Origin of the sequence: Mesorhizobium sp. XAP4 (assembly GCF_029269325.1) — a bacterium.
Taxonomy (GTDB): domain Bacteria; phylum Pseudomonadota; class Alphaproteobacteria; order Rhizobiales; family Rhizobiaceae; genus Mesorhizobium; species Mesorhizobium ciceri.
This window is the reverse complement of record NZ_JARIXW010000010.1, coordinates 1-57,671: the sequence shown is the minus strand read 5'-3', so window position 1 is coordinate 57,671 and position 57,671 is coordinate 1. Positions and strand designations below refer to the sequence as shown.

At 59.5% G+C, this 57,671-nt stretch carries 48 protein-coding genes and 3 pseudogenes; 25 read left to right on the top strand and 26 right to left on the bottom strand.

The window, feature by feature from the left end; genetic code table 11:
• Positions 1-800: 800 nt before the first annotated feature.
• Complete coding sequence (locus P3C39_RS30795) at positions 801-2,912, top strand: hypothetical protein (RefSeq protein ID WP_245475461.1); 2,112 nt, start codon at positions 801-803, stop codon at positions 2,910-2,912.
• Positions 2,913-3,454: 542 nt separating this feature from the next.
• Here P3C39_RS30795 and P3C39_RS30790 read toward each other — a convergent pair.
• The 12 genes from P3C39_RS30790 to P3C39_RS30735 all read right to left on the bottom strand — a co-directional run bounded on the left by P3C39_RS30790 (position 3,455) and on the right by P3C39_RS30735 (position 13,005).
• Positions 3,455-4,258 carry a hypothetical protein gene (locus tag P3C39_RS30790; RefSeq protein WP_024505378.1) on the bottom strand — a complete coding sequence of 268 codons (804 nt, stop codon included), beginning with the start codon at positions 4,256-4,258 and terminating at the stop codon, positions 3,455-3,457.
• A 355-nt stretch (positions 4,259-4,613) separates the two neighbouring features.
• Positions 4,614-5,651, bottom strand: coding sequence for an EscU/YscU/HrcU family type III secretion system export apparatus switch protein (locus tag P3C39_RS30785; protein ID WP_024505377.1), 1,038 nt, complete (start codon positions 5,649-5,651; stop codon positions 4,614-4,616).
• A complete protein-coding gene (gene sctT / locus P3C39_RS30780) occupies positions 5,648-6,466 on the bottom strand; it encodes a type III secretion system export apparatus subunit SctT (RefSeq protein WP_024505376.1) in 819 nt (272 codons plus the stop codon). The genes P3C39_RS30785 and sctT overlap by 4 nt, the downstream gene beginning before the upstream one ends.
• Positions 6,467-6,474: 8 nt before the next feature.
• Positions 6,475-6,750, bottom strand: a complete 276-nt coding sequence (locus P3C39_RS30775) for an EscS/YscS/HrcS family type III secretion system export apparatus protein (protein WP_024505375.1) — start codon at positions 6,748-6,750, stop codon at positions 6,475-6,477.
• 2 nt (positions 6,751-6,752) lie between these two features.
• On the bottom strand, positions 6,753-7,418 hold the full coding sequence (sctR, locus tag P3C39_RS30770) for a type III secretion system export apparatus subunit SctR (protein ID WP_029354851.1): 666 nt from the start codon (positions 7,416-7,418) through the stop codon (positions 6,753-6,755).
• A complete protein-coding gene (sctQ, locus tag P3C39_RS30765; RefSeq protein ID WP_095769044.1) occupies positions 7,411-8,439 on the bottom strand; it encodes a type III secretion system cytoplasmic ring protein SctQ in 1,029 nt (342 codons plus the stop codon). The genes sctR and sctQ overlap by 8 nt, the downstream gene beginning before the upstream one ends.
• An 89-nt stretch (positions 8,440-8,528) precedes the next feature.
• Positions 8,529-9,041 carry a hypothetical protein gene (locus P3C39_RS30760; protein ID WP_275954910.1) on the bottom strand — a complete coding sequence of 171 codons (513 nt, stop codon included), beginning with the start codon at positions 9,039-9,041 and terminating at the stop codon, positions 8,529-8,531.
• Positions 9,017-10,375 (bottom strand): type III secretion system ATPase SctN, encoded by a 1,359-nt coding sequence (sctN, locus tag P3C39_RS30755; RefSeq protein ID WP_024505372.1) that lies wholly within the window; start codon positions 10,373-10,375, stop codon positions 9,017-9,019. Before sctN ends, P3C39_RS30760 begins: the two co-directional genes overlap by 25 nt.
• Positions 10,372-10,995: a type III secretion system stator protein SctL gene (gene sctL, locus P3C39_RS30750; RefSeq protein WP_024505371.1), complete on the bottom strand. Its 624-nt coding sequence runs from the start codon at positions 10,993-10,995 to the stop codon at positions 10,372-10,374. Before sctL ends, sctN begins: the two co-directional genes overlap by 4 nt.
• A complete protein-coding gene (locus tag P3C39_RS30745; protein ID WP_335930789.1) occupies positions 10,992-11,630 on the bottom strand; it encodes a nodulation protein NolU in 639 nt (212 codons plus the stop codon). The genes sctL and P3C39_RS30745 overlap by 4 nt, the downstream gene beginning before the upstream one ends.
• The gene (sctJ, locus tag P3C39_RS30740) at positions 11,623-12,486 is read right to left on the bottom strand and encodes a type III secretion inner membrane ring lipoprotein SctJ (protein ID WP_127248569.1); all 864 of its coding nucleotides are present in this window, start codon (positions 12,484-12,486) and stop codon (positions 11,623-11,625) included. The genes P3C39_RS30745 and sctJ overlap by 8 nt, the downstream gene beginning before the upstream one ends.
• 9 nt (positions 12,487-12,495) lie before the next feature.
• Positions 12,496-13,005 carry a nodulation protein NolB gene (locus P3C39_RS30735; RefSeq protein WP_024505368.1) on the bottom strand — a complete coding sequence of 170 codons (510 nt, stop codon included), beginning with the start codon at positions 13,003-13,005 and terminating at the stop codon, positions 12,496-12,498.
• Positions 13,006-13,192: 187 nt separating this feature from the next.
• Here P3C39_RS30735 and P3C39_RS30730 point away from each other — a divergent pair, with 187 nt between their 5' ends.
• The 12 genes and pseudogenes from P3C39_RS30730 to P3C39_RS30675 all read left to right on the top strand — a co-directional run bounded on the left by P3C39_RS30730 (position 13,193) and on the right by P3C39_RS30675 (position 28,752).
• Positions 13,193-13,891: a secretin N-terminal domain-containing protein gene (locus P3C39_RS30730; protein ID WP_275954911.1), complete on the top strand. Its 699-nt coding sequence runs from the start codon at positions 13,193-13,195 to the stop codon at positions 13,889-13,891.
• Positions 13,892-14,192: 301 nt separating this feature from the next.
• Positions 14,193-16,127 (top strand): HrpF/NolX family T3SS translocon protein, encoded by a 1,935-nt coding sequence (locus P3C39_RS30725; RefSeq protein WP_127267847.1) that lies wholly within the window; start codon positions 14,193-14,195, stop codon positions 16,125-16,127.
• Positions 16,128-17,183: 1,056 nt separating this feature from the next.
• Entirely contained in the window at positions 17,184-17,528 is a 345-nt protein-coding gene (locus tag P3C39_RS32955) for a helix-turn-helix domain-containing protein (protein ID WP_084831489.1), read from the top strand.
• A gap of 37 nt (positions 17,529-17,565) precedes the next feature.
• Complete coding sequence (gene glyA, locus P3C39_RS30715) at positions 17,566-18,903, top strand: serine hydroxymethyltransferase (RefSeq protein WP_063169266.1); 1,338 nt, start codon at positions 17,566-17,568, stop codon at positions 18,901-18,903.
• Positions 18,904-18,960: 57 nt separating this feature from the next.
• Positions 18,961-20,136, top strand: a complete 1,176-nt coding sequence (gene metK, locus P3C39_RS30710) for a methionine adenosyltransferase (protein ID WP_063169265.1) — start codon at positions 18,961-18,963, stop codon at positions 20,134-20,136.
• A 100-nt stretch (positions 20,137-20,236) separates the two neighbouring features.
• Positions 20,237-21,250 carry an adenosine kinase gene (locus tag P3C39_RS30705; protein ID WP_127273102.1) on the top strand — a complete coding sequence of 338 codons (1,014 nt, stop codon included), beginning with the start codon at positions 20,237-20,239 and terminating at the stop codon, positions 21,248-21,250.
• A gap of 65 nt (positions 21,251-21,315) precedes the next feature.
• Positions 21,316-22,350, top strand: a complete 1,035-nt coding sequence (tdh, locus tag P3C39_RS30700; RefSeq protein WP_127268537.1) for an L-threonine 3-dehydrogenase — start codon at positions 21,316-21,318, stop codon at positions 22,348-22,350.
• Between the two features lie 714 nt (positions 22,351-23,064).
• A pseudogene (locus tag P3C39_RS30695) lies at positions 23,065-23,233 on the top strand (transposase); the annotation flags it as partial.
• Between the two features lie 812 nt (positions 23,234-24,045).
• Positions 24,046-24,732 (top strand): response regulator transcription factor, encoded by a 687-nt coding sequence (locus P3C39_RS30690; protein ID WP_024505585.1) that lies wholly within the window; start codon positions 24,046-24,048, stop codon positions 24,730-24,732.
• A gap of 71 nt (positions 24,733-24,803) precedes the next feature.
• Entirely contained in the window at positions 24,804-26,225 is a 1,422-nt protein-coding gene (locus tag P3C39_RS30685) for a type II and III secretion system protein family protein (protein ID WP_245463569.1), read from the top strand.
• Between the two features lie 12 nt (positions 26,226-26,237).
• The gene (locus tag P3C39_RS30680; protein WP_127319504.1) at positions 26,238-26,798 is read left to right on the top strand and encodes a CpaD family pilus assembly lipoprotein; all 561 of its coding nucleotides are present in this window, start codon (positions 26,238-26,240) and stop codon (positions 26,796-26,798) included.
• Positions 26,799-26,880: 82 nt separating this feature from the next.
• On the top strand, positions 26,881-28,752 hold the full coding sequence (locus tag P3C39_RS30675) for an acyltransferase family protein (RefSeq protein ID WP_127319502.1): 1,872 nt from the start codon (positions 26,881-26,883) through the stop codon (positions 28,750-28,752).
• A gap of 483 nt (positions 28,753-29,235) precedes the next feature.
• Here the strand turns inward: P3C39_RS30675 and P3C39_RS30670 are convergent, their stop codons facing one another.
• Positions 29,236-30,375: a porin gene (locus P3C39_RS30670; RefSeq protein WP_127319500.1), complete on the bottom strand. Its 1,140-nt coding sequence runs from the start codon at positions 30,373-30,375 to the stop codon at positions 29,236-29,238.
• Positions 30,376-31,057: 682 nt separating this feature from the next.
• Between P3C39_RS30670 and P3C39_RS30665 the strand changes: the two genes are divergently transcribed.
• The gene (locus P3C39_RS30665) at positions 31,058-31,414 is read left to right on the top strand and encodes a hypothetical protein (RefSeq protein WP_024505577.1); all 357 of its coding nucleotides are present in this window, start codon (positions 31,058-31,060) and stop codon (positions 31,412-31,414) included.
• 467 nt (positions 31,415-31,881) lie between these two features.
• Positions 31,882-33,208 (top strand): annotated as a pseudogene (hemN, locus tag P3C39_RS30660) (oxygen-independent coproporphyrinogen III oxidase).
• A gap of 234 nt (positions 33,209-33,442) precedes the next feature.
• Here the strand turns inward: hemN and P3C39_RS30655 are convergent.
• From P3C39_RS30655 to P3C39_RS30610, 10 genes are all read right to left on the bottom strand, one after another.
• Positions 33,443-35,086, bottom strand: a complete 1,644-nt coding sequence (locus tag P3C39_RS30655; RefSeq protein ID WP_024505576.1) for an MFS transporter — start codon at positions 35,084-35,086, stop codon at positions 33,443-33,445.
• 173 nt (positions 35,087-35,259) lie between these two features.
• Positions 35,260-36,243: a beta-ketoacyl-ACP synthase III gene (locus P3C39_RS30650; protein WP_024505575.1), complete on the bottom strand. Its 984-nt coding sequence runs from the start codon at positions 36,241-36,243 to the stop codon at positions 35,260-35,262.
• Positions 36,240-37,505 (bottom strand): adenosylmethionine--8-amino-7-oxononanoate transaminase, encoded by a 1,266-nt coding sequence (locus tag P3C39_RS30645; protein ID WP_127248564.1) that lies wholly within the window; start codon positions 37,503-37,505, stop codon positions 36,240-36,242. The genes P3C39_RS30650 and P3C39_RS30645 overlap by 4 nt, the downstream gene beginning before the upstream one ends.
• Entirely contained in the window at positions 37,505-38,140 is a 636-nt protein-coding gene (gene bioD / locus P3C39_RS30640) for a dethiobiotin synthase (protein WP_063169254.1), read from the bottom strand. The genes P3C39_RS30645 and bioD overlap by 1 nt, the downstream gene beginning before the upstream one ends.
• The gene (locus tag P3C39_RS30635) at positions 38,137-39,276 is read right to left on the bottom strand and encodes an 8-amino-7-oxononanoate synthase (protein ID WP_127810785.1); all 1,140 of its coding nucleotides are present in this window, start codon (positions 39,274-39,276) and stop codon (positions 38,137-38,139) included. The genes bioD and P3C39_RS30635 overlap by 4 nt, the downstream gene beginning before the upstream one ends.
• Positions 39,273-40,241, bottom strand: coding sequence for a biotin synthase BioB (gene bioB / locus P3C39_RS30630; RefSeq protein WP_245463568.1), 969 nt, complete (start codon positions 40,239-40,241; stop codon positions 39,273-39,275). Before bioB ends, P3C39_RS30635 begins: the two co-directional genes overlap by 4 nt.
• A 174-nt stretch (positions 40,242-40,415) precedes the next feature.
• Positions 40,416-41,297 (bottom strand): carboxylating nicotinate-nucleotide diphosphorylase, encoded by an 882-nt coding sequence (nadC, locus tag P3C39_RS30625; protein WP_024505570.1) that lies wholly within the window; start codon positions 41,295-41,297, stop codon positions 40,416-40,418.
• 1 nt (position 41,298) lies between these two features.
• Positions 41,299-42,840 carry an L-aspartate oxidase gene (locus tag P3C39_RS30620; protein ID WP_127330663.1) on the bottom strand — a complete coding sequence of 514 codons (1,542 nt, stop codon included), beginning with the start codon at positions 42,838-42,840 and terminating at the stop codon, positions 41,299-41,301.
• Positions 42,837-43,811 carry a quinolinate synthase NadA gene (gene nadA, locus P3C39_RS30615; RefSeq protein WP_095486074.1) on the bottom strand — a complete coding sequence of 325 codons (975 nt, stop codon included), beginning with the start codon at positions 43,809-43,811 and terminating at the stop codon, positions 42,837-42,839. Before nadA ends, P3C39_RS30620 begins: the two co-directional genes overlap by 4 nt.
• A gap of 62 nt (positions 43,812-43,873) precedes the next feature.
• The gene (locus P3C39_RS30610) at positions 43,874-44,836 is read right to left on the bottom strand and encodes a hypothetical protein (RefSeq protein WP_127319931.1); all 963 of its coding nucleotides are present in this window, start codon (positions 44,834-44,836) and stop codon (positions 43,874-43,876) included.
• Between the two features lie 171 nt (positions 44,837-45,007).
• On the opposite strand from P3C39_RS30610, the gene panB reads away from it, so the two are divergent.
• The 4 genes from panB (at position 45,008) to P3C39_RS30590 (ending at position 48,289) form a co-directional block, all read left to right on the top strand.
• Positions 45,008-45,844, top strand: coding sequence for a 3-methyl-2-oxobutanoate hydroxymethyltransferase (gene panB / locus P3C39_RS30605; protein WP_127319929.1), 837 nt, complete (start codon positions 45,008-45,010; stop codon positions 45,842-45,844).
• Positions 45,841-46,749, top strand: coding sequence for a pantoate--beta-alanine ligase (gene panC / locus P3C39_RS30600; RefSeq protein WP_024505565.1), 909 nt, complete (start codon positions 45,841-45,843; stop codon positions 46,747-46,749). The genes panB and panC overlap by 4 nt, the downstream gene beginning before the upstream one ends.
• 95 nt (positions 46,750-46,844) lie before the next feature.
• The gene (locus P3C39_RS30595) at positions 46,845-47,564 is read left to right on the top strand and encodes a LuxR family transcriptional regulator (RefSeq protein WP_024505564.1); all 720 of its coding nucleotides are present in this window, start codon (positions 46,845-46,847) and stop codon (positions 47,562-47,564) included.
• Between the two features lie 92 nt (positions 47,565-47,656).
• A complete protein-coding gene (locus P3C39_RS30590; RefSeq protein WP_024505563.1) occupies positions 47,657-48,289 on the top strand; it encodes an acyl-homoserine-lactone synthase in 633 nt (210 codons plus the stop codon).
• A gap of 366 nt (positions 48,290-48,655) precedes the next feature.
• Here the strand turns inward: P3C39_RS30590 and P3C39_RS30585 are convergent, their stop codons facing one another.
• Complete coding sequence (locus P3C39_RS30585) at positions 48,656-48,904, bottom strand: DUF6074 family protein (protein WP_032899751.1); 249 nt, start codon at positions 48,902-48,904, stop codon at positions 48,656-48,658.
• A gap of 599 nt (positions 48,905-49,503) precedes the next feature.
• On the opposite strand from P3C39_RS30585, the gene P3C39_RS30580 reads away from it, so the two are divergent.
• Together P3C39_RS30580 and P3C39_RS30575 are read left to right on the top strand one after the other, a co-directional pair.
• The gene (locus P3C39_RS30580) at positions 49,504-49,974 is read left to right on the top strand and encodes a hypothetical protein (RefSeq protein ID WP_245463567.1); all 471 of its coding nucleotides are present in this window, start codon (positions 49,504-49,506) and stop codon (positions 49,972-49,974) included.
• 295 nt (positions 49,975-50,269) lie between these two features.
• Entirely contained in the window at positions 50,270-50,509 is a 240-nt protein-coding gene (locus tag P3C39_RS30575) for a hypothetical protein (RefSeq protein WP_127319927.1), read from the top strand.
• Between the two features lie 189 nt (positions 50,510-50,698).
• Here the strand turns inward: P3C39_RS30575 and P3C39_RS30570 are convergent, their stop codons facing one another.
• Positions 50,699-51,088, bottom strand: coding sequence for a hypothetical protein (locus P3C39_RS30570; protein ID WP_024505560.1), 390 nt, complete (start codon positions 51,086-51,088; stop codon positions 50,699-50,701).
• Positions 51,089-51,795: 707 nt separating this feature from the next.
• Here P3C39_RS30570 and P3C39_RS30565 point away from each other — a divergent pair.
• The 4 genes and pseudogenes from P3C39_RS30565 to P3C39_RS30550 all read left to right on the top strand — a co-directional run.
• Positions 51,796-52,782 (top strand): annotated as a pseudogene (locus P3C39_RS30565) (cation:dicarboxylase symporter family transporter); the annotation flags it as partial.
• Positions 52,783-53,162: 380 nt separating this feature from the next.
• Positions 53,163-53,468 (top strand): thioredoxin domain-containing protein, encoded by a 306-nt coding sequence (locus P3C39_RS30560; RefSeq protein WP_346016462.1) that lies wholly within the window; start codon positions 53,163-53,165, stop codon positions 53,466-53,468.
• Between the two features lie 727 nt (positions 53,469-54,195).
• Positions 54,196-55,197 carry a zincin-like metallopeptidase domain-containing protein gene (locus P3C39_RS30555; RefSeq protein WP_127319925.1) on the top strand — a complete coding sequence of 334 codons (1,002 nt, stop codon included), beginning with the start codon at positions 54,196-54,198 and terminating at the stop codon, positions 55,195-55,197.
• 185 nt (positions 55,198-55,382) lie between these two features.
• Positions 55,383-56,751, top strand: a protein-coding gene (locus P3C39_RS30550; protein WP_127382146.1) for an IS1182 family transposase whose coding sequence is annotated in 2 segments (ribosomal slippage) — positions 55,383-56,303 and positions 56,305-56,751 — 1,368 coding nt in all. Because the reading frame shifts where the segments join, the coding sequence is not laid out codon by codon here.
• A 156-nt stretch (positions 56,752-56,907) separates the two neighbouring features.
• Here P3C39_RS30550 and P3C39_RS30545 read toward each other — a convergent pair.
• Positions 56,908-57,671 (bottom strand): TCP-1/cpn60 chaperonin family protein (locus tag P3C39_RS30545; protein ID WP_275954914.1); only part of this gene is annotated, 764 nt, incomplete at its 5' end.

Genomic DNA, 57,671 nt, shown 5'->3' with positions numbered 1-57,671 from the left:
CCAAGCGGTCTATCTAGGCCGGCCGTGCCTGACCTTCGGATCCAAAGGTCCCGTCTCGACACTTTTTGTAACTATAGATCGAAATGGTTTCCCGCGCGATACGCAACGCACACGCTTCTCTGAAGCAAATGTGTGACTTTGTCGGTGGCGAACGAGAGGAGTGACGCATCAATAAAATCGTCAGGCACGTGTCTAGGAAGGGGAGCTGGCCGAGTTGGTCTGATTTCATTCGCTGTTCCTGGAAATCGGCGGACTGAAGCGCTGATAATCTCAGGACATCGATGGCAACGTTGCGAAAGTCCTGTGAGCTCGGGCCAATCTTGGCCTGCTACTGAGAAGCACTTTGGCGGGAACATTACGCCGTCGCGGGTCTGGCTGACCGTGACGTTAACCGAAAGATGCCGCTGGTCTCGTCAGCCGCCAGCACAATAGCAGCACATTCTCGCCTACTACGGAGACGCAATATGAAGGGCATTGGCCGACCACGGAAATCGCAGGCTGAAACTGGAGCCAGCCGCGCGGGGCGGGCGAGCAGTTCCCTTTCGCAATCAAGTCTTGCTGCGGGAGAAGGTGGACAGTCATTCGATTCCGTTGTGGAGCAGATGCGCTCTGGGGACGCCGATAGGAGGCCCTCCTCCCTTCCAGTTGCGCGCGGTCCAGGCGATGCCCGCGAAAGTCTGCCAGGCGCCTCGATTGGCGAAGATCAAATCCTGAACACACCGCCACGTGGAGCCGCTGCGCCACCACGCGGAACCGTAGCGCCACGTGGCGCAGCCGCAAGGCGGCGCGGTTCTCCCTCCATGTCTGAGGGCGAAGCCATGGCGCCGGTCGGTAGCCAACTATCAACCGCGCAGGTGGAAGGCACCAGCTCATCGTCAAATGAAGATATCAGTCCGACACAGCTCAGAATGAACAGTCTTGTTCAACAACTGACTGATTGCGAGGCTGCGGCCAGGAAAACCGACGTCCCCGAGGAGGCGGTGGAGCTGATCAGTCGGGTCGTCGGTGCAGCCTCAGCAATTCTGGAGTACCGCGCTAGCCTGCCTGCGGCTGAGGCGCAGACAATTATGCCAGACGACAAGGTGCGTAGATGTTGCCAGATCGTGTGCGACGCCGCGAATGAAGTAGACCAACTTGGCCTGTCGACGATCACGAAATTGGACGAAAAGACCAAGATAGCGGCAGGTATGGTCGATAGACTCTACTCCTACTCCCAGGCGGACCGGCAGGAGCTGTTGATTTTAAATGTGGAGAACCACCATACGGCGGCAATTAAGTGGTGGGAAAAAAAGGCATGGCGCTCCGAACGACAGCGATCCGCCTGCGCTGCCACCGCTAGCCTATCCAGTGGTACGCCCGTGATGCGGGAAGCCGAGCGGTGCGCACTGCGGCTGCGTGCCGGCTCGGTACTGAGTGTCAGGATCTGGCTGGTCCGTGAGCGGATCGGTCTTGCGCGGGCCAAGATTGAACTGCGGGCGAGCAGGTTCGAGCCAGATTTGAAGGAACTCCTCGTCGGTCGAAATGGAGTGGTGCAGCTGATGGCAAGCGCCGCTCAAGAAGCTCTTCGCGCCCTCTCTTTGGCGAAGGGCATAATGGATGGCAAAACACTCAACGCTCATGATTGCGCGGTTGTAGAAAAAATCATGGAGCGGCTTTCGGATTTTGGATTGGCGTTGCACGAGGTGCATACCAAGCTAAGCCATACCTACCCAGATGCCGGCCTCCCATTGAAACTGTTCGAACGGATCGTGGACGATGCATGGATCACTGCGCACGATGCCATGCACTTGTTGAACCTGCAGTCTCCGCCGTCAGCCATCATGGCGCCACAGGCCCAGGCGGGCGCTGCGATGCCGGCCAGGGCAGGCGCTGCGATACCGGCTGACACTGCTGGTACGGCTGCAGTGTCAGAAGGCACTACAGCGCGAAGGAAAGGGAAGTCAAAGCATAAGTCGGCAGCTCGCGCCGGGACTTCTGCCGCCGGGCAGCCATCAACACCAGTCGCTGCGAACGCCGGCACAGTGCCAGCAGCCAAGGTTCTCGCGCGCTCGGATCAAGTTGCGAGTACACAGGTGAGAGCGCAAGAGGTGGCTGCGAGTTCGTCGGGGGCAGGCTCGACAATCGGGGGCGCCGCGTTGTCAATGGAGGTATTGACGGAGCGGCTCAAACGATTGGACGAACTTTTGCAGTTCGATCTGGCCGGTCAGCAAAGCGTCGTCTCCCAAGTGCGCCAGATGAAGCCTGAGGAGGCCGGTAAGGTCGTGGACGATGTGGCCCAGTACCTGCGAGCCCAGGCCATTGAGATGCAAACCTGTCTCGCCGGGTTGCAGGGGCGTAATGTACGCCTGCTACTCACCTCCACCCAGCTACCCAAAGTGCACGAACGCACAGACCAGCTCAAAGGGTTGCTGAACATGGTGCTGGGACAGGCCAACGCATTGAATGAAGGAAAAGCCGGCATTACGACTGATTGCATGAAGACCTACGCATTTCCGGCGCAAAAATACCTGGAACATTTGTGCAATGCCGACGAATTGATGCCGCCGGAAGCACCGGTCGCGCTGCGTGGCGAGCCAGGAAAGCTGTTTGAGATGAAGCTGCAGCCCAAGATGCTGGTCAATGGTGCGATGCCGAGCCCGATGTGGGTGCACATCCACACGAGTCGCCCCGTCATGGCCAGAAACTTGGAAGGGCTGGCTGATTCCGAATTCACCGCTTGCCACGTTAAATCCAACGAACAGCGCGGCTACAATCGAGAGCGAGAGGAAGCCGATGCTAGGTCCGGTCGCGAGAAGGTCATAATTCATCGCGGCAAACTCACCCCCGCTTTCTGTAAGTCTTTGTTGACCTCGGGGCTTGGCCGCCAACCACGCAATTCGCGTGCCGAGCTCCCGTCGGCGCAGGCTGCATGACAGGGCACGTACTTTGGAGTCTAGGGCAGAATGCGGCCGGCCACGCTGTGAGTCAGCGAGCATTTCTCCTGGCCAAACCGCGAATGCCGCTGCGCGAGTTGCGGTCCGGCGATTGGAGTCGATCGGCTACCGTCAGGGCCGATTTGCGATGTCGCGTTACCTGCTGTTGACGTGGCGGCGTATCTTGCCTCCCATCCAACTTATCGCCGAGATCGCGCCGCCAAGATCGAGGCGGAAGGTCTTCCTGCGAGCGCGGAGCAGGCATAGCCGATCCGATCGGGATCGGCGCATCGCAACGACCCAACGGTGTGGTGGAGAAAATTGGATTCGGGAGAGCTCGTATCCAAGAGGCGGAGTTCCGGCCCGAATACAATCCGCTCGCAAGCACCCACGATGCGCATCCGCAGTTTATTGTCTGGGAGATGGGCTGGATTGCTCGGCGGCGCTGGCGCTAAGGCGGGGCTGTCGCCGGACAATTAGCATTCACTGCCAACAGCCTTGCAACCGTCACCAGTTGCAAGGCTCGGCGGCGGGTCGACAAATCACATGAAATCGTCGTCGGACCCGCTATCGCTGCTGTCGCTGTCCTCGGTTTTGTGGAGATAGAGTGGAGGTTTGCCTGCACGCTGCCACTCACCGGCACTGTTCTTCGTCCATTTGTCGGGATGCTGCGTAGGGTCAAGCACCAGGTCGCCATGATCCACTTCAACAAACCCCATCGTCTGCGCGCGCGCTTGTGCTTCCGGATTAGCCGCACGCCAATTCAGCAACGGTCGGTCGCCGTCTATCCGAAGTTGATGCTCCAGCAGAATATCGCCCGCATTTTCGACGAGCGGATGGGCGACTTGAAGATCCACTATGGAAGTGACCTCAGTTCGACCAGGAAATTGTTCCCGCCAACTTTCCGATTCGAACTCGTTCATGCTGAATCCGCCTTCCATTCTCAGCAGTCCGGCACTCCGGTCTCCCAATTGGTAACTGAAATATCGCGCGTGCTCCGTATCTCGACGGATGCCATATTGCTGAGCAACGTCCGCGGTGCGCCTGGCTCGTGACGATACGAACTCCGAATACTCTTGAGGATTGTCGGCGATGTGCGTGATTTCATCACCATGAAATTGCCTCACCTGTCTCCTGAAGGAAGTCCTGTTGATCTCCACCACAGGAGGTCGGGAATTGAGGGAGTATGCTTGGGGAGCCGCCGATGATGAGGCGCCGCTACCTTCCGATCCGGACAAGTGCATTCGGGCAAATGTGTCCGCGAACCCTTCGCTTCCTGCATCCGATTGCTCGCCGGCATTATGCGCGCGGTAACTATCGGATGAGCCACCAATTCGACCATACATGACGATTCGTACTCCTATGTTTCGCAACCGAGCTCAAGTTAGCACGGCTGTTCAACATAGGGCGCTTAGTTGACGACTAGCTGACGAGGGCATTCCAACGGCTGCACCAATCAAATCCGCACTGCCGGCCTCAAAACCTCGGACTGCGCCACGCACCGGCCAGCAGAGGCTGCAAGGTCATGCACGGAGGACTTGCCGTAGTTGCTGGGTGGCAGATCCGAGGGGAGTGATTGCCCCAGGCCCGCGGTTGCGCGGTTGGCCTGACAGAGACACTGGGGCACGGATGGCCAGCCGACATTTGCCACTAGCATGGAGCCAGGTCAGTTTTGAACTGGCAGTCGTGGACTTCCAATGACTAGGCCAAGCCTGCGGCAAAGAATGCTTTCGCGACAGGCTGGAAATATTGCATAGGAACCGCGTGGCCGAGTTTTGTAGTGCCTATCAGCTGACGCGCTAAGACATGGTCATGGACGATCGTCAGGCGTAGTGCCCGCGCCTCGCTCAACACATGTGAAACGCGCTCACCTTCGGCACGGCAAACTAAGAACGGCACCCCGGTTTCACCGCGAACGTAACGCAGACCGATCAGGACCGCCCTTCCTGTTAAGACCAGCGTGGCGCGATGCACGCCAAGCGCAGGCTCGTCGGCCGCCTCCTCGCGGATGCGACGCTGTTCACCTTTCAACTCTGGCGCTCCTTGCTGATCCTTCGACTCGCGCGTCACTTCGGTATTGGTCATGCGCATTTCGCGCAGATACAACGCGCGCTGGAGCAGGAGATCGATCAGTCCGCCGACCAGCAGTGCGCCGGCGCCAATTCCCATCAGCAATTTTGTCTCCATAAAGATGAGGCCAACACAGCCCATGCCGCAGATCGGCAGAGGGACCATTGTCTTCCACATCCCGAGAAGGACAATGGAAAAGGTTGCGCTGAGAACCAATACCTTGAACATGGTCTTGCAGACTTCGACCATGGAACGAGCAGACCCCAAGCGCTTCAGCCCTTCAAAGGGGTCAATTTTCTTAAAGCTGAGCTTCATCGGCTCCAGAGAGAAGACAAATCCACCATTGGCTAGCAGGCTGGCCAAAATCACCGCAGCGACGAGGGTTCCAAGCAGCGGGCCAACAGCCGCGACGGTGAGTTGGACGAGCACAACCAATGCCTGCGGCACCGCGGTATCGAAAGGTAGGCTCTGCAACTTGGTGGCTAATAGGAGCGCTTCCCGGCATTTGTCCTCGATCACGCTGCCTCTTAGCCAAAGGTAGCCGAGCCCAGCGCAAGTCCCGACCGCGCGGACGAAATCGGAGCTACGTGGCAGCTGTCCTTTTTTGCGCGCTTCACTTAACTTCTTCGGGCTGGCGGCGTGTGTCTTCTCTTCACTTGTGTCGCTCATGGCAGCAATTTGTCAAACCACTCCAGCACGCCGTTGGCACGTGTGACCTCCAGTTTCATGCTCTCCACCAGATAGGCAGCGTAGGTGACCATGAGAACTGGAAAGACAATGTTCTTGATTGCCGGAGACAGTTGGCTCGCCTTAAATTGCGGGGCAAAGCGACGCAGCAGCATCATCGATATATCAATCAGTATCAGGAAGAACACGACAGGCCCCGATACCAATAATGCCGTGCGCATTATGCTGTCGAGAAGCCCCAACAACTCCATTGCTCCTGGCCCGCTCAGTGTCGGGTGAAACTGATACACCGGCCAGATCAAGTAGCTGCGGTACAGGACACTGATCAAAGTTTCCAGGCCTCCTGATCCGACGAATATGGCAATCGCAGTGATCCCCAGAAAAACGCCCATCGCGGAAGCCTGACTGTTCGTCGCGGGATCGGCCGAAGCGGTCGGGCTGCTGATGCCGCGTTGGTTGTCGATAAGCTCCCCGGCAGCCTGAAGGCCCCAAAGCGGAATGCCAAGAAAAGTGCCAAGGAGTACACCGACAAAAACTTCCTTGAATCCGAGCAGGGTTAGCTGGATCAGGCGCGTATCAGGATCCAGCGCCGGCAATCCGCCGCTGACATGTGCCAGGCATGGTAGTGCGAAGCCAACAGCCAAACAGCCCCGGATCAGCCCACTGATCTGCGAGCGTGTGAATACGGGAAAGATCAGCATGATGCCCATCGCGCGGGCTGCCCCAAGACCTGCCGCAACGACGAGTTCGAGAGCCGTCTGGATCAGAATTTGAATATCGGCCGATGGCGCGTCCATGGGGCGGACTAGTAGCTAAGTGTCATTGCGGGAAACTCGGTGAAGATCTGATCGGCTAGCTCTATGAGCGGGGCGCTTAGCACAGGAGCAAACAGCCCAATCACCGCGACAACGACCAGAAGCTTCACGGTGAGCGGCAAGCTTTCATCCTGGATCTGCGTCGCCGCCTGGAGGATGCCGATGACGAGGCCGACAACCACTGATGCAATGAGCGGCGGTAGAATCCAGATCATGAAAACCACCAGTGATTGGCTCATAAGAGTAATGATGCTGGATTCAGTGATGATCAGCCTCCCGGTAACGTATAACTCAGCACAAGCCCATGCATCAATTTTGACCAACCATCAATGGCAACAAACAAGAAGATCTTGAACGGGACAGATATAACAGTTGGTGAGACCATCGACATTCCCATCGCCATCAAGATAGTTGTCACTATCAGATCTATAACAATAAAAGGCAGATAAAGTAGAAATCCTATCTCAAATCCACGCTTCAATTCCGATAGCAAGAAAGATGGTACAAGTATTGCAAAGTCATCAGGCGTGGCTGCAGCGTGCATTTCCTCTGGCCAGACCTTTTCTGTCGAAGATAGGAAAAATCGCCGCTGCTCTTCATTTGTGAATTTCTTGAGATGCTCGCGCAAGGGCTCACTTCCGGCTTTAGCGGCGCTTACCCAGTCGTCGAATGTCTGATAGTGGAGCTTGGGATCCGACATGCGGTCATAGGTCTGCTCAGCAACGGGCGCACTAACGAACATAGTGAGGATCATCGCCGCGGCGTACAGCACCACATTGGGTGGTATGGTCTGGGTCCCGAGCGCATTGCGGACGAGGAAAAGAACAATTGATACCTTTACAAAGGCCGTTGTCGTGGCAACTGCTAAAACCAGCAGACCGAGTCCGGCGGTAACCGCAAGAAGCGCCAGGATTGTCGGCTGAGCTTCACTCATTGCATGCAAACCCGCCACGCAGCCTGATGCCCAGCTCTTCTCCGATGCGGACAATGTCGCCACGCCCGATACGCTGACCATTGGCCACTATGTCGACCGGGCCGTCGATCGGCCATCCAAGTTCAAAAATATGCCCTTCGCCGGCACTTCTTAATTCCCCAAGAGAAATAGGCCAGCGGCCGCATTCAAAGACAAGCACGATCTCGACATCGTCGAGATCCTTAGTAAGCTCCAGTTGCGATCCGGGTTGTGTCATATGCGCACTCTCCAAAGGACACGGTCGCGGGCGGAAAGGCCCCCGCAAGATTAATTCATCGCCGTCAAGATCCGCCTCGGCGCACAACTGGCCGACAGCTAGGGTGATCTGGCCGCGGCCGAACGGCGCAATATCGGGCAACAATGCATCACCGACACATGCGCTTCGAAGAAGCGCCGCAGGAAGGCGAAGCGTGCCGACCTCTCCTGCAACAATGAGCGGGAGCTCTGGAGGCAGCCCGCCCAGCTGCCGCGGCAACTGGGCAAGCAGTTCGCCTAGCGCGCGAAACGCAGGCGGTACTAAGCCGTCAAGTGGCGTGAACAGGAATAGACGGCCCTTGCCCTTGACCGCGCCGAAAATGATGTCGAGTTCAAGATGAGGAGCCAGCATCGTGGCTTCGCATACCCGCACGAGTTGCACGTTCAGACGCGTCGTCTCCTCCAGTCGAGTGACAAGCGGCTCCAGAGCGAGTTCGAGAATTAGCGAAGCAGTTGGCTCGGAAGGGAAGGCCAAGCCGTTCTGCACTGTCGTGATGAACTCCTCTACGAGCGGGCGCGACAGTGACAAGATGACCGTTTCGGCTCCCACTCTCCAGACGCAGTCAAGCATCGGAATGGCAGCAGGTTCCTGCTGCCAGACAAGCCCTGCCGTTCGCACCGATAGCGGCACCTCGTTGATCCGGCTTTGAAACGGCGTGCGCGGCGCTGCTGTATCATTGAGCCACGAGACAACCGTGTGGGACAGTTTCAGAACTGGTTCGAACATGGCGGGTGTGACCGCAGCGCCTATCAAAGACTGCACGGTCGTGTCATTCGGACGACCTCTTGCGACCGTCGGATCCGGTTGCGCGGCATTTAGGCAAGCGACCCCCTCGCATATTTCAGCAGTATCTCATCGTCGGCCTCGATCTCGGCTGCGGCCTCCGAATGAGTCTCGACGGCGCGCCGCACGTCGTCCTCGATTTGTTGCCATTTGTCCCTTGCCGCCGAACATATGACCCATAGCTCCCTCGTCCTGGACGCCGCCATCTCAGCCTCCTCTTGAGCGATTTGGGTATCATCAAGCATCTGCCGTCTGGAATTGATCTCAGCGGCAAGTTGTTCAGTGTGAAGGCGGTGACGGTCGAGCGCTGCGCTAGACAAGTTGTCGAGTGACATCAGATGCTGATAGAGCGCTGCTTCTTTTCTTGAACAATGTTGCTGTATCATTGCAAGCTCCCTAGAGGCATTTTGTACGGCTGAGGCGGCCACATCGCGCTGGGCTTCCTTCTCGGACAGCTCGCCAAGGGCACGACGCTCTTGCATTTCCTTCAGAAGCCGTAACCTCGAAGACTGAATCCAGTTTACGCGGTCAGACGCGACATCCATGCGACCGTCTCCTCGAAATCTGACGCGTCATCTTCGCTCTGGCGCAGAAACTCCCTCAGTTCGTCGATTGACGCGACAGCCCGGTCAGTCAGGGGATCTCCACCTGGCTTGTATTCGCCAACATTGATCAAGAACTCGGTCTCGGCATAGCGCGACAGGAGCTCGCGGAAAATGGATGCTGCCTTGCGATGTGTCCCCGAAACGACTGCATCCATGACGCGGCTGCGACTCTGCAGCACATCAATAGCGGGGAAATGCGATCGCGCCGCAATAGCGCGTGAGAGGATGACATGGCCATCGAGAATACCACGCGATTCCTCGGCGATTGGATCACCCGTGCCATCACCCTCTACAAGCACCGTATAGAAGGCCGTGATTGAGCCCCGCTCACCCATGCCGGCGCGCTCGAGCAGGCCTGGCAGCATGCCAAAAACGGAAGGAGGAAAGCCCCGTCGCGTCGGCGGCTCACCCGCAGCAAGGCCTATTTCGCGCATAGCGCGGCAGAAGCGCGTCAGCGAATCCAGCATGAGAGCAACGCGTAGGCCTTGATCTCGGAAATATTCCGCGAGCGCAGTCGCCATCGGAGCGCATTGCGCACGCTCTACCGCCGAGCGGTCGGATGTTTCAACCACGACGACTGTACGGAGAAGGCCCTCTTCACCAAGATTCCTTTCGATGAATTCACGAACTTCCCGTCCACGTTCGCCTATGAGCGCCACTATGACGACGTCAGCGGCGGCACCCTTTACGATCTGTGACAACAGCGTCGACTTGCCACCACCTGGCTCGCCATAAATCCCGATCCGCTGGCCCTCGCCGCACGTCAGCAGACCATCGAGGACACGGACCCCAAGCGGGAATGGCCGCTCAATCATGCGCCTCGTCATCGGATTGGGGGCTCTGCCATGCAGGGGCCGAGTTTCGACGGTCTTGATTTCGCCTTTGCCGTCCAATGGGCGGCAACGACTGTCGATCACGCGACCGAGCAAATCGCCGCCGACGGGCACCTCACGCATTCGGCCAGTGGCCACGACCTCTGCGCGGCTGGATAGGCCCACCAAGTCCCCGATCGGTGTCAGCAATACACCATCACCCGACAGGCCGATCACCTCGGCCTCGAGCGACAGCCCGGTTCGCGGGTCCTCTAGGAGGCAAAGTTCCCCAATACGAGTGTCTGGCAAGACGGCATGAACCAGTGTGCCGATAGCCCGCGTGATCCGACCGCGCACCGCACGCGTGTCAATTCGCTTGGCCGCAGCCCTCAAAGACGAGATTGCTGGAACGAGAGCTCGAGTGTCGGCGTCAGCGTTATGTTCTGGGACGGGCTTTCTCATAGCTCGCCTTTCTCACAGAGCGTCCCGAAACCAAGGCGCAGCGCGCGCATCTGGGCGTCAAGTCCAAGGTCAACATTGCCGTACTCGCTCCACAGCACGCAGCGTTGCGGCGACAATGTCGGGTCGGGCTCGATCCGCACCCTTGGTCGACCATCCTGGCCGTCGCATCGAGCAAACTCTCGTGCAAGCATGTCGACTTGCATGGGAGAAACATGAAGGCAAACGTCGGCGCCGCTGTATTGACACTCTATGGCGTGACGAACAGCCCTCACCAATAGCTCGCCCGGATCGAAAGCGCCGATAAGATCGCTCAATATTTCCATCACGAGCTGCGGCAATTCCTGCTCCAGAGCCGCCTTTCGTCGCGCGATTTCGGAGATTGTCTCCGCAATCAACCCTGCCATCTCCTCGGTGCCTGCATTCGAGCCCTCCATGTGGCCGCGCGCCCACGCCCGCTGGTAAACCGCGCGTGCCCAGTTTCGAACGCGCTGCCGATGCCGTTCTGCCGCGGCAAGGGCTTGCGCGGCGCTGTGCCAGGTTTCGAGCTCGCTCGCGGGTATCAGTGGTCCGACTGGACGCATCTGCGGCGCTATTGGCCCCTCGGAAAGTTCGACTGTCATTTCACCGGGGTCTCTGTCTCAAAATGAGCTACTACAAGTGAAAGCAATTGGCCGGCGGCGGTCCAATGCTCAGGTGCTGGAGTCTCCGCGGCAGTCCCCTCGGGCAATCGAAGAAGCACGCGGTTACGCTCGGTAGCTGAACTGTCCTGGAGCCAAGCCCCAAGACATGCGTGTCCATCGTATTCGATTTGCTGAGCGAGTTTTTCTGGGTCCGAGATCAGTCTTTTGTCAACAGCATGCAGCAGGTGTCGGATTCCGAATGCGTGTGCCTCCACGCCGATGCGTTTAACAAGGATGGCAAGCTCAGGCTGAGAGACAAACGCGACCAGCGAACGGGCATGCCAGATACTACCAGCAAGAAGGGCCGCTCGATATGGATCATGCCCGCGTAGAAGGTCCGGCCTGCAGCCGATGTGGTTCAGATCCACGTCATCGTTGCCCAGCAATTCTGCCAGCCTTGGATGCAGTCTGGAACACTTCTGCAACTTCACTAACGTTTCGGCCGATAACGCTGGATCAAGACGCGCCGCAAGACGGGTTGGATGGGCCGAAGCCGCAAGCTCGCTCGCGCCCGGAAAGTGCGGACCATCAGGTCGGGCGGTCTGTATAGGCATTGGCAATGAGATGTCACCCACGTCCAATTGCAGGCATTCTTTTGCGAATGGCCTCGACAGCAGAAGCATCCCGGCGCCCCTCGACCTTGGAAACGCCGGTTGATTGCTTGCGCCGACGCGTAACAACGCCGATCAAGAGATAACAGGCCACGCCGAATACGGCTGCGGCAAAACCTGTTACGGTCGCCAGAAGTGGCGCAGGAAGAGGTAGTGATGCTTGTGGCAAGACAGCAGTCGGATCGGGCCGTTGCTCGTGTGCGGACCGTTCTACCGGCACCAAAACCACTTCCACCTTATCGTAGGACAGGCCTTCGATGCTGTCGGCTACAAGCATCTTTATCTTTGGCAGCAGAGCCGCGACATTTGTTTTTGCGTCGTGCCTGATAAACACCGAGGCCGAGGATGGCGTGGCACCGGCTCGCACAAGGTCGTTATGCGGCAGCACGACGTGAACACGTACAGAAAAAACGCCATCGATATCGCTGATCGTCCGCGACAACTCTTCGCTCAGGGCATACACGTAACGGGCACGCTCTTCGGTCGGCGAGGCAATCAGGCCTGATCCTTGGAATATCTCACCGAGGTTCTTGAAGGATTGGCGCGGCAGCCCCTTGGCGTTCAGAAGGTTGATTGAGAAGGCGAGCAGCTTTTCGTCAACCTGGATCGTGCTGGTTCCATCCTTGGCGACCACCCGGATCGCGGCGACCCCGTTGTCTTCAAGAAGTGCGAGCATTTCATTTGCCTCACGCTCTTGCAATTGCGTGTAGAGGTCGGCTTTGCAAGCAGTGAGGGCGACGAGAACTGGCAGCATGACAAGTCTAACCGACCGCCACCCTGACAGGCCACGCATGATTTCGCCCTCGGCCAAGCCAATCATGCGCGCGGTTCAGCCTTCCTTCAAAAGTTTATTCACGGATGATGTGACGCCGCTGACGCCTTTGGAGATAAGCGCCACCTGGGTGACGCCGTTGTAAACATCCCGAAGACCAGCCATCATCGTTTCGAAGTCTTGCCCTTGTTGGGGAATGCCCGAGATTCCGGTTCCCGCCTCACCTGGAACGGGAAGCTTCTGCGCCGGTCCCGGTAGAGCGCCCTTCGAAAGGGCTATGTCATGGTCGAGCGCGGGGAAGGAAACAGTGTTGTGTGGATATAGGGAGGAAATCGTCTGCAACACGCGATCGCCCATGCCGCTCGTCGGCGCAGCCGCGCGCTGAACATCCATCGCCGCAGCAACTGGCGCCGCACTCGCTGGCCCCGCGGCGGCATCGTTTTTCAGCGAGTCGGCTGCATGCCCTAAGGCGCGCTCAAACTGGGCCTGCTCGACAATCGACGGTGATCCGACCCTGGGGAGGCCAGCCGTTAGAGTGGCAGAGATCGACGTGACAGGCATCATCATGTAAGGACTCGGTTGCTCTCTCTGACCGGGCGAGCCCCGCCCATTCATCACCCGGTGTCGGCGCAACACTCCTAGGGGGGCAAGCTGACAACAAGCTGACTAACGGCGGCGTCATTTCGACAATCTAAAATCTCTTCGGCAATTTAGTCACTTGTGATGATTTCAGCGTTTGGTTTATCAGTGCGACATGCCGAGAACGCTTATCCAACCCGTCACCCTGCATGTTTTGAGACTTCTTTGTGCCGGGTTTTTTCTGTCCACCGGGATTCACCCGGCGCATGCAGTCCCGCTGTCCCTTCCGGCGACACCCTATAGATACACGGTTCTGGATCAGGAGCTCGCTGCAGCGTTGCAGGAATTCGGCAACAACCTGAATATCAGGGTCAACATCAGTCCTGCGGTGAAGGGGCGAATTCGCGGACGTATGCCTGATTTGCCACCGCGCGCGTTCCTCGACCGCTTGACGAACCTTTACGGTCTACAATGGTACTATGACGGCCTTGTGCTCTATGTGTCTGCTGCACAAGAGTCGCAAACTCGAATGCTTTTGATGACGTCGATTCGCTTCGATGCGTTCAAGGGGGCTCTCGACAAGCTTGATATCTCCGACGAGCGCTATGTGGTCAAACCCGTGCCAGGCAATGGCCTCGTCTTCGTTTCCGGTCCACCGCGCTTCGTCGCACTCGTGGAGCAGACCTTTCACGGCTTGGTGGCGCAGGCGCAGGCGCAGACTCACATAGCGGCAACGCCAAAGGAATCAGTGCTGATCTTGTTTCGCGGCTCCTCCACTACGGTCGTTCGCGACGGACGACCGGATGCTTCTTATTCTTCTGACATCCCACAACAGGATAGCGTTGGCGGGAAGCCTGAGCTGGGCAAGAAATGAACATTGAGGATTTCCCGCAGCTCTGAAGAACATGACTGCGGCTACCCTTTTGTGAACTCTTCGCAAACTCGTCAGTTTCTCGAAAGCTAATCCGCTCATGATGAGTCCCGGCAGCTCTCGCGGTGACTCCGGCCATTGTGTTGGACCGAACCTTGGAGCCGGCCCGGAACACAGCAATTGAAGGCAGGGCAGGCGCATTCGTGACCTGCCGACGCTTGGAATTGTCGAATTTTGTGAAACGCAAGGGATCTTCTGTCGGGGTCTCTTGTGGGGATTTCAACGTCACGTCTGAGGATGCATAATGTCGGCCAGTAATCTTTCAACTTTCTACCGCTCAAATTCGCTACAGTCCGCAAGGGGTTGGCCGGGCCTGAAAGTTTCCCATTTTGCGACCCAGCATCAGCAAAGTGCATCGTGCTTCGAAGCGATGCTGTCCACTTGTGTGCTGGCAGACAAGCCCGGCTCTTTCGCGCAAGGGGATCTGCCAGCGTCGAATCTTGATTCGACAATGGATAAATTGCGGCAGGACCCTTTGGGCCATCTGGCACCGGATGTCTTGACATTGAATGGCTTGGAGCAACACCCGCTGGATCAGCTGCCGCCAAATATGAGGGCGGCTCTCAAGGAGGACCAATCGCAACGCTCCAAGGCGACTGAAGCCCAACATCTGCTCGGCGTCACTCCGAAGATCGAGCCGGCTCCCAGGGCGAGCCCCGGAATCACGTGGAACGGTGGGTCGCTGACCACGGCTGAGTTGCAGATTGTTGCGGTACTCAACCGTCACAAGGACCAATGCCCGCTTACTTGGAAGTCGTTGACCGACAAAGCCAATGATCCCTCTACGCCACCGGATCTTAAAGCGGCGATCCAGGGACTGCAGCAGGATTCGGGACTTTTTTATGCGATTGGCTCGCAGGGCGACGGCCGCTGTGGAGGCAAGATCAACGCCAAGGACTTGGCCGGATTTTCAAACCACCACCCACAAGTTGCTGCATTTCAGGAAGCCCAAGCGCGAAGCTACGAGCAGAACTACATACCATCCGACGGCAGCGGAGGTTTGCAGCCTTCGGTCATGACCTTGAGCGATGCCTTGCGGGAGTTTTACCGGTACTCCGAAAATCTGTCCAAGGACCTGAGTCTGGATGAGTTCAAGAAAATGGTCGGCGGCGAATCGAAAAACGGCAAATTTCCGCCCCAGGTCATTGCGGCGGCGCAATATTTCCTCGATCACCCCGATGCTTGGAACCAGTTGTGCGGTGGCTCGAAAGGGAAGATGCACAAAGAGGATTTCCTGCAAGTCGCCTCATCGTCGATGAGCCTCACGCAAACTGAGCTGAATACGGTCGAGATGATCAAGGACCATCAGGACACGTTCTTTGGAAGCGGTGTTCTGACTCGCGACAAACTGGCGAAAATGAAAGACGACAAGAGCCTTGATCCGAAAGTGCGGGAAGCAGCCTCTCAGCTCCTTTCAGATCCTCTTTTGTTTGGCCTCCTGAACAATTCGATCACGGGCTATAAGACCCATCATAAATTCTTCGACTTTGGCGGCGGGCATACGGTTGATTCCGGCAATATCAGCAAAAAAGACTTTGCCCATTTTTGCACAAACATGTCGTCTGCGAACCGCAACGTTCAGCAGCCAATCACCCACGGCGCCCAAACCGCAGAAGAGCAGAATGCCGTCGCGGACATGAAGATGGGCCTGATGGACCAGCCTGACATTAAGTCAGCCAAAAAGAACGGCGGGGCCGTCATGCACGTCGTCGACTCCGTGCTCAAAATCGAGACGAAAGTGCTCGACTTGGCGGCAACGGCGGTGGGACTGCTCAGCTTCATTCCGGGCCTCGGACAAGTAGCCGATCTTGCCTCGATGGTTCTCGAGGCTGAGTCGCAAGCAGCCAATCTCCTGCGTACGGCCATTAATGGAGGCGATATGAAGCGAGCGCTGGAGGAAGCTGGCCTCAATATGGCCGCGCAGGCGATCGGCCTTATCGCAGGCCCCGAGGTCAAGCTGGCCATTCGAAATGGGCTCGTAAAGCACCTGATGGAAGAGGCCTTGGCGGCAGGCATTGATCTTTCGGTCTCGACGGCGCAGGACTACGCAGAAGGCTATGTGAATAACCTCAAAGCGCGCCTTGCAGGCGGCCCTGAGCAAAGCCTAGGCCTTCCGAGCATGCCATCATTCCAGAGTGTGGCAAGCAATGTGCCCTTCGTCGGCATTGCCTTATCCTAGCCGTCGCCTTGCGCGGAAGCTTTGGCTCGCGCGCTGACATAAGGGTCATTGTGGCACAAGCAGGGGTTCATCCGCATCAACGCAAGCGGTGTTCCTGACGCCATCTGGATCGGACTGTGAGGGGGATGTCCGAAGTCTGTGAAGGCTTCGGTATATGACGACTTCAGAGTTACGCTGAGCCCAGCCATCTCGAGCCGGTGCGCCGGGTCGAGGTTTTCACGGGCGCCGGCCGGTAGCGGGAATGGTCTCCGGAAGGCACGGCGCGGATGGTGGCGGAGCGGCGCAGCCGAAGGAACGGCTGTCGCGCGCCCAGGGCGGCCTCCCGAACAGCAGACGATGATCTCCTGCCTTGGGCCTATATCCTTGTGCCCACGCTCAAGGCAGTCGGCTGAAAACAGCGCTGATTTAAAACAGCATTATCCTGCACTGCACCCTCGATCCTTGCGCTCACCGATCGCTCGTCGACACGCACGCGGTCAAGTCGTTATCGGCGCTATGCCGATGGGCTTCGAGAGCAAGGTGGACGCTGAGCGGTGCGTCAGCCTCAGGGCGCGGCTGGCCAGCTTTGGGTCTCACGCTCTATGACGGCAACACCCGGCTGATCCACTTGGCCTGTTCGCGGGCTCCCGGCAGCGGCGCGGAAGCCACGGTCCGCCTTCCTCGGCTTCAGGCCAAGATACCGCAGCATGCTCCAGAGCTATGTCTGCCGCCTTCGCCCCATCGTCGCTGGTCATGTGGAAAGGACAAGCAGGCTACGCACCCTATAATCCCGTCGGGCAGGATTCGACAGTCGACGGCGAGACATTCGCCAAACCTCCCCCTTGATTCTCAGCAACGTTAAAAAAAATTCACATAATGTTCGTGAGTGTAGTCTCCTGTCAGGTGGTACATTAGCCCCAATATCTGGCGTCTTAGTCGTAGAAAGGACTGTGATCTATCTTCCATTAGCATCCATACCAGCGGATTTACAGCAAATGACGAGAGAGGTCTCATGCGGATTGATGGGGATAGAAGGGCTAGCGGCTTGCTGCATCCCGTCCGGGTTGATGCCAACCAATGTTGACACTGGTAAATCGCCTAAGGACGGCAGCGCATCTTGATCGCCTTCGAATCCTGGGCCTTTGCGCGCATGCGGATCTAACCGTCGGCGAGCTGGCCGATATTACCAGTCTGCCTCGCGAGCAGGTTCGACGCCACGTTCGGCGGCTGGTCAGAGCCAACTTTCTTTGCTGCAACGAACAACGTCCGCAGTCTTCGTACCATATGCAAGCAGGAGGCAAGGATGGCGGGCTGGCTCAATTGGTGGTCGATCTCCTGCCCCACGATGATGGCCATCATAAAAGAGACCTACAACGCCTGGAAGCAATACAAGACGCGCGGTTGAAGGGACCGCCTGCTTGATCGTGAAATAGATCAGTCCAAATGGAGCGCGACTACCATGGATAACTCCGCCGGCGGCGCCATCGCGCAGCCCGACACTTACGGGCGGCCTCACTTAGCCGCCGTCGACTCCCGCGTTCACGAACTGCTTCTAAGACAGGAGCGTCAGGAGCGGACAACTCTCAAACTGATCGCCTCCGAGAACTTTGCCTCCTCGGCGGTGTTGGAAGCGACCGGGTCGATTTTCACCAACAAGTATGCCGAGGGATACCCCGGTGCGCGCTACTACGCCGGAAACGAGATCGTCGATGAGCTTGAGACCCTCGCGATCGAGCGCCTGAAAGCGCTATTTGGCAGTGAACACGCCAACGTCCAGCCTTATTCAGGCTCGCCAGCCAACCAGGCTGTCTATCGCGCGCTTTTGAGCCCCCGTGACAAAGTCATGGGCTTGCCTTTACCCGAAGGCGGCCATCTGACTCACGGTTGGTCCGTCAATTTTTCCGGCAGCGATTATCAGCGCGTCCCGTACAGGCTGCACGAAAAGACACAGCAAATTGACTATGACCACTTGCGCGAGACCGCCAAGCGGGAACGCCCGAAGCTAATTTGGGTCGGCGGAACTGCTTATCCGCGTATTTTTGACTACGCGGCCATGGCCGAAATTGCTTCGGAGGTGAACTCGTATCTGGTGGCTGACATCGCCCACATCTGCGGCCTGGTTGTCGCAGGAGTGCATCCGAACCCCGTGTCCCATTGCGATGTGGTCACCAGCACCTCTCACAAGTCGATCCGCGGTCCCCGGGGTGGCTTCATTTTATCAAGGAATGAAGACCGTTATCAGCCCCTCCATCATCCGAAGAGCAAACACAATCTGGCCAAACGTATAGACCGCGCCGTGTTCCCTCTTCTGCAAGGCGGACCGCACATGAATACTATCGCCGCGCTTGCCGTCGCTTTGCAGGAAGCAGCGAACTCGTCCTTTCGTGTCTACGGTCAGCAGATCGTCCACAACGCCAAGGCTCTGGCCCAGGCACTTCTGGAGCGAGGTTATGAACTCGTCACCGGGGGCACTGACAATCACATGCTGATCCTTGATCTTCGGGACCGGTCGCTGTCAGGCAAAGCCTATGCGGAGCGCTTATCGCGTGCAGGCATCATTGCGAATTTCAATATGGTCCCGGGCGACCGGCGGCATCCGGCGCTGACAAGCGGCATCCGCTTAGGGACACCAGCGGTGACGTCCATGGGCATGCGCGAAACGGAGATGGTGCAGATCGCCGCTTTCATCGACTCGGTCTGCCGCCAGCCCGATGACCAGGAAGTTCATGCGAGCGTACGAAGAGACGTTGCCGACTTCTGCACTGCGTTCGATGTTCCCGGCATCCCCGACCGATAAGCCACCCCAATCCAGAAACTCCTCACTAACTCCAGCACTTGAAGCGAGGGCATTTTTATGACCAGGCAGTTCGTGTTCTCTTCCGAATCCGTCGGCGCGGGACACCCCGATAAGATGGCAGACAACATCTCCGATGCCATTCTCGATGCGGTCCTGCGCACCGATCCGAAGGCGCGCGTCGCCTGTGAAGTGTTGGTGAAGACGGGGATGGTCGTTGTGGCTGGCGAGATCACCAGCCATGCCCACATCGATTACAGCCAAGTCGCCCGCGATACGATACTCGATATTGGCTACGACGATGATGCGATTGGCTTTGATGGTCGACGTTGCGCCGTCGTTCTGGCCCTCACCGAGCAGTCGCCCGACATAAGCCAGGGCGTTGATGAAGGACGAGGGCAGGATCTCGGGCAAGGGGCAGGGGATCAGGGCATCATGTTTGGATTCGCATGCAACGAGACGGATACATTGATGCCCCTGCCGATCCAACTCGCTCACCATTTGACGAAAAGACAGGCCGAGGTCCGCAAAGCGGGACAGCTTGGCTGGCTGCGTCCGGACGTGAAATCTCAAGTGTCGGTACGCTACGAAGGGCTCCGCCCGGTGGCGCTGGATACCATAGTCCTGTCAACGCAGCATGACGAAGCGGTCTCACAAGCCACGGTCCGCGAAGGCGTCATTGAGGAGATCATAAAACCGGTCCTGCCGGCCCACCTGGATACTTCGGGGATCAGATTTCTGGTCAACCCAACAGGGCGGTTCGTGGTCGGTGGGCCTGCCGGCGACTGCGGCCTCACAGGACGGAAGATCATCGTCGATTCCTACGGTGGGACCGGGCGTCACGGCGGCGGTGCCTTTTCGGGCAAGGACCCATCCAAGGTTGACCGCTCGGCGGCCTATGCCGCCCGGTATGTCGCGAAGAACATCGTTGCCAGCGGCCTTGCGGAGGTCTGCGAGGTTCAGCTTGCCTACGCGATCGGCGTGGCCAGTCCGGTTTCTGTCATGGTCAATACCTTCGGAACCGCAAGGATCGAGGAAAAAAGGATCGAGCGCCTTGTTCTCGAGGTTTTCAATCTCCGACCGAAAGGCATCATCAAGATGCTTGATCTCTTACGGCCGATATACCGCAAGACGGCGACATACGGACACTTCGGGCGTGAAGAGCCTGAGTTCACTTGGGAGAAGACGGACAAAGCTGACGATTTGCTGCGTGAAGCCGGACCGGCAGCTGCGTGAGGGCGGCTGGATCAAGCGCATGCGGCAACCCATTCCAACTCGCGAGACCACGCCCGGCCGGCGTGGCAAGAAGCCGGCTCGGGTTTTGGCGGAGATTTTGATGCCGGATTATGACGTGCTTTGCATCGGCAATGCCATTGTCGACATCATCGCCCAGTGCGACGAGGAATTCCTCGAGACCAACGGCATCATCAAGGGCGCGATGAACCTCATCGACACACAACGCGCCGAACTGCTCTACAGCCGCATGGGTCCGGCGATCGAAGCGTCCGGCGGCAGTGCCGGCAACACGGCGGCCGGCGTCGCCAGCTTTGGCGGCCGCGCGGCCTTCTTCGGCAAGGTCTCCAACGATGCGCTGGGCGAAATCTACGCGCACGACATTCATGCACAGGGCGTCGCCTTCGACACCACGCCGCTCAAGGGCGAGCCGCCGACGGCGCGCTCGATGATCTTCGTCACCCCCGACGGCGAGCGCTCGATGAACACCTATCTCGGCGCCTGCGTCGAGCTTGGCCCTGAGGATGTCGAAGCCGACAAGGCGTCCGGCGCCAAGGTCACCTATTTCGAAGGCTATCTGTGGGACCCGCCGCGCGCCAAGGAGGCAATCCGCCAGACGGCGAAGCTGGCGCACGCGGCAGGCCGAGAAGTGTCGATGACGCTGTCGGATTCGTTCTGCGTCGACCGCTACCGCGACGAATTCCTCGACCTGATGCGCTCGGGCACGGTCGACATCGTCTTTGCCAACAGCCACGAGATCAAGTCGCTCTACCAGACATCGTCGTTCGACGAGGCGCTGGCCCAGATCCGCAAGGATTGCCGGATCGCCGCCGTCACCCGCTCGGAAAAAGGCTCGGTGATCGTGCGCGGCGACGAGACCGTGGTGATCAAGGCGACCGCCATCAAGGAACTGGTCGACACGACGGGCGCCGGCGATCTCTATGCCGCCGGCTTCCTGCATGGCTACACGCAAGGCCGCGACCTGCAGACTTGCGGCGACCTTGGCTCACTGGCAGCCGGATTGGTGATCCAGCAGATCGGCCCCAGGCCCCGTCAGAATTTGCGCCGCGAGGCCGAGCAGGCGGGGCTGACCATTCCGGACGTTCAAACGAGTTAGTGGCCTACCTTCCCGTTGTGCAGGCTATCTCGCCAGAAGCGCAATCACGGAATAGGGAAATCCTGATGTCGAACATGATGAAGGCGCTTGTGAAGGCCAAGGCCGAACCGGGCATCTGGATGGAAGAGGTGCCGGTGCCGGAAATCGGCCCCAACGACGTGCTGATCAAGATCAAGAAGACGGCGATCTGCGGCACCGACGTGCACATCTACAATTGGGACCAGTGGGCGCAGAAGACGGTGCCGGTGCCGATGGTGACGGGCCATGAATTCGTCGGCACCGTTGCCGATTTCGGCGCAGCGGTCACCGAATACAAGGTCGGCCAGCGTGTATCGGGCGAAGGCCACATCGTCTGCGGCCATTGCCGCAACTGTCGCGCCGGGCGAGGGCATCTGTGCCGCAACACACTCGGCGTCGGCGTCAACCGTCCAGGCGCCTTCGGCGAGTATCTGGCGATCCCGCAGCACAATGTTGTGCCGATCCCCGACGATGTGCCCGATGAGATTGCCGCGATCTTCGATCCCTTGGGCAATGCCGTCCACACCGCATTGTCCTTCGATCTGGTCGGCGAGGACGTGCTGGTGACTGGCGCCGGGCCGATCGGCATCATGGGCGCGCTCGTCGCCCAATGCGTCGGCGCGCGCAAAGTGGTCATCACTGACATCAACCCGGTGCGGCTGGCGCTAGCCAAGAAACTCGGCGTCCAGCATGTCGTCGACGCCTCGAAGGAGAAGCTGCGCGACGTCATGCCGGTGCTCGGCATGACCGAGGGGTTCGACGTCGGGCTCGAAATGTCAGGCGCCGCCCCCGCTTTCCGCGACATGATCGATGCCATGAACAATGGCGGCAAGATCGCCATTTTAGGCATCGCGCCGACCGGCTTCGAGATCGACTGGAACAAGGTCATTTTCAAGATGCTGCATCTCAAGGGCATCTATGGCCGCGAGATGTTCGAGACCTGGTACAAGATGATCGCGCTGGTGCAGGGCCCGCTGGATGTCTCCGGCCTGATCACCCACCGCATCGGCATCGACGATTTTCAGATCGGTTTCGATGCGATGAAGAGCGGCAGTTCCGGCAAGGTGGTGATGGACTGGTAGGGATTGCCTTGGCCGCTATTCAGGAAAAGCTGACGACAGCACCTCTGGTCCGCCGGACATTTTCCAACTAGGGGAACATGGCTGGGTGGAGAGCTATGGCTCCGCTACGTGCGCTCGCTAATCATATACGGCGACGTATCGCGGCCCACCCGGTGACGGTCGATGGGGCAATTCGCTTCAGTCGATGACGGAAACCCGGTGAACCGATGCTGAGGCCCCGACGCGATCGTCTATTTCCTATGATCTGCGATTGAGGTCGAGGTGTTGCCGCTTTCAGCGGGTAAGATGCGATAGACGACTTCCGGTACCCTTCCGGTCAGCGAAAAGGAAGGCAACGAGCCGCATTGCCTCAAGCAAAATGTTACCAATAGTGTCCTGTTCCAAAGGGGATGGACAGGTCGTGCCATTCCGGTTCGGGGGAAGGATGGCGCGGCTCAGCATGGCGACACGGTGAAGCGGCGATCGTGGAGCTTTATTGCGGCGTTGACAAGCGGCGCATTCTGGATGAGTTCGAGGCGGTAACCGGCTATTATTCGCAAGCGCGCGATCCGTCTTATGAACCGTCGTGAGCAGAGGCCGTCTGCGGGCAAGAGCCGCAGCCGCTGTTACGGCAGCGATGTCCGCGACGCGCTCATCGTGTTGTGGGAGGATTCGGAGCGGCTGGGTCCGCATCGACGCTCGCGGCGGCCAGCGCCGCCGGGCAGGAATGAGTTCGCAGTTCGCCGCTCGGTGCCAGCCCGCACCTTCGGCGATTGGAAAGATCCGCCGCCCGGCTTTGTTGAGCGCATTCGGGCACGTCTTCGTCAGGGAGCTTCGTGCAGACGATAGTGCTGACCGGATTGCCGCCGGCTGGACCGATTGCATTCCGCTCCGCACGCGCGACAGCGGCAATGTGATCATGGCGATCAAGCAGGCCCGCTCCCGGTTTCGCTGACCCTGTGCTGCTGTTTGCCGGCATCCGCCCGCACAGGAAGAGCTTGTAAAAGCGGTCGGTGCGGAAATCGAGGAGCCGTTGGTCGTCGATCTTCAGCCTGAACGCGGTCGTTTGCTGGTGCCGCAAATCGGCTGTTGCATGTACATCCCTGTCAGACGTCAGTTTTCCTCGCCTATTTTGGTGTCGAGCGCGAAGTGCTCCAACCAGATTGCAAGGCTTTTTGGAAATGAGAGCGGCTTTGCGCAGGGCGCTCCGTTGTTAAGCATTCAAGCTACCAAGCCAATGACGCGCAGGTTCCACCAGGCTCGCCAGCCTTGAAGGACAGCGAAAAAAGCAGAGCACGACAGACACAACAGTGCATCAGGACGCCGCAGTCGTTGAAGATGGTGCGCTGCATCCATCCCGTGGATGCATTCGATCCAAATAATCGATTTGTTCAATCAGTTTCTCGAAAGCTAACCCTACCCTCTGTGGGAATCGGGCTCTGAGCCGCGACGCTGCCTTGCGAGCGCAGGGGCTGCACGTAGGAGAGATGATGCAACGAGAAATCGCACGCGGGTTGCTGGCCTCGTGGGTTCGCCGACCGGCGTATTTGAGCCCGTCAGTTGGTCCTCACCCGCGCCTATTGCCACCGAGCGACTTGCATGTCCCTCCGACTCGGACCAGTTCCGAGAGCTGCGACGAGTTGCGCGCCGTGTGCTCCGATCAGATGGCCGCCGGTGACGCGTTCGATGGGCCGTCCCTCTTCGAGAGGAGATGAAATGCGAACGCTGCTCGTGGATCATCATGCGGATCTTGCGCGCGCCATGCGACTTGCGCTCGGGGATGGCGGCTTCGTCGTTGATGTCGTTGGTACTCTGGAACTGGCTTCGAGTGCATTTTCTTGCGCCAGCTATGAAATTCTCCTGCTGGAATTGGCTCTGCCAGATGGCGATGGCTTGGGTTGGCTGAGGCAGTTGAGGACCCACGGGCATTCAGTTCCTGCCGTCATTATGAGCAGCCTTAACGATCTCGATAAGCGAATTGCGATCTTCAACGGAGGTGCGGACGACTTTCTGCTCAAACCCATCTCTACCGATGAGCTTATTGCCAGAATGAGAGCCATTCTGCGCCGGGCGACACAGATGACCGACCTGAGGCTCGTATTTGGCAATCTCGACTTTGATCCGGTCGCCCGCCAGGTTTTCGTTGATGGGCACCCAATGATGATCGCACGTCGCGAACTCTGTATTCTAGAGCACCTGCTTAACCGGGCAGGCCGCATCGTGCCCCGTGCGCAATTGGAAGATCACCTCTATTCATTCAACGACGACGTGTCTGCCAACGCGCTTGAAGTCGGAATTTATCGTTTACGGGGACATCTGACCAGATCAGGTGCAACGCCACGGATCAAGACCATCCGAGGCATTGGTTACATCCTAGAATTGACTGACGCCTCGTCCGCATAGTTTGTCGAATCGAAAGAAGATCTATTTTGCTGATCCTTCAACATCCTTGCCCTGCGCCCAATTGGCGGGCGATCGCCAACAAGGTTACAAGACCTGCAGTGCCCCGTTACCTGGGCCATCTCCTCTGCGCGCTTATTGTGACTTTCCCACTTGGTGTCGCGGCGCAAAACAAGCCGGACAAAGGCCCGCCGCATGCGGCTTCGAATAGCATCAACGCCACGCTGACCCTTTCCTCTTCGCTCGGGGAGACCGTTCATCTGCCCGCGCCAGCCACGACCATCTTTGTTGCTGACCCCACGATCGCGGATTTTCAGGCGCCATCGAGCAAAACAATCTTCGTCTTTGGCAAGAAATCGGGGCGGACCAGCCTATTCGCCTTGGATGGCAATGGCGAGCCTCTCGCCGAATTGCGTATCGTTGTCACGCAACCGATCGGGGATTTACGCGCCATGTTGCGGGAGCAGGTCGGCGACTATCCCATCCGCGTCAACTATACGCCGCGCGGCGCAATCCTTAGCGGGACGGCGCCCGACGCAGAGGTCGCCGACACCGCAAAAAGAGTCACTGAGCAATATCTGGGCGACGGAGCGCAAGTCGTCAACAACATCAAGGTCGCTGGATCCCTGCAAGTTAACCTCAGCGTGCGCGTAGCCGAAGTCTCACGCAGCGCCATGAAGTCACTCGGCGTCAACTTGTCCGCCTTCGGTCAAATCGGCAATTTCAAAGTGGGCGTTCTAAGCGGAAGCGCTGCAAGCGCTGGGTCTGGTTCAACCCAGGGTGGCGGTACAGCAGAAATCGGATTCGACAACGGTGCCGTCAACGTCAGCGCGGTTCTCGACGCGCTCGCCAAGGAGCATATAGCTTCCGTCCTGGCTGAGCCGAACCTCACCGCTATGTCGGGTGAAAAGGCCAGCTTTCTCGCGGGCGGCGAATTTCCCATTCCTGTCCTGCAGGAAAACAGGCAGGTATCGGTTGAATTCCGTCACTTCGGCGTCAGTCTGGAATTTGTGCCGACAGTTCTCAGCAACAATCAAATCAACATTCACGTAACGCCCGAAGTCAGTGAACTGTCGACGCAAGGTGCCGTGCAAATCAACGGAATTTCCGTGCCGGCAGTTTCCACGCGCCGAGCCGATACGGTCGTCGAACTCGCCAGCGGCCAGAGCTTCGCAATCGGCGGTCTAATCAGGCGGAACGTCAACAATGATGTCAGGGCCTTTCCCTGGCTCGGAGAACTGCCGATCCTGGGACCGCTTTTTCGCTCGACCTCGTTTCAAAAAGAGGAGTCAGAACTGGTCATTCTAGTTACGCCTTACATTGTAAGACCAGGCTCCAACCCAAACCAGATGAGCGCACCGACCGAGCGGGCGGCACCGGCTTTGAACGGAGGGGGCGCTCCGACGAATTCCGTGACAAGTCCCCCGCGAGACCGCGCTGCTATCCGTGCGGGCGCGCCAAGCGCCCAGGGCGGTCTCGGCTTCATCATCGAATAGTGTCATCCAAAGATGTTGCGTTTTATAATCCTCTTTGTCGCTCTGGCACCAAGCGTAAGTGGCTGCACAAGCACTACGCCAGTTGATGTCGAACCATCGGCACCAATGCTTGTCCGAGAGGAGACCACCGTCCTGAGGTTGCAAAGCCTGCGCGCTTCCGAACGGCAGCGTTTGCGTGTTTTCCTAGACAAGGCCAGTCGCGGCCGGTTCGATGCCATCCACCTCCTCATCAGCGGTTCGCCCCAGCTCAGCACAGGGGTAGCCCATCAGGCCAGGCAGTTGGCAATCGAAGAAGACAACATTCAATTGCGCGATCAACACGACGCCGGCTCAGTGCGAATTGAGGCGATTGTCTATCACGCCCGTCCGCCGGTCTGTCCCTCATATGGTGCCTTACCCAATGAAGAATCCTTCAAACAGCCGCTTGGTTGTTCGACAGGACATAACCTGGCCGTGATGGTCAACGATCCGCGCGATCTGCTCGACAATCAGGCCGTCAAGGCCGGCGATGGCGATCGTGCTTCTGTACCAGTTGCAACTTACAGAGCATTCGGGACGGATAAAGGTGGCTGATACCGCCCTTATCTCGGCAGCACTCCTACCGGAGATTGAAAGCTTCCAATCGCGTCCTGATTAAAATAAAAGGAACCGCTGGATGCAATATAGGCGCTATATCGAGGGCCTTAGGGCCGTTGCTGTACTTCCGGTCGTACTCTTTCATTTCGGAATTTCGGCGATCCCGGGTGGCTTTAGCGGGGTCGATATCTTCTTCGTCATCTCCGGCTACCTAACCAGCGGAAGCCTCCTGGATGACCTTGAACGCGGCCAATTTTCCATCGTCAACTTCTACTGGCGCCGTGCCCGGCGCATTCTGCCGGCGCTCGTCTTTGTGATGCTTCTCACCTGCATTGCGGCATTGTTCATTCTTCTGCCACCGGATCTGCGCGGATTCAGTCTTAGCATCATAGCTACCTCGACCTTCTGGTCGAACGTTTTCTTCTGGAAAACGTCAAGTTACTTCTCTATCGATGCCGCGCTTCTACCACTGTTGCACACTTGGCCGCTTTCCGTAGCGGAGCAGTACTACATCTTCGCACCAATCCTGATGTTCCTAATCTATCGCTACATCGGGAAGCGCTGGCTGACGACACTTCTTCCGATAATTCTCTGCAGCTTCGTAGTGGCGGTGATGGCGACATCGCTGGCACCCACCGCCGGATTCTATCTGCTGCCGACCCGAATCTGGGAACTCATGTTGGGCGCCCTGCTCATGCTCAAATGCCCCTCGCCGCTGGGCAACCGATTCCTGATGGAGTCGGTGGGGGTGGCCGGATTTGGCCTTCTCGCCATCGGGTTCTTCGCGATTTCGGCGAGTGATCCGTTCCCAGGCTACAACGCCTTGTATCCATGCATCGGAACGGCCCTTCTGATCTATGTTGGCCAAAATACCCCCTCGACGGTCGCCACCCGCATGCTCGAAGTCCGGCCGCTGGTCTGGATTGGGCTCATCTCGTATTCGTTGTATCTTGTTCACTGGCCTCTCAATGCGTTCGCGCACTATCTTTCGTTCCAAAAACTCGATCCGTTGATGACCGGTGCGATGTTGGTGGCAAGCCTCGCATTGGCTGCATTCTCCTGGAAGTTTGTAGAGCAGCCGTTTCGACAGAAGAGGGCCTTCACCTCCCCGGGGCCTATCTTCGCCTTTTCAGCGCTCGCGATCGTTGTCCTTTGTGCCGGCGGAGCGGCGGGGGCGCTCGGCAACGGCTTTCCGCAACGGTTTCCGGACTATGTCCAGCGGCGCATTTCCGTCGGGGACTGGAGGAATGGCATCTGTTTCAACGAGGGCACCAGCCGGATCGAAAGCTGGAATATGGAGGATTGCACGCGCACCAGCGGTTTTCCAACAACGGTTTTTTTGTGGGGCGACTCCTTCGCCGCGCACTATGTTTCCGGCTTGGGTGCTAACATAAATCGATTGCAGGCGAACATCGTTGAATATACGTACGCCAGCTGCGCGCCGATACTCTATTACTACCCTTACGATCGTCTTGATTGTGTCCGGTTCAATCGCAAGGCCTTGGACGTCATCTTGGAAGCGGACATCAAGACGGTTATCCTCAGCGGTAGATGGAGTGACTATGAGGTCAGAGGTTTCGACGGTCTTCAGCAAACAATCGCTACGATTCGTGCCCTGGGCGTGCGCGTGTTTGTCATCGGCCAGTCTCCGCAGTTCCCAACTGACGTCCGGAAAATTGCGTTCTTCGCCAAGCGCCAAAATCTGGACGATACGTCCTGGCCGATCGCGATGGACCCCGACATCAACGAACGTGTGCGCTCATTTACCAAAGGCGCCACATTCATCGATCCGCTGAAATTCCTGTGCAGCGCAGGACGCTGCGCCTATTCCGATAGAGGAGAGTTTTTATATTTCGACTATGGTCATTTCTCTTCAGCCGGCGCCACACTGGCAATCTCGAAATACTGGCCGGCTTTTGGCAAGGACAATGCTCTTCCCAAGACGAAGTAGCGGCTCAGCGGCTGACAAGCACCAGTACGGGTCCCAGTGATAGCTCCTGCTTCCGCAGCAGCCGCGACGATGGAGCTGTTCAGGTTTAAGGCCCCCCGATAGTGACCTGGGATGGGTGCTGCCACGCGGCTCGGACTCAGCGTGCATTATCACGTAAATGTTGAGAGAATGAATGGCGCCGCGAAGGGCAATTCCAGCCGTCCAAAGCGACAGGCGTGTCGCGGCCTCGACATTGCAGTGGCGCTTACCTAACACGGCCTCACACTGCCCTCTAAACGGCCCCGAATTTGAACTGACGGCCCCTGGCCGGTTCATCGGGCAGGTCAAGGGCTAGGCTGTAGTACACAGGGCTCATCCCTTTCAGTTTCAAGTTGGTACGATGGGCCGTGGACGGTTGATGCAGACTTCAAGATGGCGAACGAAGCTCTCCATGCGTGCGTTGTCGAGGCAAGTGCCTTTGCCATGCTCGCGACTGGAGAGATTTCAAAATGAGCCTTGTAAGCGGAGAATGCCGCCGACGCTGTTCGGCTTGCTCGTGCCCTTGACGGCGGTAGGCTCGGCAGGGCCGAGGCCAGAGTTGCCGTAGTGGTCGTAATCGACCTCGGCTGTGACCGTGAAGCCGGGAACGACCATGTAGGCGACGTTTGCAGCCACACCAGAATCCTTGAGCTGATCACCCGAGACCTGAAGGTTGAACGAAGTTTTCTCGTCAAACTCGTAAGTGGCGCCCGCCCAGAAAGCCCACTGGCCGTTCCAGATTTTGTACGAGCCGCGCCCATGATTGGCAATTGCGCCGTTTGAGTCCTCGTTGAGACTGGCATTGGAACCGTAGCCGAAGAGTCCAAACAGCGACAGCTGGTTTGTGACAGCGACGTCGACGCGGATCTTGCCGGCAAAAGCTTCGTAATTGCTGTCATAAGCCGCGACGCCGGTGATCGAGCCCCAGCCTTGCGTGTATTTCAAGCCGGCGACAACGTGCGGAATATAGCTGTCGATAGTACCGGCTGAGCCCGATCCTTGTTCGAGCGAAATCACAGTCGAAATGCCCTTGCCGGCGTCGAAGTGGTACTGAGCCACGTTGGTGTCGAAGCCGGCCGACGGAACGAGCATACTATCGAGAACGTTGCCAGCGTAGCTTACAAACGTATCGAAGGCCGACCCCTCCTTGCCAACTCGCAGGCCTCCCAGCTCGACCCAGGCAGAAGCCAGTGCGAGGCCGCTGTTGAAATCATAGTTCTGAGGACTGTCATGCGAGTTAGCGCTGTTGCCAAAATTCACGTGGGTTTCGGTATAGGTCGTCAACGCGCCGAGCTCGGTCTGCTGGCCGGTCCAAGTTTTGAACGTGAAGCGTGTGCTGTTTCGCCAAGTGCCTTGGTCCTCGCCAGTTCTCACGTCCGAGGTTCTTGCGCTGTCATACGATCGGACGTCACCCAGGCCGATATCGTAACGGACATAGCCGCCGATGCGCAGGCAGGTCTCGGTGTTGGGAATATAGGAATATCCCGAGCCGAGGACGTCGCAGATCTTGATGTACTCGGCCGGTTCCCGCTCGGCGCCAGCTGCTCGACCGACGGAAACGGTCATCAGAGCAGTTAAGCCCAGAAGAGGACTCTTGATGTACATGTCTAGATCTCCATGAAGGAATAAAAAGGATAGAGGCGAAAGAGCAAGCTTTTCCTCTAAATTTTGTGCGTGTTGTCTCCAATATGTGGACGCCAAAGCGCTTGACACGAGAGGTGAGCCAGCGTAAAAGCCACATGTACTTATAATAGTGTTTTTTGCTAGGAGATTCATTATCGTTTACATGTGAAACACTCCGGTCGGACCGCTGCAGCTCTCCGAAATAGAGCAGCAAGCGACATGCCAACCTGAAGCGTAAATGCGGCCGACACCAAAATCGGGCCGACGCGCCTTCGTCTCGCTGGAATCACTTTTTTTGAGGGTCACTGCGAAAAGCAATGTGCGACACGGTTCGCCATGTTCGATATGTGACAGTCTCGTTTAACAGCGACGGCTTCCCGTCTGACCGCAACGCAGGCCGCGCCATGCGCTACCGAGAAGGATCACTGCGCGTACGCTCCGCAAGGGCTGCGCCAGGAACAGAGGGCGTGCACGTCCGAGGCGTCGCATGGTGGCCGCAGCACCTTTTCGCCGCTGTAAGTTCGCCGTGCAGGTACATTGCGCGGCCGGAAGCGAGAGGGAGCGCACCCTGAAACGGCTGCCTACGGCTCGCCTCGAGTAATTGGCGATGAACAGCATTCTCGAGAACTTAGTCTCGACGGAAAGAGCAACGAAAGGAAGCCGCTTGGACGAGCACGATCCGAAGGAAGAACCGATCGAGACCATTTTCCGCAACGGCACAATCACTGCCGTGGGTATCCTGCTTGCCTTTTCGCTCGGCTTCCTCACTCATTGGGCCGCGAACCCCTTGCCATGGCAACTCTACGATCTGTTCGCTGTAGTGCCGATCCTGCTCGGCATCGCACTGCAGATGAGAGCGCTGTCCATGCTGCTCGACATGAGTTCCTTGCGGCGCCCCATCTACGAACGCGCCAATCGCATTTTCATGGTCGGCCTCATCCAGACCGCGTGTGGCGTCGGCATGGCCATCTTGGTCGATCTTTTCGGGATATCGGTAGGGGGCACGCTGCCCGGCGCTTGACGACAAGCCACACCGCCGCTCTTCGCTCGAAGCGACGTCAAGCCGGGGAACCTTGTGCACCCCCTAGCGGCGTCCTCCTTTCATCAAATGAGCCGACGTCAGCTTTAGAGCGTCTCGGTGGCTAAAGCCGGTATGGTTTTTCGGCCGGCAGGGAAGGCCGCTGGCTGGACCTGGATGGCGTCTGAACGAGGCTTGACAGGTCCGTTGCGTCGGACATGAATTTCGCATTGCAAAGTTCTTCCGCAGACGCCTCAAGCACACTGCACTGGCGTCACGTACTCAGACGTTGAATGCGGCACCGCACCATCACCTCAGGCGCAACCATGGCACGCGCGCTCCCCGGCGTGGTTGACCCCATCCTGTCCAAACGAGACTGCGACATAAGCGGGACGCACTGACTTAGGTCAGAGACCAGGACGAGCGCGCAACGAAAGAATGATGGATCAGCGACGTGGGATGACAGCTCCTTGCACACCTCAATCCTGACAAAGTACCGGGACCCCCGGCCGCCTTGGTATACCATCTATCCGACTGTGCCAGACTTCTCTGCGGCAGTTGGTGCTGACGATTATGAGGAATGGCTGGGGGGCCTCCCGGCCGACGAATCGGTGTCGCTCTATTTCCACTTTCCGTTTTGCCGATCCATGTGCTGGTATTGCGGCTTCCCTACCGCGGTCATCCGTCGCAACGGCCCGATCCTTAATTATTTAGCGGTGCTGCGTCAGGAGATCAGTTTGGTGTCGGAGCAAGTGCGGCAAGGGCTGCCGGTGAGCGATGTGCATTTCGGCGCGGAACGCCTCACCTTATCGGGCCAGCCGAGCACTTGGCGCTGATGGAATTTCTACGCCGCCACTTCGCTTTCAGCAAAACTGCTGCGATCGCCGTGGAGATCGATCCCCGAACGTTCACACCGGAAATGGCCGAAGCCCTGGCAGCTAACGGTGTCAACCGCGCGAGCATCGGCGTGCAGAGCTTTGATCCCGATGTGCAAAGGCGATCAATCGGATCCAGAGTAAGGTGCAGACGGCCGCTGCAGTCGAAAATCTCCGCCGGCATGGCGTTGGCCATATCAACTCCGACCTCATCTTCGGTCTATCGAAACAGACTGTGCAGTCCTGCATCCAGACCGCGATGGCTGCGGTCGCCATGCGCCCCAACCGGCTTGCGGTGTTCGGATACGCGCATATTCCTTCCGTGATAAAGAATCAGCGCCTAATCGAGCAGGCAGGTCTACCGGACGGTGATCTTCGCGCCGAACAGGCTGCAGCTGTCGCCGAGACACTGGTTGGCGCTGGCTACCGGGAGATCGGGCTCGATCATTTCGCTCCGCCGGACGACGAACTTGCGCTAGCGCAGAAGACCGGGCGCCTACGGCGTAATTCGCTGGGATACTCGGCCGATACTTGCAAAACCGTGATCGGCTTCGGCGCGTCGGCTATTGGCCGAGTCCGCGAGGGGTATGTTCAGAACGAAGTAACACGGGATTCTTACGCTCGGCACATCGCAAGTGGACGTCTGGCGACATCAAAGGGCCACCGTCTGACCGACGATGACCGGGTGCGCGCAGCGATCATCGAGCGACTGATGTGCGATTTGGAGGCCGACGTGCCGACCATCTGTGCCGCCCACGAAATCGAACCAGCTCGTTTTCTCGATTCAGTTGAGAGTTTGGTGACGCTGGCTGAGGAGGGGATCCTGGACGTCGAAAACGGCTTCATCCGCGTGCGGCCGGAGCACCGCTTTGTTGTTCGCGCCGTTGCTGCTGCATTCGATGCTTTTCTCGCGAATCGATGAGTTGAGGCCACGACGCCGAAAGGCATCAGACCTTGTTTGGCGCTCGTCGGCATGGGCTCTCGCAGAAGACTCCGCAAGCGTATGCAGGGGACTTCCACTTGACGCCGCGTTCACCATCATCTCGCCTGGGTGCGCGCGAAAGCGCACAACCCGGAGCACGCTGCTCTCGGTGTGAGGCTGTGCTCTGCAAAGCACCGGTGATCCACCCTGTCCCTGGACAGCAGCTTGATGGCGTCATCTTGGAGGACGAGAAAAGATTGTCGAGGTACGGGTACGAATTGCCTCGGTCGTCCGTTCAATCGAAAGCACTGTCTGCGGAGGCACCTCTCCTTCATGCAGTGACAGGAGATGCTGGGCGACTTCCTTATCTGCTGCGGTGAGTCGATGATTTAGGCGGAGAAAGTCCATCCAGGTGGGGGTGCGGAATGTCTCCGTCCAAAGTGACGGTGTTTGCAGATTTCGCTGGAGCGTCCAGTTTCGTGCACCGGCACGGCTCTGGACGTGTCGCCGCGTGCGCATGGAGCCCAGAAAGGCCTCGATATTTTCCTCCGATATCAAATACTCGACCTTGGCCACGATAGGGCCACTTCTGGGTTTCAGATCGAGAGCCACGTCCGGCGGATGAAAAACTGAACTTTCTTGGTCGGTTTCTTCCCAGGGACGGACCGGCAACACGATCCCCGCTGCTGCAACCAGCAACAGAGCGCCTGCGGCGCCCTCCAATGCTGAGGTCAAGGAATAGTTTTGCGCGACAGAACCCCAGATCCAGCTGCCAGCAGCCATACCGCCTGCGCTCAAGGCGTAGTAAATGGAGAGCGTGCGGCCTACAACCCACCTTGGGCTTGCCAACTGCACCGACACGTCAATGCCCGTCCAGGTGATAAGCCAACCCGCTCCGCCGAGCGCCAGCGAAATGGCCGCCACAGGAACCGACGATGTAAGGGCAAGGGAGAGGCAACAGACTGCACAAGCCACAGAGGCGAAGGCCACCAGCCTGTTTTGAGACGTGACCTTCCTCAAGAAGCCGTTGCCCATGCCCGCGATGAAAGCACCCATGCCGAAGCCGGCCAATAAGATACCGTAGACAATTGGCCCACTCTTCAACTGATCCCGGACCACGAGGGGGAGCAACGCCAGAATGGAGATGCTTGCCAATCCGAAAAGAGCGGCTCGGGCGGTCGCTGCCCTGATCTCCAAAGACATCGCCGTAAAGCGCACTCCGTCATGAATTGCCGTCGTCATTCTCTCACGAGGGAGAGGCGAAGAGCGGACCTCCCATTTGGTGCGCCATATCGCGCTTATGGGCGCCAGATCACTCACCGCAGCCAAGGCGAAAGCGGCCAGCGGCCCAAAGACGGCCAGGATCACGCCCCCCAAGGCCGGACCAACGCTGCGCACAATGTTGTATCCGACGGACATAAGCGTCACTGCGGCCGGAATGTCGCGTTTGTGAAGGATATCGCCGACCGAAGCGTGCCAAGCCGGATCATTCAAGGCAAAGCCGCAGCCGGCCAGGAAACCTAACCCGAGAATCAGCCAAGGACTGACAAATCCCAGACCCACAGAAATCATCAGCGTCGTCGACGCCGATGCTATCAGGCAGTGTCCCGCAAACATCACCCACCGGCGGCTGAAGTTGTCGGCAATGGCTCCGGCGAAAACTGAGAGGAAGAACACCGGCAATGTGGATGCGGCCTGGACGAGTGCCACCATGAGGTCGGACGCTGAAATCGTTGCCATAAGCCAACTGATGGCGACCGTTTGCACTAGCCAACCGAGGCTCGAAATCTGGGTGGCCGCCCAAATTGAGCGAAACACCTTGTTTCGAAATGGGGCGAGCGTCTTTGAAACGGGCGGTTGAGGATTTTCGCTCTGCATGAGGTATTGCTGGCCTTCGATGAGCGCTGCGATTTGAGCAAGCGGGTCGATACTTAGACATCGCGGAGCACCGCACGGAACCCAGCTCTATGGAGCTTGCCGGCGACTATTTACGTATTGAGCCATTCTCATAGTCTCATTCATGAGCAGTCCTGTGCGCAAGCATTGCTTTGCTAAATTCCCACCACAAGCGCGCCGCCGCTGAGACCCGCACCCGCTGCCGCCAAGAGGACTTTCTCGCCAGGCCGAAACGGCTGCGCCCGATGGGCCAGCGACAATGAGAGCGGGATCGTCGCGGCGGAAGAGTTGCCATATTCGGCGATCGTCTTGACGATCGAGTGATCAGCGATGCCGAGGTTCCTGCCGACCGCGTCGAAAATGCGCGCATTGGCCTGATGCGGCACGAAACGATTGAGGTCTTGCGGCCTCAGTCGGGCAGCAGTGAGCGCATCTCTCGAGCAGGCGGTCATCATCTCCACGGCCTTGCTGAATACTTCACGGCCGTCAGTGATCGTCATCCGTGTCTGCGCGAGGTCGAGGTCGGCATGGAACGGAGTGTTGCTTCCCCCGGCGGGAATCTGGATTAGCCCGTAGCGCGAGCCGTCGGAATCCACCGAAGCGCCGAGAATGCCTCGATCCGGGTCATCGCAAGGACTGATCACCATGGCGCCGGCGGCATCGGCAAACAGCACGGCGCTGGCGCGCTCGGCCAAATTGATGCGGTGGCTGAGGATGTTGGCGGCGATGACAAGGCTCGCTTTGCCGTGCAGGCGGGTGAACCCGTCGGCGAACATCAGCGCATAGATGAAGCCGGCGCAGGCGCCGGTCAGGTCGATCGCTCCGGCGCGGCCTAGCCCCAGCCGATGTGCGACCAGCGGCGCGCTTGGCGGCAGAAGGTGATCGGGCGTCGACGTGGCGAGCAAGAGTAGACCGACGTCGCCGCGGTCGATACCGGCATTGGTCAGCGCCATGTCGCCGGCAGAGGCGGCAAGGCCCGACAGCGTGTCTTCGTCTGTTGCCCAGAAGCGCGAGCGAATTCCGGTGCGCCGCTCGATCCAGCCGGGCTCAAGCCCGAGCCGGTCTTCGATTTCCGGGTTCTCGACCTTGCGCGCCGGCGCATGATGGCCGAAGCCGAGAACGCGCGACGATAGGTTCATGGCCGCGAGCCGAAGCGTTCGCCGGCCTCCTCTATCGCGTCATAGAGCCCGTCCAATTCGTCGCTGGTGATGCAATAGGGCGGCAGAAGATAGAGGACATTGCCGAGCGGGCGCACCAACAGGCCGCGCTCAAGGAAAAAAGCGCGCAGTTTTGGCCCGATCTCGGCCAGATAACCGGCTGAGCCGGTGCGTAGGTCGAGTGCCGCGATGGTGCCGGTTGTCCGGCAGTCGGTGAAATATGGATTGTCCCGGAAGCGTTGCAGCCCCGCGGCCTGCCTCGCGCTCAAGACCGCGATCCGCTCGGCCACCGGCTCGTCACGCCAGATCTCGACATTGGCAAGTGCTGCCGCGCAGGCGATCGGATTGGCGGTGTAGGAGCTCGAATGGAAAAACGTCTTCTTGCGATCCTCCGAAAAGTGAGCGTGGAAGATGGCATCGGTGGCGATCGTGGCGGCCAGCGGGATGGTACCACCGGTCAGACCTTTCGACGTGCACAAGATGTCCGGCGAGACGGACGCCTGTTCGCAGGCAAACATGGTTCCGGTGCGCCCCCAGCCGGTCATCACTTCATCGGCGATCAGCAGCGTGCCGGAGGCTTCGGCGATCCTCTTCAATTCGGCAAGAACCCAGGCCGGATACATCAGCATGCCGCCGGCGCCAAGCACCAGCGGCTCGACGATCAGCGCGGCTGCGCGCCGGTCGCTGCTAACGGCCTCGAACCGATCCAGCGTTTCCTGCTCGCGCCCGGCGGCCGGGAAGGGGATGGCGTCGACCTCGAACAGCAAAGGATCATAGGCGGCGTTGAAGACGCCGCGGGCGCCGACGCTCATCGCCCCGATCGTGTCGCCATGATAGCTGTGCTCCATGACGGCGATGCGCGAACGCGGCGCGCCGATGTTGCGGAAATAGCCGAGCGCCATCTTCAGCGCGACTTCGACTGAGGTCGAGCCACTGTCGGAATAGAACACCCGGTCGAGGCCGGCGGGTGCGATGCCGACAAGCGCCTCGGCCAGCCGTTCGGCCGGCTCGTGGGTGAAGCCCGCGAAGATGATCTGGTCGAGGCTCGACGCGGTCGTCTCGATGGCCTTCATGATGCGGGGGTGGCGATGGCCATGGGTGACGACCCACCAGGAAGAAATCGCATCGAGGATGCGGAAGCCGTCGGCCTTGTGGAGATAGGCGCCTTCAGTCAGCACGATTTCAGGGACCGAGGGCTCTAGCGCGTGCTGCGTGAACGGATGCCAGACTCGAGACTCCGCCATCAGTCGCCTCCGGCAATCATGGCCAGGTCGAAGCCGGAAATCATTGCATCTCTCAACGTTTCACCCGTCAGCGGACCGAGGTGCGGCAGCCTACCCAGCTGCGGCACGCCGCCGAATTCCACGATTGTCCTTTGTGTATCGGCCACCTCTTCGCCAATGAAGGCAATGCCGATGAGCGGGATGGAGCGGGCTCTCAGGGCCTCGATCGACAACAGCGTATGATTGATGGTGCCAAGCGCGGTGCGGGCGCACAGTATGACCGGCAGCCGCCATTGTTCAAATATGTCAATGAACCTTGTCTGTCGATTGAGCGGCACCATCAGCCCGCCGGCGCCTTCGATGACGAGCGGTGTCGGCAGGACCGGAAATGAAAGATCGTCGGCCTCGATCGCGACGCCGTCGATTTCGGCTGATCGATGCGGCGACAGCGGCATCGTCAGTCGATAGACTTCGGGCAGCACGCGTCCGTCGGGCAAGCCGGAAAGCCGGGCGACGACCTCGCTGTCGGTCTCCTCGTTGAGGCCCGATTGCACCGGCTTCCAGTAGAAGCCGTCGAGCAGCCCGGCAAGTCCGGCCGAAAACACTGTCTTGCCAATTCCAGTGTCTGTTCCGGTGACGACGATGCGTTTGGTCATGCTGTGGCCAACACTCCGACGAGAGCCTCGACCATGGCGGAAATGTCGGCTTCGTCGACGTTGAGAGTCAGCGAAATGCGCAGGCGCGACGTACCCTCAGGCACTGTCGGCGGGCGAATGCCGCGTATGTCGAAGCCGCGTGCCTGCAGTCCTGCCGCCACCGCCATGGTGCGGCTGTTATCGCCGATCACAAGCGGCTGGATCTGCGAACCGCTGGGCATCACGCCGCAGCGTTCGGCCAATTGCCGGCTCGCGAAAGCGACACGCTCGTGCAACTGAGCACGACGCATAGGCTCGTCAGACAGAATAGTCAGCGCCTCACGTGCCGCGACTGCCATCAGCGGCGATGGTGCGGTCGCATAGATGAATGGCCGGCACCGGTTGATAAGATAGTCGCACAGTGTTCGCGGTCCGGTAACGAGCGCGCCGGATGCGCCAAGCGCCTTGCCGCATGTGTGGAGCGTGACGATGTTGTCGCGGCCTTCATACGCGGCGGCCAGTCCCCGGCCGTCCGGTCCCCAGACGCCGGTGGCATGCGCTTCATCGACGACGATGAATGCCTGGTACCGATCAGCCAGCGCGACCAGGCTCTCCACCGGCGCACGGTCGCCATCCATGCTGTAAAGGCTTTCGAAGGCGATCCACACCCGCCCCATGCCGCCTTCGGCGCGCCAGCGGGTGATTGCGTCCTCGACAGCGTCGACGTCGTTGTGCGCGGCCAGCTTGAACTCAGCGCGCCCGACCTGGGCACCCTCATGCATGCTGGCATGAGCGAGCTCGTCGAGGACCAGCAGGTCGCCTTTCTGCGGCAGGGCCGTCAGCAGAGCGAAGTTGGCGATATAGCCGCTGCCGAAGAACAGTGCACGCTCGGCTCCGAAAAATGCCGCTGCGTCCGCCTCCAGTTGCTCATGTTCCGGTGCATTGCCGCGCAACAGCCGCGATCCGGTGGCGCCCACTGGCGTGCCCCGCGCAATCGCCGTCGAAACCGCATCGCCCAGTCTTTTGGAGGCGGCAAGTCCGATATAGTCGTTCGACGAGAAGTCGAGCCCGGCGCGCGGTGCGAGCGTCCGCAACCGGTCCTTGCGCCCCAGTCCCCGCAAGGTTGCGTCATAGCGGGCAAGAATTGCCTCCTTCATTGCGTGGCGAGTTCCATAGGCTCAATGCCGAGGCGCCGGAACAGAAGGGTATCCTTGTCCTCGCCGGGATTTCCCGCCGTCAGCAGCGTGTCGCCGACAAAGATCGAATTGGCCCCGGCAAAGAAGCACAGCGCCTGCGTTTCGTCGCTCATCGCCGTCCTGCCGGCGGACAGCCTTACATAGGACTTCGGCATCATCACCCGCGCGAGCGCAACGATGCGGACGAAATCGATCGGATCGATGGCGTCGGCCGCGGCAAGCGGCGTGCCTTCGATGGGAATAAGCATGTTGATCGGCACGCTTTCCGGCGGCTCAGGCAGGTTCGCGAGCGTGACCAGCATGTCGATGCGATCGGTCTTTTCTTCTCCCATCCCGACAATGCCGCCGCAGCAGACTTTCATCCCAACCGCGCGCACGTGCCCAAGCGTTTCCAGCCGGTCGGCAAAAGTCCTGGTTGAAATAACCTCGCCATAGTAGCGCTCAGAGGTATCGATGTTGTGGTTATAGTAGTCGAGACCGGCCTGCTTCAGGCGAGCAGCTTGCTCAAGATCGAGCATGCCGAGCGTCATGCAGGTCTCCATGCCGAGGGCCTTGACGTCCTCAATCATGGCGACCACAACGTCCATGTCGCGCTCCTTGGGACTTCGCCACGCCGCGCCCATGCAATAGCGCGTTGCGCCGCCATCACGCGCCTTGGCCGCTTCGTCGATGACATGCTTGACGTCCACCAGCTTCGACGCCTTCACACCGGTTTCGTAATGCGCAGACTGGCTGCAATAGCCGCAATCTTCGGGGCACCCGCCGGTCTTGATGCTAAGGAGCCGCGACAGCTGCACTCGGTTTCGATCGAAGTTCTGGCGGTGGATCGTCTGAGCCAGGAACAGCAGATCGTTGAATGGCATGCCGTAGATGGCCTCGGCCTCTTTGCGGTTCCATCGCGGAGGCGTTCCATCGACCGATTGCATGGTCTGGTTCACGTCGAACTCCGAGTTCATTCCAATCGTCATCGTCAAACCTTTGTTTGCTAGTCCGGTACGCCTTCTTGGCTTTGGGGCGCACTCGCTAAAGGCGAGCTGCGGCACGTCTTTCCAGCACCTCCTACGCCTGCCGAGCTGATGTTGCTCCTCACGCCGTAATCCTCAGTTCAAGTGCTTGCAGATGTTCTGGTGGTCCGGCATGTCCAGGCCGATGTCGAGGATCGGGGCGCTGTGCGTCAGCCAACCCATGGAGATGAGATCGACACCGGTCGCCGCAATCGCCGCCGCCGTTTTCGGCATCACCCGACCGGACGCCTCGGTGATCGTACGGCCATCCACTATAGAAACCGCGCGGGCAAGATCCTCGACCGACATATTGTCGAGCAGCACCGCGTCAACACCAATCGCGAGCGCTGCATCGAGCTGCTTCAGCGTGTCGACCTCGACCTCGACCTTCACCATATGCCCTGCTGCGGCGCGCGCCCGCTCTATTGCTGTGCGGATATCGCCGGCGATCGCGATGTGGTTGTCCTTTATGAGCACGCCGTCATCGAGGCCGAACCGGTGATTGGCACCGCCGCCGACGCGCACGGCGTATTTCTCCAATGCCCGCAGCCCGGGCGTCGTCTTTCGCGTCGATACAATCCTCGCCTTGTGACCGCGCACGGCCTCAACCATGGCCGCTGTGGCAGTGGCAATGCCGCTCAGCCGGCATAAGAAATTGAGGGCCGTGCGTTCGGCCGTGAGCAGGCCTCGTGCGGGTCCGGACAATCTTGCAATGGTTTCCCCGGCCCCAACCTCGCTGCCATCAGGGCGCCAGATCTGGATGTTGATCGCCGGTTCCACGAGAAGGAAGGCATACGAGACCAGATCGAGCCCGGCAACGACGCCCGCCTGCCTCGCTTTGAGCACCAACGTGGCAGTGCAATCATACGGGATAACCGCATCGGTGGTCAGGTCGCCGGATCTGCCCAGGTCTTCGAGGAGCGCAACGCGCACAATCGGTTCGATCAGGGTCGCGGGGAGGGGGGAGAATGAAGTCATATCAAGTGCTCCGTATGGTAGCCCGGCAATCGAGTGCGGCCGCGGCCCGCATTGCGCTGTGCAGTGTGAGCCGTGATGGGCGCACGTTGGCATCGTGGAGCGGGAAATCGGACCGACAGTGCGCGCCTCGACTCTCTTCCCGCCTCAGGGCCGCCGCGGCGATCATCAGTGAGACCAAAGCCGGACCAGAGGCAGCGACACTATTGGCTGCGATCGGCAGCAGGGTCGCCACCGCTTCGCGCATTGCCTCGCCGTCGCGGATGATACCCAGGGCGGCGGAGACAATCGGGCGGACCACGGAAGCGTCTGGTCGTGGAGGGACGAATGTGGAGCATCTGCGCGGTCGCCGGGTATACGACGTGCCGGCAACGCTTTCGGCAACCCAGCTCGCGGTGACCGCCGCTTCGGTGAGCGAGTTGCTGGCCAGGCGGTTGGCGCCGTGCAGGCCGGTACAGGCCACCTCACCGCAGGCCCACAATCCCTCGATGGAGCTGCGGCCGGCGCTGTCTACGGCGACGCCGCCCATGTGATAATGTGCCGCCGGGCGCACCGGGATCACGTCGGTCGCGGGGTCGATTCCTGCGCTCCGGCACAATTCGGCGATGCCTGGAAAACGCTTGCCAAATCTCGGGCCGAGACTTTGCCGTGCGTCCAGGAATACGCGGCGTCCAACGGCAAGCTGGTGCCAAATGGCGCGCGCTACGACGTCGCGAGGCGCAAGTTCACCGCCAGGTGTGTCGGCGAGGAAGCGCTCTCCTCGCTCATCGATGAGCACCGCGCCTTCGCCACGCACGGCTTCGCTCACCAGCGGCATCGGCCGGCGCGGACCGTCGAGCGCAGTTGGATGGAACTGTATGAATTCCAAGTCGGCGAGTTCCGCCCCCGCCCATGCGGCGAGCGCCAGCCCGTGACCCCATGAGCCAGCGGGGTTTGTCGTGTCGCAAAACAGCCCGCCGACGCCGCCGGTCGCCAGCACCGCGCGACGCGTGGGCAGAGCGAGCGCGCCGGCTCGTCCTGCTGCGACCACGGCGATGACCGACCCGTCCTGCACGACCAGCCGGCGGACCTCCACATTTTCGATAATGGTGATCGAGGCTGTACGCCGAACCGCGGCGACGAGCGCGCGCACCAACTCGCGACCGGTGGCGTCGCCGGCTGCATGCACAATCCGCCGTCGCGAGTGTGCCGCCTCGAGCCCAAGTCGCAACGCGCGGTCAGGGTGCTGGTCGAAGTCGACGCCGAACCTTTGGATCGTCCTAATCGCTTCGGGTGCAGCTCGTACCACTCGCCGCACCGTGGCCTCATCGCAGAGTCCGTCGCCGGCAGCTATCGTGTCGCAAAGGTGAAAATCTGGGCCGTCGTCGCCCCCGAGACTTGCCGCAAGACCGCCCTGGGCAAGTTCACTGCAGGCTCCGGTTCCAAGCGGCGCGTTGGTCAAAAGCACGACCGGTTCCGGCGCCAGATGAAGCGCCGTCATCAGGCCGGCAATGCCGCCGCCGATGACGACCGGCGCCCCGGCGATGTCGCGAACCTCCAGACTCATAGGGAAAGCATGCGCTCGACCGCGCGGCGGGCGGGGCCGGCAATTTCGGGATCAATCCGGACCTCATGCCGGTTCTGCTCGAGTGCGGCGCGAATGTTAGCCAGGTTGATGCGCTTCATGTGCGGGCACAGATTGCATGGGCGAACGAACTCGACGTCGGGATGCGCGACCGCGACGTTGTCGCTCATCGAACATTCGGTCAGAAGGACGACACGCGTCGGTTTCTCACGCTCGACATAATCCGACATCGCCGCGGTCGAGCCGGAGAACTCCGCCTCCGCGACAACGTCTGGTGGGCATTCTGGATGGGCCAGCACGATGACGCCTGGATGGGCATCGCGCAGTTCCCGGATGTCTGCTGCGGTGAAGCGCTCATGCACCTCGCAATGGCCTTTCCAGGCGATGATCTCTACGTCTGTATCGGCTGCCACGTTCCTCGCCAGATATTCGTCCGGGAGCATCAGCACACGCGCCACGCCAAGCGATTCCACCACCGCCTTGGCGTTGCCGGACGTGCAGCAGATGTCGGACTCCGCTTTTACGGCGGCGGAAGTGTTGACGTAAGTAACAACGGGGACCCCCGGATACCGCAGCCGCATTAGCCGCACGTCGTTTGCCGTGATCGATTCGGCCAGCGAGCAGCCGGCGCGGAGATCCGGGATGAGCACGGTCTTGTTCGGATTGAGCAGTTTTGCCGTCTCGGCCATGAAATGAACGCCGGCAACCACGATGATGTCGGCGTCGACCGTCACCGCCTTGTGGGCCAACGCCAGGCTGTCGCCGACGATGTCTGCCACGCAATGAAAAATTTCGGGCGTCTGGTAATTGTGCGCCAGCACCACCGCATTGCGCTCACGCTTCAGCGCTAAGATGGCTTCAATATCGCCGGCGAACGCGGGCCATTCAACGGGTGGGATCACCCGCCGGACACGCTCATACAGGGACGCAGCCATAGGTAACGCCCCAGTCATTGGCGCCTCGATTATATTCGGTTTGACAATAAGGGAATATATCTACCTTGACTATAAGTATGTCAAGCCCGCGCCAGCGGTAATTTTGTCCCGGCGATAGCCCTGTCGTCGAGGACGGCATGCCGGAAGCGATAAAGCTTCGCCGGTCGGCCGCCCGTGTCGAGGGAGGTCTCCCCGGTCTCCTCAACAAGTTCCTGCTGCTCGACCAATCTCCGGAAGTTCGGCTTGTTGATCAGCCTGCCAGCCAAAGCTTCCACGGTTCGCTGCAGTTGCAGCAGCGTGAAGGAAGGCCGCATAAGCTCGAACACGACCGGCCGGTATTTGATCTTCGAACGCAGCCGCGCGATCCCGGTTGCCAGAATACGTCGGTGGTCAGCGACCATTGGTTTGCCAGCCGCGGCCGCAATCGCGTCCCTGCCGCCACCGGCCTCCTCAATCAGAGCAGCTTCATAGAGCAACTCGTAGCGTTGGAGCGTGAGTTCCTCGTTCCAATGGCGGTCGTCGAAGCCGAAGGCTATCGCAGCGCGCTGCCGGCGCTCGCGTTGAGTGGTCGGCTCGCTGGCGCCGCCGGCCCACTCAATCAGGCGGGGCCGCAATCTATCGAGCAGCACAGGCGGCGTGCCGAAGCGGTGGTCCTCCCAGGGAAAATATTCGTACCAACTTTGCCAGCCGCACGCGGCCGAGTTCGTTGCCTGTTCCTTCCTGGTCAATGCGAGATAGCTGATTGAGATGACGCGATGGTGGCGCTCAGTGCCGATGCGATCGCGATCGGCGAAGGTGTAGAGTTGCTCGATGTATCCAAGTGCATGGCCGGTCTGCTGCTCCACCCACCCCCTCAAACCCGACTGCAGTGATCGATGCTCAAGGGCAAAAGGTCCAGAAGGGAGGGTGTCCGCATGACCGACTGTGAGGACACAGGGCTCACTGTCGTTTACGGCGACCACGACGGCAGTCAGGTCCACTTTAGCTTCGTCAGCTTTGACGGCGGCTTTGCCTTTCTTGGTTCTTCTTGTCTGAGGATCCATGTTTGCGAAAGCGGGTTGGCCCAACGGAGCGCCTTAATCGATTGAATGTAACCTTGGCAGCCAGCACGTCAACACCGGAGTACTCAAGCGCTGTTTTTAGCTCTTCGCAGTCGCACAAAAATATGCCAAACGCGACACCCGCTGTTGGTAACGTAAGGGAAGGGGCCTCGGTTGAGCGCGGCTGGTGAGATAAAAGGGATGACTCCTCCAGATATTCGATCGCGAAAAGGCCAGACGCCACTTGTATGCTTGACGGCCTACACCACGCCGGTCGCGAGGCTGCTCGATCGCCACTGCGACATCGTTCTTGTCGGCGACAGCGTCGGCATGGTGCTGCACGGCCTGTCGTCGACGCTGGGGGTCACGCTCGACATGATGATCATGCACGGACAGGCCGTTCGCCGCGGCCTTGAACACGCGCTGATGGTCGTCGACCTGCCCTTCGGTTCCTACGAGGAAAGCCCAGAGCACGCTTTCGGCAACGCTGCGCGCGTGATGGGTGAGACCGGTTGTTCAGCGGTAAAGATCGAGGGCGGCGAGACCATCGCGGAAACCATCCGCTTCCTTACCGCGCGCGGCGTACCTGTCATGGCCCATGTGGGCCTGACGCCGCAGGCGGTAAACACGTTTGGAGGCTATCGTGTGCAGGGCCGGGGAGCCGATGCAGAGCGGATCAGGCGCGACGCCAGGGCGGTAACCGAAGCGGGCGCCTTCTCCTTGGTGCTGGAAAAGATACCGGAGCAGCTTGCACGGCAGATAACCGCCGATATCGACATACCCACAATCGGCATCGGTGCCTCGCCAGCTTGCGACGGCCAGATTCTGGTGAGCCACGATATGCTCGGGCTCTTCACCTCATTTCGGCCGAAGTTCGTCAAACGCTATGCCGAGCTCGGTGAGCAGGCTGAGGCGGCAATCGCCGCTTACGCCACCGATGTGCGGAACCGGCACTTTCCGGCGGTCGAACATCTCTATGTCAACGCCTTGAAGGCCGGTGACTTCACATGAGCGTGCCGATCGCTCGGACCGTGAGCGAGCTGCGCGGCGTCGTTGCGCAATGGCGTCGCTCGGGTGCCACGATCGGTATTGTGCCGACCATGGGAGCCTTGCACGACGGGCATCTGAGCCTCGTGCGGAAGGCGCTCGAAAGGGCCGAGCGGGTGATCGTGACGCTGTTCGTAAACCCCAAGCAGTTCAACAGCCCCGCCGACCTGATTGCCTACCCTCGGACGGAAAGCGACGATGCTGCCAAGCTCGCTCTGCTGGGCACGCATCTGCTCTATGTGCCGGACACAGAGGAAATGTACCAGGTGGGCTTCGCCACGGCCGTTTCAGTGTCCGGCATCAGCGAATGCCTTTGCGGCGCATTCCGGCCCGGCCATTTCAATGGCGTGGCGACGGTCGTGGCCAAGCTCTTCCTGCAGGCCGGCGCTGACTTCGCCTTTTTTGGCGAAAAGGATTTTCAGCAACTTCAGCTTGTCAGGCGCTTGGTCCGGGATCTCGACATTCCGATCACTATTGTGCCCTGTCCGACAGTCCGCGAAGCCGATGGTCTTGCGCTATCGTCGCGTAACGTGCGGCTCTCCCCAGCCCAACGCGCCATTGCCCCAAAACTAGCATCGGTCCTGCTCGATACGGCCGAGCGGCTTGCACGCGGCTCCCCCATCCTGCCTACGCTTGATGAAGCGCGTGCAGCAATTCTGGCTGCCGGCTATCGCGAGCTCGAATACCTGGAGCTTCGCGGAGAAACAGACCTGCAATCGTTAGCAAGCCTTGACCGACCGGCACGCTTGCTTGCTGCGGCTTGGCTTGGCGACACGCGGCTCATCGATAACGTCGCAATATCACCCATTGGTAGTTGGTCAGGTGGGCGGAGCTCTCTCCAATCGGAAGCAGCACAGCAATTGCGGTGATGACGGCGGCGCGTCTGCCCTGCAGGGACAGGCCATCATTTAGAATCACGTCTCCGTCGACTTCCAGCAACCTCCGCGAGGTACGCTAAGCGCAGATGCATCGCGTATTTGAAACCTTGGTCGAGCAACTCTCTGCAAGCGTCGATGCCGTCGATCTCCATGAGGCAATGGCGTCCGCCGCAGCCGGGTTCGACTTTCCGCTCTTCGCTTATTTCACCTACCCATCCGCTTCCGGCGACAGGCCACGATTTATCTCGAATTATCCATCATCATGGACATCACATTACCTGCAACAGCGCTACCACAGCGTGGATCCCGTGATCCTGCGGGGACTGCGGGGCTGGGATACCTTCGACTGGGGTGTGGACCGCGATCACCGTTATTTGCCGACCTCTCAGCAGGAAGTCCTGGAAAAAGCAGCTGAGTTCGGCATTCGCGGCGGACTGACCATGTCGATGCATGATCATCGCGGCCGGTTCGCCGCACTGACCTTCGCCTCCAACGAGGCGCATCCGCCATTTCTGAGGTCGCTGACGCGCTACGAAAAAGCAATGCAACTGGTTGCGATCAACGTTCATATCCATGCCCGGCGCAGGCTCGCCGAAGATTGCGTGGTAGATGGCATAACGCTCACCCGGCGGGAGTTCGAGTGCCTGAAATGGGCGGCGTGCGGCAAGTCGGCCTGGGATATCAGCCAGATTCTCGGTGTCTCGAAACGCACCGTGACCTTCCATCAGGAAAACGCCAAGGCGAAGCTTGGCGTGCGAACCATCAACCAGGCCGTAGTGCGGATGGCTGCTCGGGCGAGATCCTGATCCTCTCCAAGTCTAGCTGTAAAGGTCTACAGGCTGCATTCATGACGGCTTTGCCCTTCGATTGCGTGGACACATCCCGCACGGAGACGACAATGATGCAGCTGATAACACCCGACTGCTACGCCGAGTTTGCGAGCGAACTCAAGGAAATGCACGGACTTAGGTATCGGGTTTTCAAGAAGCGGCTCGATTGGGAAGTGCAGACCGAAGGCGAAATGGAAACGGACCCGTTTGACAGCCTGAACCCCGTCTACCTGCTTCTCAAGGGGTCCGATTGGCGAACTTGCGGCTGCGTCCGCCTTTTGCCGACCACCGGACCGACAATGTTGCGCGATACGTTTCCGACGCTGCTGGATGAGATGGTGGTCCCTGCGAGTGCCGATGTCTGGGAGAGTAGTCGTTTCGCGCTCGATCTCCCTGCGACAGCGCCGAAGGCAGCTGGCGGCCTGGCCCAAGCAACCTACGAGCTCTTCGCGGGGATCATCGAATTCGGCTTGGCCAACAATCTCTCCGGGATCGTAACGGTGACAGATACGCGCATCGAAAGGATCCTTCGTCTCGCGACCTGGCCGTTGTCACGTATCGGACAGCCCAAGCAGGTCGGCAACACCGAGGCAGTCGCCGGCTTCCTCGATATTTCCTACGCCAGTCTCTTGCGCATCCGCTGGAGGGGACGCCTCAACGGGCCGGTGTTGTGGCAACCAGTTCTCATCCAATCGGCATAGCGCCTGCGGATGCTCAGCCGTGACTTGAGTTAAGTCTGCTCACGGCCGCCACCGCCGCCGTGAGGGTGAGCGGACCCGCCCCCACGAGCTTTCGACTGTTCCGGTCGATTGGCTCGCGCGGCCGGACTTTGGATTTCCGTAGGCGCAACCCGGAGTCCAGCGTGAGCACGCCAAAATGGCGCCCCTCCGCTTCGTCCAAAGAAGCCAACGTGGCTTCTGAGGTCGTCTTAGAATATTGGACCGGCCGCCGTGAGCGATCGCAACCTCAAACCTTTGCCGGTATGCCGGTTTGGCCGGACCGTCGGCCAGTCGGAGCAGTCCCCTGATAAGGACCCGAGCTGACGCGCGGTCCAACAGCGCCCGAGCCTATGCTTTGTGCATTACCGTTCGGTTGGCCATGTCGTCCAAGACCGCATGAAGAAGGCTTCCAACCTCCTGCGCAGCGAGCTCTGGCGCAATTCCTACATCGGACAATTGAATGAGCATTTTCTTGGCAGAACAGCGCCAGAACGCACTCGCCGCCTCGCCGTTCTTGGTCTCGAGGGCCTGGGCGATACTTTCGACCAATATACGTCGCCGATGCAGCGGAAATACGCAAATGTTTGATTCATGCATCAATCACCTCACAGATTCAGTTCCACAAAGAAAAACACCGGCGTCTTCAAAAGAGCCCCGCTAGCGCGGTGACGGTTCGCGGCGACATGACGAGTTCCACTTCCCCATCGACAAGCCATTGGGAGATGAGCCGCCGGACCGCATATCCGGGACCGCACATAAGGTGAACCACCATTGCTCATCCGGCTGCATTTTCCTGGGCCGTTCGACGAGGCGTTCCAGCCGAATTGACGTCCAATGACTTGATCTCTGAAAGGGCAGGGCGGTACGAATCACCCGATTGTTCCGCTGCTTACATTCCTGCGAGCTTGTGTATGAACGATTAAAGCGTGCCCGAGCCGTTCTTGGTGGCCGCCGAAGAAGGGAATCATGTCATCCGCTGCCTATCGTAGGCGGCGCGACTTCTAGCATGACTGCACTGCCCCGACAGGGCTTTGCAATCGCGCGTTTCGAAGCCTATGCTTTGGCATCGGCCGGCATTTACTTCGGTGCAGCCGACAGTAAGACGTACGCGCTCTTGCCCCGTTGGAAGAGAGCCTTGCCCGATCCCTCTTTCGCGACCAGGTGCTGAAGCCCTCACCCCGCAGGACTTCGCGCTTTTGCGACCATCGCTGCATCACGTCGAACCGGGCATCAAGGACAAGTTGGAGGTCGCGCATCAGCCGATCAAGAACGTATATTTTCCCGAGAGGGGCATCGCGTCGGTGGTCGCCACCATGACCGGCGGGCGGCAAGGTGAAGTCGGCATTGTCGGCGATGACGGGATGAAAGGAATTGCCGTCATTCTCGGAAAGGAAAGCACTACCTGGCGCCTGCCGGTTGAAAACCTTCGCCCTGCGATTAGCCCGTCGCTTCGCACCTCAGTGCTGGACTATGCCCACGCGTTCCTCATCCAATCATGCCGGACGGCACTGGTCAATGGCCACTCCAAGATCGAAGAACGGCTGGCCCGCTGGCAGCTGATGGTCCACGACCGTGCGGAAGGAGATAAGATCCTCCCGACGCATGAATTTCTGGCGACCATGCTCGCGCCCACCGCCCGGGGTCACCACGGCCCTGCAAATGCTTGAGTATCGAGGACTGGTGCACGCCAAGCGCGGCGAGATCACGATCGTGCCGGATTGATAAAGCTCACACATGGCGCTTATGACAAGGAGGAGCAGCGTTATTTCGGCCTGGCCGCTGCCTGAAGCATGTCGGGTTGAAACGGGTTCAGCCGACGTCTCCTTGCCCTTCACCAGGTCGCCCAAAAGCATCAGCGGTTTTGAACGAATCGCAGCGATTGTCCGCAATCGGACATAGGCTTGAAGGCGGTCGAATTCGTGCCATAAGTCGGGTTGGTCAGGGTTCAGGGAGGAATTCGTCATGACCAATTCGTTTCACACCGTCACCGTCGAAAAAGCCGCCGAAGCCTATGTCCTTTCCAGGGGAAGGGTCCGCTTTCTCTCCATGGCGCAGGCGATCCGCACCATCCGAACACTAATGCCGGCATGCAAGGCCACCGAACGCGAGTTGGAGGAACTGTTGGCGGCCGCTTCCTTCGTTCATGCGTGCCCCTTCGACACAAAAACAGCCGATGGTGTAGAACCACGGCTGCATTCCTAAGAGGGCATGCCGCGCCATGCAGACTGTCAGAGGGCATTCGTCAGATGGTAGTCCGCTAACTTAACTGCAGAGTCTAAAGGACGTGTTCCAGCATTGCGAACTCACCGATCGCTTTGTTGCAAAGCTGCCAGCAAGCGATCGCCTCGTCCATCCGTTTGCACCATCTCATCACAGACATCATCGGCGATGCTACCTGTCCAGCATATGTCCAGCATTTCGCAAGGCGGCCAGAAGGAGCCTCGCATAGCCTGTGACATCGATCTGGGCCTGCATCGAAAGGGGCATGCTGGTCCAGTTCTCCAACGGTGCAATGAAAGGTGAGAAGGTGCCATTGACAAGGCAACAACAGCTAACAAGGCCCTCTCGGTCCAATGCCACCACACCGATCTTGTCGCCTGGATATCCAATGGCTGCGACTCGCTGGACCTCCAGGTCACCGTCCACCCGCACGTCAAAAAGAAGGCTACCACGGCTCCTCGTGGCTATCTCAGCCGCCTTCTCATCAAAGCTTGAAGAGAGCAAGCGGACGCTTTCCACCGCCATCTGGAAAATCACCAAATCCAGTTCATTCACGGCCATATGGGCATTTCCGCGCAATGGGTGGTGATTGCAATGACACATACTGCTTGTTCACAGATGTCGGTCACGAACGATCATTCGTCGGGTTCCGGTTCCGACCAACGGTGTCGCCACCTGATCGTGCTGCGGTTCGAACCTTCCTAACGCGAGCCGAGCGCGCTATGAGGTTGGAGTCTAGGTCTCGGACCTTGCCTCGCGGCTTGCTCATCTTTGGCAGACCCGCTGCAACGCCGCGCGATGGCGCAAACGCCAGATGACGCTGATCCATCGCTTGATCGTGAACTGAGCTTCTGAACACCATTGGGACAGCAGGGTGGAAGGGCTTGACCAACGCCGCCCCCGTTTTCCAAGAGGACCCGTCCTCGATTGAATCTTTCGAGCCCCGTGCGGCGCGCAGCCAAATGATGACCATCTGGACCCTGCTCGCAGACCGCAAGGCAAAGAGGGAACCTTCCAGGCAGCCAAGCTGCGCCGACGCAAAGAGCGACCTTTGGAATTCCCAAGAATTGAGCCTTCCATAGTTGCAACAGGCAACCACTGCACGAGTGTGGGAGAGCGAATCGCAAGCATTGCGTGAGGTCCTGCGCGTTTTCCCCTCTTTGCTATTTGGCACATCGTTTGCGCCGAAGTGGGCGCAGCGTTCGACCGGAGCACTGCATGGGAGAGGGAGGAGCCCCACCCCGATCCGGTCAAGGAGAGAGACGGTGTTGGTTCCAAGAGTTCCCCGCGCGATCGCAGCGCCCCGCAAGCGCCATTTTGCCCGGACCTACGTGCAGGTACTTGCCGCCATAATCCTGGGTGCCGCAATCGGCTATTTCCATTTGGAGACCGGCCACAGCCTGAAGCCGCTCGGCGATGCCTTCGTCGAGGTCGTCAAGATAATCACCGTACCTGTCATCTTCCTGACAATAGCGACCGGCATTGCCGGCATGAGCGATCTGCAGAAGGTCGGCCGAGTTGCCGCCAAGGCGATGGTCTATTTTCTCACCTTCTCGACGCTCGCTTTTGTTGTCGGGCTGATTGTCACGAATATCGTTCAGCCTGGCGCCGGCCTCAACATCGATCCGGCCTCGCTCGATGTCGAAGCCGTTAAGGGCTATGTGGCCACGGCTCACGAGCAGTCCGTGACCAGCTTCCTGATGAACATCATCCCGTCAACGATTGCCAGTGCCTTCGCGGAAGGCGACATCCTGCAAGTCTTGTTCCTCTCGGTCCTGTTCCTCTCGGTCCTGTTCGGCGCGGTCTGCCGCTACAACGGCCGCTCGCTCTTCTCTCTCGTCCGATACATCAAGGACGAGCTGCTGCTCGCAATGTCCTCCTCAGAGGCCGCGCTGGCCTCGCTCATGGAGAAGATGGAAAAGGCCGGCGCCACGCATTCGGTCGTGGGTCTCATTCCATTCAATCTGGACGGCACGAATATGATGCTCGCCGCCCTTTTCATCGCCCAAGCGACGAAAACTGATCTCCCGATCGGCTGCCGGATCCTCATGCTGTTTGTCGCATTGTTCCCTTCGAACGGAACAACCCGCATTACCGGTGCAGGCCTCGTCACAATGGCTGCAACGCTCTTTCTTGTTCCGGCCGCACCGGTCACCTCCGTGGGGCTTATTCTTGGCGTTGATCAGCTTATGTCCGAATGCCACGCGCTGACGGTTTTTCTCCGCAGCGTAGCGGCAACGCTGGCTGTCACCCGGTCCGGGGCGAGCGGGATAAACGACGATTCGGGGAGCGCCTCACTAGCGGACCGTTCAGCGCTCTGGCGGTGGACGGTCAAGTCGCCCGGCGTGGTGAACACAATTCCCCGTGCGAACGACGCTCAGCTATTGGGGTGGACCCGATGGCGCAAAGCCGTATTTGAGAAACCGCCAGATCGCACCGGCACTTTTGCGCCTGTAGCAACTGCGGGGCACGATTCAAAACTGACCCATTTTACACCAAAAAGGCGGGCCGTTGCTGCCACGCCGTCCATGGATTGGAGACTCATGTCTAAGCCGACTGCCATCACTGTCGCAGCTCTTCTTTTACTCCTCGCCTTGCTGGCGAGCCAATATAGCGCGAACCTGCACCGGCAGGCGTGGTCGACCGACAGGCAAAAGTGGAGCGGCGCATTCGACAACTATCTCCTTCGCCAATCGCCGGCAACCCGCAAGGCGATGCCGTTCTGGTCATATTCAATGACTACCACAACTGTCCGCATTGCAGACTGGCTGATATCAACTACCAAAAAGCCTTCAAGCATGAACCCAATCTGAAGCTTGTGATCAAACAGTTCCCGGTCCTGGGACCGGATTCCCAATTCCCAGCCTTCGCCGCACTCGCCTCGAGAAAACAGGGAAAGTTCGACGAATTCCACCGCGCCCTTATGATTTCCCCCAGTTGAAGGGTCACTCTCAAGATCGCAGCGCGTGTAGGCCTTGACGTTGAGCAGCTCAAGCGGGAATGCAAGATCCGGCCATCGCAGATGAAATGCACGCGTCCGCGCACTCGCGAAAGGTCTGCACTTAGACGGTACGCCCGCGTTGGTGGTCTATAGTGGCCGCCGGACCTTGTGGACATGGCCAGCTTGCAACGCTTGCATCGCCGATGCGCGCTCAAAGCGTGCTGGCTCTCGTGCGGGGCAGCATCTGTAGATCGGCCACGCTGTTGTTGCCGGAGCGTGCCGTTTGTGGCAGCTGGCTTGCTGTCGCTCCTCGTAATCTTGTTGCGGTCATCCAGCTGCCGTGGGCGCCAACAACAATCCTGAGCGCCCGCGCCTGAAGTCGCTGGCCGGGTGCTCGTGAACCGAGCCCGCTTTTCTTCGGCAAGCTCAGGCGGTCTTGGCCCTGCGGCATCGCCCCCTGGCGCGGGGCAGCCTTCGGCTGCTGACGGTCGCCGGCCTGTCGGCCGGCGTCTTTCTATTGTGGCCTTCCCCCTGGCGCAGGGTGGGCAGCACTCCCTTCTAGGCCCGCCGCGGCGTCCCGCAACCCTTCGCTTGTCGCTTTCGGGTCCTCCACTCCGTTCCGGTCCTGCTGATGCAGTCTGCCTCCGACGGCGGGCCTTTCCGGTCGCTTTTGCCGCCCACCCCGCTTCCGGGGAGGGCGCGCGATTGTAGAGCGGAGGACATCACGATGCGTGCAAACAACAAACGTTGCGGCAGCCGACAGGCTGGCGCAGACAGTGGCGGGCGCACCGGCGCCAGCCTTTATCAGGAAATCACCGACCGCATCATTGCCGAACTGGAGCGCGGCACCGTGCCATGGGTCAAGCCGTGGGGCAGGGCAAGGACAGGCCTCGGCCTGCCGCGGAATGCGGCCACCCAGCGCCGATATTCCGGCATCAATATCCTGATCCTGTGGGGCGCGGTCATCGAGCGTGGTTTCCCCAGCCAGAACTGGCTCACCTTCCGGCAGGCGCTTTCGCTTGGCGGCAATGTCAGAAAGGGCGAGCACGGCACCACCATCGTTCACGCTGACCGCTTTGTTCCCAAGAACGAAAAGCAACGCGCCGACACCGATGGCGACGAACCGCAGGCGGTGCCCTTCCTGAAGCGCTTCACCGTCTTCAATGTCGCGCAGTGCGATAATCTGCCCGAACATCTTTACGACGCCGGCGAGCCTCTGCCTGAGCGCGAGATTGTCCCGCAGGCCGAGGCGCTCATTCATGCAACCGGCGCTGATTTTCGCATCGGCGGCGAGCGCGCCTTCTACATGCCCGGCAGCGACACCATACAGGTGCCGCCGCAGCCGGCTTTCTTCCACCAGATCGACTATTACCGGACCTGCTTTCACGAGCTTGGCCACTGGACCGGCCACCCGAGGCGACTCGCGCGCGACCTGTCCGGCTCCTTCGGGTCCAACACCTATGCGCGCGAGGAACTCGTCGCCGAAATCGCATCAGCCTTCATCTGCAGCAGTCTCGGCATCGAGCCGACCGTGCGCCATGCCGACTACATCGGCTCATGGCTGACGGTTTTGCGCGAGGACAACCGCGCCATCTTCCGCGCCGCAAGCCATGCCTCGAAAGCCGCCGATTTCCTGCTTGGCCGCAATGTCGATGTCGAAGGTGAGGCACATGCCGAAACCGCCTATGGGACCGCGCAATCCTCACACGCGACCGCCTTGCGCCTCTGATGACGCAAAGCCGCGCGCAACCAACTCGACAGTTCTTTTGAGGTTGCCCTAACACCGATGGCCGGCGTTGGCGTGGATCGTTCATCGGACCGAGGTTCGCAAAAAAAGAGGGCGGCATTGATGCCGCCCTCTCAGACTGCTGACAAACCCCTGGCATTTGCTGGGGGTTTTTGATTCACTGGGTCATGTTGAAGCGACCCGCCCCTGAACAGACCGCGCTCGAGATGGTGACGCTGGATCAGTTGGTTCCTGCCGATCACCTTTTGCGCAAGATCGACCGTGTGATCGATTTCACCTTCATCCACGATCTGACCGCGCCGCTGTATTGCCCCGACAATGGCCGCCCGCCGCTCGACCCGACCTTGATGTTCAAGGCGCTGTTCATCGGCTACCTGTTTGGCGTTCGCTCGGAGCGGCAGCTGGTGCGCGAGATCGAGGTCAATGTCGCCTATCGTTGGTTCCTGCGACTGAAGCTGACGGACAAGGTGTTCGACGCCTCGACGTTGAGCCAGAACCGGCGGCGGCGTTACGACGACACCAGCGTGTCGCAGGCGATCTTCGACCGCATTGTTGAGCAGGCGATCCGGGCGGGCTTGGTCGACGGCACGGTGCTGTACACCGACTCCACCCATCTGAAGGCCAACGCCAACAAGGGCAAATACGATCTTGCCATGATCGCCAAGTCGCGGGCCGACTATTGGGCCGACCTCGATCGTGCGATCGACACCGAACGGGCGCTGCATGGCCAGAAGCCGCTGAAGCAGAAGGAGCGGCGGCCTGCGGTTAAGGAGACCAAGGTCTCGCGCACCGACCCCGACAGCGGCTACATGGTACGCGAGGGCAAGCCGAAGGGCTTTTTCTATCTCGACCATCGCACGGTGGATGCGGCGCACGCCATCATCACCGACACGCACACGACGGCGATCGTCCACGATTCGACCGTCTACCTGTCGAGGCTCGATCGGCAGGTGCAGCGCTTCGGCTTTGATGTCGGCGCCGTCGGGCTGGACGCCGGCTATGCCACGGCAGGCATCGCCAAAGGACTGGAGGATCGGGCAATCCGCGGTGTCACCGGTTATCGTCGCCCCAGACCGCCCAAGCCCGGCCATGATGGGTCCGTCCTCCTTCACCCATGAGCCGGCGGCTGATGGCTATCGCTGCCTACAGGGCCAGATGCTGGCCTACGCCACCACCGACCGCAATGGCTACCGCCACTACAAGAGTGACCCGGCTATCTGCCGCGACTGCCCGCTGCTTGCCTCCTGCACCAGCAATGCCAAGGCCCAACGCACCATCATCCGCCATGCCTGGGCCGATGCGAAGGAGCGCACCGACGCCAACCGGCTGACCGCATGGGGCAAGGCTATCTACCGCCGCCGCAAGGAGACCGTCGAGCGCTCCTTCGCCGACGCCAAGCAACTGCATGGTCACCGCTATGCGCGGTTCCGAAGTCTCACCAAGGTCGCCTGCCAGTGCCTGATCGCCGCCGCCGCCCAGAACATCAAAAAGATCGCCCTTTGCCTGTGCCCGAAACCCAAGCCGGCCCGCGCATGAGGCTCAATGCCTCTTGTCAAAATCTCCTGACACAAACAGTCCAAGACACTTCAATCACATAACAAAAAACCCCGCCGAAAATCGACGGGGTTTGTCAGCAGTCTGAGAGGGCGGCATTGATGCCGCCCTCTCGTTGCGAAAGCTGCCAGAGCTGGATTAGAAATCCATGCCGCCCATGCCGCCCATGCCGCCGCCGCCCATGCCGCCAGGCATGCCGCCGCCAGCCGACTCCTTCTTCGGAGCCTCCGCGATCATGGCTTCGGTGGTGACCAGCAGGCCGGCGACCGAGGCCGCGTCCTGCAGAGCCGTGCGCACAACCTTGACCGGATCGACGATACCCAGGGCGATCATGTCGCCATATTCGCCGGTCTGGGCGTTGTAGCCGAAGGTCGCGCCCTTGTTCTCAAGGATCTTGCCGGCAACGATCGATGCTTCCGCACCGGCGTTGGCCGCGATCTGGCGGGCCGGAGCCTGCAGCGCACGACGCACGATGTTGATGCCGGCGGCCTGGTCGGCGTTGACGCCGGTGGCCTTGATGTTGGCCGAAGCGCGCAGCAGCGCGACGCCGCCGCCTGCAACGATGCCTTCTTCGACGGCCGCGCGGGTCGCGTTGAGGGCGTCATCGACGCGGTCCTTCTTTTCCTTGACTTCGACTTCCGTCGCACCGCCGACGCGGATCACCGCAACGCCGCCCGCCAGCTTCGCGAGACGTTCCTGCAGCTTCTCCTTGTCGTAGTCCGAGGTGGTCTCTTCGATCTGCTGCTTGATCTGGGCGACGCGGCCCTGGATCTCGGCCTTCTTGCCGGCGCCGTCGACGATGGTGGTGTTCTCCTTGGAGATCGACACCTTCTTGGCGCGGCCGAGCATGTTGAGGCCGACGTTCTCGAGCTTGATGCCGAGGTCTTCCGAGATGACCTGGC

What these genes read in the sequence shown, in the direction of transcription:
- nadC (WP_024505570.1), bottom strand. Translation starts at nt 41,297, where the DNA reads ATGACTTCATTCTCCCCCCTCCCCGCGACCCTGATCGAACCGATTGTG.
- P3C39_RS30670 (WP_127319500.1), bottom strand. Translation starts at nt 30,375, where the DNA reads ATGTACATCAAGAGTCCTCTTCTGGGCTTAACTGCTCTGATGACCGTT.
- P3C39_RS30680 (WP_127319504.1), top strand. Translation starts at nt 26,238, where the DNA reads ATGTTGCGTTTTATAATCCTCTTTGTCGCTCTGGCACCAAGCGTAAGT.
- P3C39_RS30650 (WP_024505575.1), bottom strand. Translation starts at nt 36,243, where the DNA reads ATGAACCTATCGTCGCGCGTTCTCGGCTTCGGCCATCATGCGCCGGCG.
- P3C39_RS30610 (WP_127319931.1), bottom strand. Translation starts at nt 44,836, where the DNA reads ATGGATCCTCAGACAAGAAGAACCAAGAAAGGCAAAGCCGCCGTCAAA.
- P3C39_RS30635 (WP_127810785.1), bottom strand. Translation starts at nt 39,276, where the DNA reads ATGAAGGAGGCAATTCTTGCCCGCTATGACGCAACCTTGCGGGGACTG.
- glyA (WP_063169266.1), top strand. Translation starts at nt 17,566, where the DNA reads ATGGATAACTCCGCCGGCGGCGCCATCGCGCAGCCCGACACTTACGGG.
- metK (WP_063169265.1), top strand. Translation starts at nt 18,961, where the DNA reads ATGACCAGGCAGTTCGTGTTCTCTTCCGAATCCGTCGGCGCGGGACAC.
- P3C39_RS30585 (WP_032899751.1), bottom strand. Translation starts at nt 48,904, where the DNA reads ATGCATGAATCAAACATTTGCGTATTTCCGCTGCATCGGCGACGTATA.
- sctL (WP_024505371.1), bottom strand. Translation starts at nt 10,995, where the DNA reads ATGACAGTCGAACTTTCCGAGGGGCCAATAGCGCCGCAGATGCGTCCA.
- tdh (WP_127268537.1), top strand. Translation starts at nt 21,316, where the DNA reads ATGTCGAACATGATGAAGGCGCTTGTGAAGGCCAAGGCCGAACCGGGC.
- P3C39_RS30595 (WP_024505564.1), top strand. Translation starts at nt 46,845, where the DNA reads ATGCATCGCGTATTTGAAACCTTGGTCGAGCAACTCTCTGCAAGCGTC.
- sctQ (WP_095769044.1), bottom strand. Translation starts at nt 8,439, where the DNA reads ATGTTCGAACCAGTTCTGAAACTGTCCCACACGGTTGTCTCGTGGCTC.
- P3C39_RS32955 (WP_084831489.1), top strand. Translation starts at nt 17,184, where the DNA reads ATGTTGACACTGGTAAATCGCCTAAGGACGGCAGCGCATCTTGATCGC.
- P3C39_RS30690 (WP_024505585.1), top strand. Translation starts at nt 24,046, where the DNA reads ATGCGAACGCTGCTCGTGGATCATCATGCGGATCTTGCGCGCGCCATG.
- nadA (WP_095486074.1), bottom strand. Translation starts at nt 43,811, where the DNA reads ATGACTGGGGCGTTACCTATGGCTGCGTCCCTGTATGAGCGTGTCCGG.
- sctT (WP_024505376.1), bottom strand. Translation starts at nt 6,466, where the DNA reads ATGGACGCGCCATCGGCCGATATTCAAATTCTGATCCAGACGGCTCTC.
- P3C39_RS30575 (WP_127319927.1), top strand. Translation starts at nt 50,270, where the DNA reads ATGACCAATTCGTTTCACACCGTCACCGTCGAAAAAGCCGCCGAAGCC.
- P3C39_RS30730 (WP_275954911.1), top strand. Translation starts at nt 13,193, where the DNA reads ATGCCGAGAACGCTTATCCAACCCGTCACCCTGCATGTTTTGAGACTT.
- sctN (WP_024505372.1), bottom strand. Translation starts at nt 10,375, where the DNA reads ATGAGAAAGCCCGTCCCAGAACATAACGCTGACGCCGACACTCGAGCT.
- P3C39_RS30705 (WP_127273102.1), top strand. Translation starts at nt 20,237, where the DNA reads ATGCCGGATTATGACGTGCTTTGCATCGGCAATGCCATTGTCGACATC.
- P3C39_RS30555 (WP_127319925.1), top strand. Translation starts at nt 54,196, where the DNA reads ATGCGTGCAAACAACAAACGTTGCGGCAGCCGACAGGCTGGCGCAGAC.
- sctJ (WP_127248569.1), bottom strand. Translation starts at nt 12,486, where the DNA reads ATGATTGGCTTGGCCGAGGGCGAAATCATGCGTGGCCTGTCAGGGTGG.
- bioD (WP_063169254.1), bottom strand. Translation starts at nt 38,140, where the DNA reads ATGACCAAACGCATCGTCGTCACCGGAACAGACACTGGAATTGGCAAG.
- bioB (WP_245463568.1), bottom strand. Translation starts at nt 40,241, where the DNA reads ATGCAATCGGTCGATGGAACGCCTCCGCGATGGAACCGCAAAGAGGCC.
- P3C39_RS30735 (WP_024505368.1), bottom strand. Translation starts at nt 13,005, where the DNA reads ATGATGATGCCTGTCACGTCGATCTCTGCCACTCTAACGGCTGGCCTC.
- P3C39_RS30620 (WP_127330663.1), bottom strand. Translation starts at nt 42,840, where the DNA reads ATGAGTCTGGAGGTTCGCGACATCGCCGGGGCGCCGGTCGTCATCGGC.
- P3C39_RS30655 (WP_024505576.1), bottom strand. Translation starts at nt 35,086, where the DNA reads ATGCAGAGCGAAAATCCTCAACCGCCCGTTTCAAAGACGCTCGCCCCA.
- sctR (WP_029354851.1), bottom strand. Translation starts at nt 7,418, where the DNA reads ATGAGTGAAGCTCAGCCGACAATCCTGGCGCTTCTTGCGGTTACCGCC.
- P3C39_RS30790 (WP_024505378.1), bottom strand. Translation starts at nt 4,258, where the DNA reads ATGTATGGTCGAATTGGTGGCTCATCCGATAGTTACCGCGCGCATAAT.
- P3C39_RS30675 (WP_127319502.1), top strand. Translation starts at nt 26,881, where the DNA reads ATGCAATATAGGCGCTATATCGAGGGCCTTAGGGCCGTTGCTGTACTT.
- P3C39_RS30645 (WP_127248564.1), bottom strand. Translation starts at nt 37,505, where the DNA reads ATGGCGGAGTCTCGAGTCTGGCATCCGTTCACGCAGCACGCGCTAGAG.
- P3C39_RS30795 (WP_245475461.1), top strand. Translation starts at nt 801, where the DNA reads ATGTCTGAGGGCGAAGCCATGGCGCCGGTCGGTAGCCAACTATCAACC.
- P3C39_RS30725 (WP_127267847.1), top strand. Translation starts at nt 14,193, where the DNA reads ATGTCGGCCAGTAATCTTTCAACTTTCTACCGCTCAAATTCGCTACAG.
- P3C39_RS30760 (WP_275954910.1), bottom strand. Translation starts at nt 9,041, where the DNA reads ATGGATGTCGCGTCTGACCGCGTAAACTGGATTCAGTCTTCGAGGTTA.
- P3C39_RS30590 (WP_024505563.1), top strand. Translation starts at nt 47,657, where the DNA reads ATGATGCAGCTGATAACACCCGACTGCTACGCCGAGTTTGCGAGCGAA.
- P3C39_RS30785 (WP_024505377.1), bottom strand. Translation starts at nt 5,651, where the DNA reads ATGAGCGACACAAGTGAAGAGAAGACACACGCCGCCAGCCCGAAGAAG.
- P3C39_RS30570 (WP_024505560.1), bottom strand. Translation starts at nt 51,088, where the DNA reads ATGGCCGTGAATGAACTGGATTTGGTGATTTTCCAGATGGCGGTGGAA.
- panC (WP_024505565.1), top strand. Translation starts at nt 45,841, where the DNA reads ATGAGCGTGCCGATCGCTCGGACCGTGAGCGAGCTGCGCGGCGTCGTT.